We start from the raw sequence: 57671 nt of genomic DNA, 5'->3' as shown, positions 1-57671 counted from the left end.
CTGGCGCTGTACCTGATCCCTCAGTGGAGCGGTGCGATTCTGGAAACCCTGTCCTTTGATTCTGCAGCAACCACCGGCAACGGCCTGCTGTTGACCCTGTGGCTGGCAATTCCGGTAATGGTGTTCTCCTTCAACCACTCACCAATCATCTCCTCCTTCGCCGTGGCGAAGCGTGAAGAATACGGTGATGAAGCTGAGAAAAAATGCTCTAAGATCCTGGCATTCGCTCACATCATGATGGTGCTGACCGTAATGTTCTTCGTCTTCAGCTGTGTGTTTAGCCTGTCCCCAGCGGACCTGGCTGCAGCGAAAGAGCAGAACATCTCTATCCTGTCTTACCTGGCAAACCACTTTAACGCGCCGATCATCGCCTGGATGGCACCGATCATCGCGATTATCGCTATCACCAAATCCTTCCTCGGCCACTATCTGGGCGCGCGTGAAGGTTTCAACGGTATGGTGATTAAGTCTCTGCGCGGCAAAGGCAAAACCATCGAAATCAACAAACTGAACAAAATCACTGCGCTGTTCATGCTGGTAACCACCTGGATTGTGGCGACGCTGAACCCGAGCATCCTCGGTATGATTGAAACCCTGGGTGGCCCAATCATCGCGATGATTCTGTTCCTGATGCCGATGTATGCCATTCAGAAAGTACCGGCAATGCGTAAATACAGCGGCCATATCAGCAACGTCTTCGTTGTGATTATGGGCCTGATCGCTATCTCCGCTATTTTCTACTCTCTGTTCAGTTAATTCCCCTGCGCCGCTCTTCGGGGCGGCGCACCTCGATACACAATGGACGCCTCATGATTAGCGTATTCGATATTTTTAAAATCGGCATTGGCCCTTCCAGCTCCCATACTGTTGGCCCGATGAAAGCAGGCAAACAATTCACGGATGACCTGATTGCACGCGGAATTCTCACTGACGTAACCCGCGTAGTGGTTGATGTCTATGGCTCTTTGTCTCTCACGGGGAAAGGTCACCATACCGACATCGCGATTATTATGGGCCTGGCGGGTAATCTGCCGGATACCGTAGACATTGATGCCATCCCGGCCTTTATCCAGGATGTGAATACTCATGGACGTTTGCTGCTGGCGGACGGTCAACATGAGGTTGAGTTCCCGGTCGACAAGTGCATGAATTTCCATGCGGACAATCTGTCCCTGCACGAAAACGGGATGCGTATTACCGCACTGGCGGGCGAAAAAGCCATTTACAGCCAGACCTACTATTCCATTGGCGGTGGGTTCATCGTTGATGAAGAACATTTTGGTTTACCGAACAACTCTCCGGTAAACGTGCCGTATCCGTATAAATCTGCGGCTGATTTGCAGCGTCATTGCCAGGAAACCGGCCTGTCGCTTTCTGGTCTGATGATGCAAAACGAACTGGCGCTGCACAGCAAAGAAGAGCTGGAACAGCACTTTGCCAACGTCTGGGAAGTGATGCGTAGCGGGATTGAGCGCGGTATCATCACCGAAGGCGTATTGCCAGGCAAACTGCGCGTTCCGCGTCGTGCTGCGGCGCTGCGTCGTATGCTGGTCAGCAGCGACAAAACCACCACTGACCCGATGGCGGTTGTTGACTGGATCAACATGTTCGCGCTGGCCGTGAACGAAGAAAACGCTGCCGGTGGACGCGTGGTTACCGCGCCAACCAACGGCGCATGCGGGATTGTTCCTGCTGTACTGGCGTACTACGACAAGTTTATCCGCGAAGTGAACGCTAACTCGCTGGCGCGCTACATGCTGGTTGCGAGCGCCATTGGTTCACTGTACAAGATGAACGCCTCTATCTCTGGCGCCGAAGTGGGCTGTCAGGGTGAAGTCGGTGTTGCCTGCTCCATGGCTGCAGCCGGTCTGGCTGAACTGCTGGGCGGTAGCCCAATGCAGGTGTGCATTGCGGCGGAAATCGGTATGGAACATAACCTGGGTCTGACCTGCGATCCGGTTGCCGGCCAGGTACAGGTACCCTGCATTGAGCGTAACGCTATTGCTTCGGTTAAAGCAGTTAACGCCGCGCGTATGGCGCTGCGCCGTACCAGTGAACCGCGCGTGTGCCTCGATAAAGTTATCGAGACCATGTACGAAACCGGTAAAGACATGAATGCCAAATACCGCGAAACCTCTCGCGGTGGTCTGGCGATGAAGATTGTCACCTGCGATTAAGTCCCCTGAAGAGGCCTCTTTTGCGAGGCCTCTTCCTGTTTTTCTGCCAACTATTCGCCTCCCTTCGCCGTGAATGTTACCCTACAGACTGATTTGTTAGGGAGAACACCGTGGCCGTCCATCTGCTCATTGTTGATGCACTGAATCTCATCCGTCGTATTCACGCCGTACAGGGCTCACCCTGCGTGGAGACGTGCCAGCACGCACTCGATCAGCTGATTGTGCACAGTCAGCCCACGCACGCCGTGGCGGTATTTGATGACGAGGCGCGCAACAGCGGCTGGCGTCACCAACGCTTACCTGACTACAAAGCCGGTCGCCCGCCAATGCCTGACGATTTACACCAGGAAATGCCCGCCTTACGCGCTGCTTTTGAACAGCGCGGCGTCTGCTGCTGGGAATCCAGCGGGAATGAAGCCGATGATTTAGCCGCTACTCTGGCGGTTAAAGTTTGCCAGGCGGGACATCAGGCAACCATCGTTTCAACCGATAAAGGCTATTGTCAGCTACTCTCCCCAACGCTGCGTATTCGGGACTATTTCCAGAAACGCTGGCTGGATGCGCCCTTTATCGAGAAAGAGTTCGGCGTACTACCGCAACAGTTGCCTGATTACTGGGGACTGGCGGGGATCAGCAGTTCTAAAGTTCCAGGGGTTGCCGGTATTGGACCCAAAAGCGCCACACAATTGCTGACGCAGTTTCCAACGCTGGAAGCGTTGTATGAACATCTGAATGACGTACCGGAGAAATGGCGCAAGAAACTCGAAGAACATCGGGAGATGGCGTTTCTGTGCCGCGATATTGCGCGGCTGCAAACGGACTTACATATCGACGGAAACCTACAGCAATTACGCCTGGCGCGGTAGCCTTATTGTCGGATGCGGTGTCAACACCTTATCCGGCCTACTTATCGTACAACCCAGCAGGCCGGATAAACGTCAGGTGATTACCAGGCGGTATGGTATAGCTCGACGATATCTCCAAGGCTCGCTTCACGCGGATTTCCCCCGGTACAAACATCGTCAAATGCCGCCTGCGCCAGTGCAGGGATATCCTCTTTGCGTACGCCAACATCGCGTAAATGCAGTGGGATCCCTACATCACGGTTAAGGGCGAAGACAGCATCCACCGCAGCTTTACGTGCTTCTGCCAGCGTCAGGCCTTCAACCTTAACCCCCATCGCCCGGGCGATATCGCGGAATTTTTCCCCGGTAAATTCGGCGTTATAGTGCATCACGTGCGGCAGCAAAATGGCATTCGCGACGCCGTGCGGCGTGTTGTAAAACGCGCCTAACGGATGTGCCATGCCATGCACTAATCCCAGGCCAACGTTGGAAAAACCCATTCCGGCAACGTACTGGCCCAACGCCATCGCTTCACCCGCCTGGCTATCGCCCGCGACCGAACCGCGTAATGCCCCGGCAATAATTTCGATGGCTTTGATGTGCAGCGCATCGGTAAGCGCCCACGCCGCCCGCGTGATGTACCCTTCAATGGCATGAGTCAGTGCATCCACTCCTGTGGCGGCTTTTAATGCAGCGGGCATGCCGTCCATCATGTCAGCATCGATGAACGCCACCTGCGGGATGTCATGTGGATCGACACAAACAAACTTACGCCGGTTCTCTTCGTCAGTGATCACGTAGTTAATGGTCACTTCCGCTGCCGTCCCCGCGGTGGTTGGGACTGCCATAACCGGCACGCTCGGGCTGCGCGTTGGCGATAACCCTTCAAGGCTGCGGACATCTGCAAACTCAGGGTTATTATGGATAATGCCAATCGCTTTACAGGTATCCTGCGGGGAGCCTCCGCCGATGGCTATCAGATAGTCTGCGCCACTTTGCTGAAACACACCCAATCCTTCCTGCACCACCGCAATGGTTGGGTTAGGGATAACGCCTGAATAGATTTCCCATGCCAGACCTGCAGCATCCATTCGGGAAGTCACCTTTTCAACAACGCCGCACTGTACCAGATTTGTATCGGTCACAATCAACGCTTTGCGATAACCACGACGGATGACTTCATCGGTTAACGCGCCAACAGCTCCCCGGCCAAACCATGCCGTTTCGTTCAGAATCATTCTGTTCGCCATCGTATATCTCCTTTTCGCTATGCGAAATTACTCTTCAATGCGTAATCCGTAAGATTTGAATTTCTCCAGCACAATGGCGATCTCTTCGTCATCCAGCACCGGAACTGGGTCAACAATCGCCAGCGTGCTCAGATACAGGCGGGCCAGAACTTCTACTTCATGCGCCAACCACAGTGCTTTTTCCAAATTCGCTTCACAAGCAATCAACCCATGGTGCTGTAAAAGCGTTGCCTTACGGGTTTTCAGGGCGACGCTCACATGCTCTGACAGCTCTCGTGTACCAAACGTCGCATAAGGCGCACACGGAATAGAGTTTCCCCCCGCCGCTGCAATCATGTAATGAATTGCCGGGATAGGGCGATTGAGAATTGAAACGGCGGTGCAGTGTACGGCATGGTTATGGACAACCGCATTGGCATCCGGACGCGTCTGGTATGCCGCCAGGTGAAAACGCCATTCACTGGAGGGTAATTGTCCTTTATCATATTTCCCGTCGTTATCTACATACACGATCATGTTTTCAGTAAGTCTTTCGTAAGGAATACCGCTGGGCGTGATCAGCATCCCGTTTTCATAACGCGCACTCACATTTCCCGCCGTCCCCTGATTCAATCCAAGGCTGGTCATTTCCAGACAGGTTTCAATGATTTCTCGCGACAAACGCATTCTTTCCATAATGATTCTCCGGGTACAGTTTCCCCTCGTCTTTATTGCGAAAAATGCAGCCGCAGAATAAGACGGGTCAGGTTTCAGGTACAGGCAGCCACTGAATGTAGTTATTCAGATTCAGTTGGCCGATTTATTTTTAGCGACGTATTATGGTTGTCTTACGCGCTTAATTAGTTTCATTTCAACTTTTACAGTTTCTTTAATTGGCCGGTCATCAATAGCACTCATCATCATATCGAATGCTTTTTCCGCCCAGACATTTTCATCCTGTTGCATTGACCAGACATTATTGGCGAGGAATCCCAGCATTGGGTGTTCATCGAATGTCCCAATATTAATTTCTGGTGGAATGGTGCCTAAACGATTACGAATAGCGTTAATGGCCCCTTCCAGTACGGGTAATGATGAGGCGATAAATGCCTGCGGACAGTCCTGTTCACCGATCAACTCATCCATGAGTCGATAACCACCTTCAGGTGTGTTATCCGGACCTTCGCGCACCCAATCTCTGTGAAAAATACCATTATTGTTCAATGCATTAAGATAACCTTGCAAACGGTCACCAATGCTGGGTAATCCGGTATCCCCTACTAAAAACCAGATCGGCGACTTTCCAGCGTCAAACAAACTTTGCGTCAACTTTTCGCCGCCCAAAATGTTATGACTTTCAACCAGTGCGTTGTCGGTATACTTAAAATCACGGTCAAGCAACACCATTGGTTTCCTGACCTGACGTAAATGGTGTTGCTGATTCTCTAACGTTGAAGGAACAATAAACAGGCCATCGACATTGCGCGCGATTAACGCTTTGGTCAGTTTATTTTCGTAATCAACATCGTCATAGGTACAGCTAATCGTTAGCTGATAACCAGAACGGCGACAGCGTTGCTCAAGTTTTTCTGCAAGTGTGGCAAAAAACACGTTGGAAATATTAGGGACTATCAATCCTAACGTATCCGTTTTATTCAATTTCAGGCTGCGTGCTGAATGGTTAATGACGTAACCATAGCGCTCGACATATTCATTAATACGCGTTTGGGTTTTGACACTGATTCGATATTGCTCTGCTTTCCCGTTCAGCACCAGTCGTACGGTCGTAACCGATAAATTCAGATCGCTGGCTATCTGTTCTACTGTTTTAGCCATTTATATGCCCCAGTTCACATCCAAAAACGTCAATCCCCAATCATAAAAGTATTTTAAACTTTTGTCTTACTGCATAAGTTGGTTAATCGCCTGCTGCTGATCCCACAGCATCAGATAAGCCTGGTATTTACGATCATAGAAGTTCCGCCGTGCCGGGTTAGCCTTGATCACCCCGCCCGATCGAACCATCGCCTGGCATGCGGACGGAATCGTGGTCCACGCGCCGCATGCCACCGCGCCGGTAATGGCCGCACCTAACGTTACCGCATCCTCTTCCTGCATAAGATGAATATCGCATCCGGTGGCATCGGCATATTCTCGCAACCACAGTGGGTTATGCGTTGCGCCGCCGCACAGCGTCAGACGGGAAATGGTGTGACCGTTTTCGCGCATCACCTCCATAATATGTCGCGTACCGCAGGCGATCGCCTGTATTGTCGCCAGGTACAGACGAGCAACCTGCATCTCGCCTCGTTCCAGCGTTAAACCACACACACTCCCCCGGGCATCGGGTCGCGCGCGCGGCGAACGATTACCGTGGTGATCGGCCAGCACATGCAAATAACGACCAGGCTCTGACTCCTGCTCCTCAAGTGCTGCAACCCACTCATTAACTAAAACGATGGGATGGCACCCCCGCGCTTCAGCTTTGTTAAACAGCTCAGCGCTGGCACCTGACTCCTGAAGCGTCCAGTCGACTAACGCCCCGGCGGCGCTTTGTCCCCCTTCCGTCAGCCAGTAGCCTGGCAGCATGGCTGACCAGTATGGTCCCCATACGCCTGGCGTATGAATTTCGTGCCGGCTGCACAGCATATGGCAATTTGACGTTCCGCTGATCAGCGCCAACGTCCCCTCAGGCTCGGCACCAGCTAGCGCCACTCCGCCTGCATGGGCATCAATCATTCCACTGGCGACGACCACTGTAGTCGTCAGCCCCAGCGCCTGGGCCGCATCGCTGCTAAGCGTTCCAACGCCAGCGCCTGGCGGCAGAATACGCGACGGGATTTTGCCCAATAAATCCGTTAATTCAACGGCATCGAGCAGGGAGTGGCTGAAGCGTTGTTCATGTGCCAGATAGTTCCATTTACAGGTTAGCGTGCACAACCCCGCAACATCAGTGGCGGTAGCTTTAGAGACCAGAAAGTCCGCCAAATCGTAGAATCGATGCGCACTCTGCCAGGTGGCTGGAAAATGGTTTTTCAGCCATAGCACTTTGGGAAGCTCCATTTCGACGCTGACCTCACCGCCAACATAGCGCAGAGAGGGATCCTGCGTGGCGTTAATACGCTGCGTCTCCTGCGCCGCACGATGATCCATCCACATGATGATGTTATGGTCTGACGGTTCGCCGGGGGAAACCGCCAGTCCCCGCCCCTGTTCGTCCAGTGCTACCAATGAACAGGTGGCATCAAAACCCAATGAGCGAATATCCTCAATGCAAACCCCGGATGACGACACCGCCTCCTTCACTGCATGGCAAACCTGCTGCCAGATTTCTGCAGATGACTGCTCAACCCGCTCAGGACCGGGTCGAAACTGCGAGATGGTACGAGTCGCAAAAGCCAGCCGTTTGCCACTGGCATCAAAGACACCCGCCCTGACGCTGGCGGAACCGACATCCACACCGAGGAAATATCCACTGCCCATAGTAACTCCCTGACGCTGGCTAATGATGGGGCGAGCACCTCGCCCCAACGGTCTTATTTTTTACCGAATGGGTGTAACAGCTTGTCAATTTCTGGCGTATCAATATTCTTCGCGCTGACAAATTTCACCGGAATATCAATTTCTTTCGGTACAGACTGACCCGATACCGCTGCATTCAGCGTCTTAATACCCTGGTAGCCAATTTGATAAGCGTCCTGCACCACAAATCCCTGAATCACTCCGGACTTCAGGAAAGCAATGATTGCCTCGGTGCTATCAAAACCAATCACCTTCACTTTGCCTTTCAGATTTTGGCTATCAATAGCGTTTGCTACGCCAAGCGTTGAGCCTTCATTCGTACCATAAATTCCTGCGATATCCGGGTTGGCCTGGATCATATCGATGGTTTTATCCATCGCTTTTTGCGGATCGCCATCGCTGTACTGGACCGGTAGCACCTGAATATCCGGATATTTCTCCTTCATACGGGCAATAAACCCTTCCGAACGTTCAATCGCTGAAGAAGTCCCTGCTACGTGCGCAATAATGCCCACTTTCCCTTTGCTGCCCACTTCCGCTGCCAGCGCGTCTGCGGCTTCAGCACCGGCTTTTCGGTTATTCGTAGCGACAAAGCTCACCGGAATATCGGAATTCACGCCGGAGTCAAACGTCACAACTTTAATGCCGCGTGAATTTGCGGTCTCAACTAATGGCGCCAGCGCATTGGCATCTAACGCGGCCAGTAATAGCCCATTCGGTTTTTGCGCCATCGCGTTTTCAACTAACTGAATCTGCTCGGCAATCTGAGTTTCATCCGCCGGGCCAACATAGCTGGTTTTATCACCCAACTCTTTTGCTGCCGCTTCCGTCCCCATTTTTACGGTTTGCCAGAATTCATGCTGGAAACCTTTACTGACCACCGGAAGGTTCATATCTTTAGCCAATACGCTGGATGTCATACAGGCCAGCAGGGATAACGCATAGACAAAATTCCTGGTTCTCATTGTTTTACTCCGTTCTGAGTGAGTCACCCTAAACGTCAGGGTTATGATGCCCCGTGACTTCCGGGAGCGTAAATCAACGAATTTTTTTGCGTAATGTGTCGAGATAAACCGCGGCAATGACCACCACTCCCATGGCTACCATTTGCCAGAACTGGGAAACGCCCATCAGGTTCAGGCCATTCTTCAGCACGCTCATAATGAATGCGCCGATGATCGTGCCGCCGATGGTGCCAATTCCGCCCATCAGGCTCGTACCGCCAATAACAACCGCCGCGATGGCTTCCAGCTCATATCCCACGCCGACCGTTGGCTGACCAGAGTTCAAACGAGAGGCCAGAATCACCCCGGCAATCCCGGTCAGCAGACCACAAAAGGCGTAGACGAAAATTTTGACGCGCTGAACTTTAATACCGGAAAGATGTGCGGCCACCTCATTGCTACCCACGGCGTAAACATAGCGACCAATCACCGTTTTCTTCAGGATGTAGGCGGCGATTAACGCCACCACTACCAGGTAAAAAACGGGATAAGGCAGCACATCGAACAAACGTCCCTGGGCCAGCATTTTGAAGGTGGGGTAATCGGCGAAATAAATCGCACGACCATCCGTCATCACCATATTGATGCCTCTGACGGACATCATCAGGCCCAGCGTGGCAATAAAAGGCGGGATAGTCATTTTGGTGACCAGCAAGCCGTTGATATAGCCGCATAACCCCCCGGCCAGCACCCCCGCCAGAATACATACGGGCAGAGGCAGTCCCAGCGTGGCGCTGATACCGACCGCAACACCAGAAAAGGCCACGACCGAGCCAAGAGAAAGGTCGATTCCTGAAGTGATAATGACGAAGGTAACGCCAATCGCCATGATGCCAATCACCGACGTTTGCAGGGCAATTGTCATAATGTTTTCAGTGTTAAAGAAAAATGGCGAACCGAAGCTAAAAAATATTACTAAAATAATCAGACTCAAAAGCGGCGCAAGGCGCATTAAAAGTTCTTTATTAATTTTTATTTTCTTATTATTGCTGTCTGAAGAGGTTACAGAGATAGTCATAAATTAGTCCTCTAACGTCGCATATTGCATGATTTTTTCTTGTGTGGCGTCATCAGAAGCTAACTCCCCGGTAATACGTCCATTACGCATCACTAAAATGCGATCGCACATACCCAGCACTTCCGGTAATTCAGAGGAAATCATGATAATTGACTTCCCTTTTGCCACCAGTCGATTCATTAATTCATAAATTTCAAGTTTGGCACCCACATCAATACCGCGAGTTGGTTCGTCAAAGATGAGAATATCGGTATCTTTACATACCCATCTGGCAATAATAATTTTCTGCTGATTACCGCCACTTAAATTCAGTGCTGCCTGCTCTAAATGTGGTGTTTTAATACGTAGGGCCTTAACCTGTTCCTCGCTGGTTTTCTGACAACGTTTGCTGTCCACATTGCCATAACGGTCGGAATACTCAGGATAATTGCCCAACATGATATTGCGCTCAACGGACAGCCCTAATGCCAGCCCCTCTTTTTTTCTGTCCTCGGTTAAATAGCTGATGCCCTGTTTGATAGCATCAGGAATATCTTTAATTACCGTAACTTTGCCGTTTAGCTTGAGAGTTCCGCCATCAATGGGATCCGCACCAAAAATCGCCCGCGCCAGCTCAGTACGCCCTGCGCCCATCAAGCCGGCAAAGCCCAAAATTTCGCCCTGATACAGGGTGAAATCAATGTTGTTCAGTACGCCATTGCGCGTCAGACCGCTTACTTCCAACACCGGCTTACGTTGAGCCAAAGGTCCACGACGAGGATAGATATTGCCGAGGTCACGCCCAACCATCATGGCAATCAGATCGCTAATTTTAACCGCATCATAATCTACGGTGGCAATAAACTGACCATCCCTCATCACCGTCGCGCGGTCGGCTATCAGCGCCAGTTCCTCCAGCCTGTGCGAGATATAAACAATGCCTGTTCCCTGTTCCTTCAACAAACGGGTCACCTGAAATAAGCTGTCGATTTCCGTTTCCGTCAGTGCCGCCGTCGGTTCATCCATAATAAGGATCTTGGCATTCACCGATATCGCTTTAGCAATCTCAACCATTTGTTGTTGCGCGACGGTCAGATCGGCCACCAGCGTTTCTGGTGAAATATTCAGGTTTAATTTTTGCAAAATATCGATAGCGGCCTGTCGCTGCTGTTTTTCATCCAGACGCCAGCGATTATTTTTGCAAAACTCCCTGCCAATAAATATATTTTCTTCTACTGTGAGTTCAGGGAATAGATTGAATTCCTGGTGAATAATAGTGATACCTGCGCTTTGTGCGCTCAGTGGGTTCGCAAAAGTAACAGGTTGCCCTTCGAAAATAATATCTCCTTCATCAGGCTGATAAACACCGGATAAAATCTTCATCAACGTAGACTTTCCTGCGCCATTCTCACCCAGCAGCGCATGAACCTCACCTTTGCGTAAAGCAAAATCCACATTACTCAACGCTAATACGCCGGGAAAACGTTTCGTAATATGACTCATCTGTAAAAATGTTTCAGACATTGCTGCTTTCCTCAATATACAGAAACTGCAATCAGTGAATCAGGCGAAAAAACGTTGCCAGGAAGCCATCGTCACCGTTAATGCGAATACTACCTTCACGTTCATATGCGTTTTATCAATCATGCTAACTCGAGTTAGCGAATTGCCTTTTAAAGCTATTTTAGCTACTCAAATTAGCCAAATCATTTGGTTTAAAACTGTGACGCTGAACAGACAATTTATTGCAAATAATTAATTTAAAAGAACTTATCTAAAAATATCCGTCCTGGTTTATTTGACGCAGATCGAATTTTAACCACTTCTCGTGAAGCCTCTCACAGTTCCACAACAAAAAAGTTGTGCAAAAAACTCTCTGATACCTAAGCTAACTCGAGTTAGCAAAAATGGGTTATTCGGCCAACTGCGAAGGTGGTGTTCAAAATCCGCTTTTGCAGCACGGCATAAAGTGAGATGAGGAACCTCGAATGAAAAAAAATAGCTTGCCGAAAATTGGCATTCGTCCGGTGATTGATGGGCGCCGTATGGGTGTTCGCGAATCGCTCGAAGAGCAAACCATGAATATGGCTAAAGCCACCGCTGCGCTGATCGCTGAGAAACTTCGTCACGCCTGCGGCGCGCAAATTGAATGTGTGATCGCCGATACCTGCATTGCCGGGATGGCTGAATCTGCCGCCTGCGAAGAAAAATTCAGCAGCCTGAATGTGGGCGTGACAATCACTGTTACCCCATGCTGGTGCTACGGTAGCGAAACAATCGATATGGATCCGATGCGCCCGAAAGCTATCTGGGGCTTCAATGGTACCGAGCGTCCGGGGGCCGTTTATCTGGCCGCTGCACTGGCTGCGCATAATCAAAAAGGACTTCCCGCCTTCTCTATTTATGGCCATGACGTACAGGATGCCGGCGACACCACGATCCCTGCCGATGTGGAAGAAAAATTGCTGCGTTTTGCCCGCGCGGGCTTAGCAGTTGCCAGTATGAAGGGCAAAAGCTATCTGTCCGTAGGCGGCGTTTCAATGGGCATTGCCGGCTCAATTGTCGATCATAACTTCTTTGAATCCTGGCTGGGAATGAAGGTTCAACCCGTTGATATGACTGAACTGCGTCGTCGCATCGACCAAAAAATCTATGATGAAGCTGAGCTGGAAATGGCGCTGGCCTGGGCGGACAAAAACTTCCGCTACGGCGAGGATCAGAATGCGCAACAATATAAGCGTAACGCAGAGCAAAGCCGGGCTGTGCTGAAAGAAAGTCTGCTGATGGCCATGTGCATTCGCGACATGATGCAGGGTAACCAGAAGCTGGCCGACAAAGGTCGGGTTGAAGAGTCGCTGGGGTACAACGCGATTGCCGCAGGCTTCCAGGGCCAGCGTCACTGGACCGATCAATACCCGAATGGTGATACCGCCGAAGCCCTGCTCAACAGCTCCTTTGACTGGAATGGCATACGCGAACCGTTTGTTGTCGCCACCGAAAACGACAGCCTGAACGGCGTGGCGATGCTGTTTGGTCATCAACTCACCGGCACGGCGCAGGTCTTTGCCGATGTGCGCACCTACTGGTCGCCAGAGGCGGTTGAACGCGTCACGGGGAAACCACTGACCGGCCTTGCTGAGCACGGCATTATTCACCTGATTAACTCCGGCTCGGCAGCACTGGACGGCTCCTGCAAACAGCGCGACGGCGCAGGGAAACCGACTATGAAGCCGCACTGGGAGATCGCGCAGAAAGAGGTCGATGATTGCCTGGCGGCAACCGAATGGTGTCCGGCTATTCACGAATACTTCCGCGGCGGCGGCTACTCCTCTCGCTTCCTGACCGAGGGTGGCGTGCCGTTCACCATGACTCGCATCAACATCATCAAAGGCCTGGGGCCGGTGCTGCAAATCGCGGAAGGCTGGAGCGTGGAATTACCGAAAGATATGCATGACCAGCTCGATGCGCGTACCAACTCTACCTGGCCGACCACCTGGTTTGCCCCGCGCTTAACCGGTAAAGGCCCGTTCAGCGATGTCTATTCAGTGATGGCAAACTGGGGCGCAAACCACGGTGTGTTGACGATTGGTCACGTGGGCGCGGACTTTATTACGCTCGCCGCCATGCTGCGTATCCCGGTTTGCATGCACAACGTGGAAGACGAGAAAATTTACCGTCCTTCAGCCTGGGCAGCCCACGGAATGGATATGGAAGGCCAGGATTATCGCGCCTGCCTGAACTACGGCCCGCTGTATAAGCGTTAATGCGACTCCGCCCGGTGGCGCAAGCTTACCGGGCCTACAGGAGCACAACGTGTAGGCCGGATAAGGCGTTTACGCCGCCATCCGGCAACGTCTCGGGAGCAATTATGAAACAAGAGGTTATCCTGGTCCTTGACTGCGGCGCGACCAACGTGCGGGCAATCGCCGTTGACCGACAGGGAAAGATTGTCGCCCGCGCAGCGACCCCGAATGCCAGCGACACCGCAACAGAAAATAGTAGCTGGCATCAATGGTCGCTGGAGGCCATTCTGCAACGCTTCGCCGAATGCTGTCAGAGACTCAAAACGCAGCTGGCCGCCTGCCATATCCGCGGGATCGCCGTCACCACCTTCGGCGTAGACGGCGCGTTGGTTGATAAAACCGGCAAGCAACTGTATCCGGTAATAAGTTGGAAATGCCCACGCACCGCAGCGGTAATGGAAACTATCCACCGCTATATGTCACCGCAGCAGTTGCAGGAAATCTCCGGCGTCGGCGCGTTTAGCTTTAATACGCTGTATAAACTGGTGTGGCTCAAAGAAAACCATCCGCAATTACTGGAACAGGCGCATGCCTGGCTATTTATCTCATCGCTTATCAACCACCGATTAACCGGCGAGTTCACCACCGATATCACCATGGCGGGCACCAGCCAGATGCTGGATATCCGCCAGCGCGATTTTAGTCATGACATTTTGCAAGCAACAGGCATACCGCGTCGTCTGTTCCCACGCCTGGTAGAGGCTGGCGAACAGATTGGGATTCTGCAGCCAGAGGCCGCCAGCCAGCTCGGGCTTGCGTCGGGTATTCCGGTCATTTCTGCCGGACACGACACGCAGTTTGCGCTATTCGGCGCAGGGGCGCAGCCCGATGAACCAGTGCTCTCTTCCGGCACATGGGAGATTCTGATGGTGCGCAGTTCACAGGTAGATACCTCCCAGCTCAGCCATTATGCGGGTTCCACCTGTGAACTGGATAGCCAGGCAGGACTGAAAAACCCCGGCATGCAGTGGCTGGCTTCCGGTGTACTCGAGTGGGTACGTAAGCTGCTGTGGACTGCCGACACCCCCTGGCAGACGCTGATTGATGAAGCTTTGGCTATTCCCGCAGGTGCCGAAGGGGTGAAGATGCACTGCGACTTGTTGGCCTGTCAGGATGCGGGCTGGCGAGGGGTTACGCTCAATACCACCCGCGGGCACTTTTATCGCGCCGCGCTGGAAGCGCTCACAGAACAGTTGCAGCGAAATCTGCACACGCTGGAAACAATCGGTCATTTTCAGGCCACGGAACTGCTATTGGTTGGCGGAGGAAGCCGCAACGCATTGTGGAATCAGATCAAAGCGAATGTACTCGGGATCCCTGTCAAAGTGCTGGATGATGCCGAAACCACCGTGGCCGGGGCCGCGATGTTTGCCTGGTCAGGCATCGGGGAATTTACCTCTCCCGAACAGGCACGCGCGCAGGTGTGCTACCAGTACCGTTACTTCTATCCGCAAACCGAATCCGAACTGACAGGAGTCGTGTAACATGCTCAAAACGATATCTCCCTTAATTTCCCCAGATCTACTGAAGGTGCTGGCTGAAATGGGACACGGTGATGAGATTATCTTTTCCGATGCCCACTTCCCGGCCCACAGCATGGGACCGCAGGTCATTCGCGCAGATGGTCTACTGGTCAGCGATCTGCTGCAGGCGATTATTCCACTGTTTGAACTGGACAGCTACGCCCCACCACTGGTGATGATGGCCGCTGTTGAAGGCGACACCCTCGATCCTGATGTCGAGTCACGTTATCGTCAGGCGCTTTCACTACAAACCCCCTGCCCGGATATCACACGTATTGACCGCTATGCCTTCTATGACCGCGCGCAACAGGCGTTTGCGATCGTTATCACAGGAGAGCGGGCAAAGTACGGGAATATTCTATTAAAAAAAGGGGTAACGCCGTAATCTCTGGTCTGAATGCCCGTCAGCTACGGGCATTCATCAAAAGATAAGGATCAGAACATGAAAGCGGCGCGCCAGCAGGCAATTGTAGATCTACTTACTCACCACAAAAGTCTGACAACCGAAGCCCTTTCTTTGCAGCTTAACGTCAGCAGAGAGACCATCCGCCGCGATCTCAGTGAGTTACAAGCCCAGGGAAAAGTGTTGCGTAATCACGGGCGGGCCAAAGTGATTCACCGGGAAGATCAGGACAGCGGCGACCCGTTTCATATGCGGCTCAAAAGCCATTATGCCCACAAAGCACATATTGCCCGCGAAGCGCTGGCATGGATCGAAGAAGGTATGGTGATAGCCTTAGACGCCAGCTCAACCTGCTGGTATCTGGCGCGACAGTTACCGGACATCAACATTCACGTTTTTACCAACAGCCAGCCCATCTGCCAGGAATTGGCTAAACGTGAACACATTCAGCTTATCAGCTCCGGCGGTCGCCTCGAGCGTAAATACGGATGCTACGTTAACCCCTCGCTTATCTCGCAGCTCAAACCACTCGACATCGACCTGTTTATTTTTTCCTGCGAAGGGATCGACCGCGACGGCGCGCTCTGGGACTCAAATGCGACCAACGCCGACTTCAAGTCCATCTTGCTTAAGCGTGCAGCGCAATCATTATTGCTGATTGATAAAAGCAAATTTAATCGTTCGGGGGAGGCCCGGATTGGGCATCTGGATGATGTGACGCATATTGTTTCGGATACGCCGCTGATTGAAACAATTCAGGCCGAATAAGGCGGTTATGCCTTGATCCGGCCTTCAATTTTATCTTATCGCTCGTCGCGACGACCGCCGACGGCAGCCCACAGGCGACGTACATGCACGGTCACTTCTTCACGGTCATGATACAGCTGACGCGCCTGAATCTGGGCATTTACGCCATGCTCGTCAAGCTGCGCCTGAATGTAAGCCAGATTTTGCGACACTTCTTCGTAGCGTTTTTTCATCGGCAGCTTGAGGTTGAAGATAGTCTCACGACACCAGCCGTTGACCAGCCACTGCGCCATCAGGGCGGCAACCTTCGCGGGCTTCTCCACCATGTCGCAAACCATCCACGAAATGTTGTTACGATTCGGGCGATACTTAAATCCGTCTTCGCGCAGCCATGTAACCTGTCCGGTATCCATCAGGCTTTGCGCCATCGGACCATTATCCACGGAATAAACCCACATGTTGCGTTTAACCAGTTGATAGGTCCAACCGCCGGGGCATGCGCCTAAATCCACCGCATACATTCCGTTAGCCAGACGCTCATCCCATTCATCAGCTGGGATAAACACGTGCAGCGCTTCTTCCAGCTTCAGCGTTGAACGGCTTGGCGCATCGGCCGGGAACTTCAGACGTGGAATACCCATGTAGAACGGGGAGTTATTGTCAGGCCAGGAATAGCCTGTATAGCAACAGCCAGGAGCGATAAAGAAAACGTGAACCACTGGACGTTTTGGCGTTTCATACTTTGCCAGCACGCCAGCTTCACGCAGCGCCGCGCGCAGCGGTACGGTAAATTTACGGCAAAATTTGACCAGCTCTTTGCTTTCATTGGTGTCAGCAACTTCGACACGCAGATCGCCGCCTTTTTCCACCACGCCCTGCAACATGCCGACAATTGGCGTAATACGGTCTTCCGGCGGTAAATATTGCAGCAGCTCGCCTACCACAAACATCTGGCGGGCAAAAATCAGCGAGCTAAACGGCAACTCTTTCACTAGCTTTTCGGCATCGTCCTGCTGATAGCATTCGAAGATGACGTAACCCGCATTGTCTTTCACGCGGGCAAAACCGAAGATTTCCCGGCGTCCTGCTTTATCCGTAATTTCTGCGGCGCACTCTTTTTCAAAACCCGGGCGACACAACAATACTACCTTATTCATGGCTAACGCCCTTACGTTTCAATCTAATAGCGCCCACTAACATCAGCGCCCAGCCCACAAGGAAGCTGAAACCACCAACGGGGGTAACAAACGCCCACAGGCGTAAATGAGAGAGCGCGAGGCAATAGAGGCTGCCGCTAAACAGCACCGTTCCCAATGCCAGAAACACGCTACTCCAGTAAAACCAAATGCTAATACGTCGCTGCATGGCGACGGCCAGACCAAAGATAGCCAACGTATGAAACGCCTGATACTCAAGGCCAGTCTGGATCCACCCCATCTCAACGACACCGAGGGTTTTACTCAGAACATGTGCCCCAAAGGCTCCCAACGCCACAAAGATAAAGCCACTTATGGCGGCAAAAATCAGCATAAAACGGCTGGTCATGTGAATACCCTACGTAAATTATTGTTCATAACGAAAGCGGAATTTTTCTTGTTCCGTGGCCGCTTTCGCCAGAATCCACTGACGGAAGGCGGCTATTTTACCCAGTTCTGCCTGACTGTCATGACAAACCAGATAAAATGCGTTTTTGCTGACCAGAACATCGTTAAACGGACAAACCAGACGTCCGGCTTCAATTTCGGATTGCGCCATGACGTTATTCGCCAGCGCAACCCCCTGTCCATGGATAGCAGCCTGTAGCACCATGGCGCTATGGCTGAAGATAGGTCCCTGCTGTACGTTGATATGATTCAGGCCAAGCTGACGCGTATAGGCTTGCCAGTCACGACGCGACGCATCGTGCAATAATGTGTGCTTAGCCAGGTCATCAGGCGCCTTCAGCGGTTTATCACCGGTCAATAATAGCGGCGAGCAGACCGGCAATAAATATTCAGCGTACAATTTTTCAACGCGTAGACCCGGCCAGTTGCCGCGTCCGTAGAAAATCGCCACATCAACATCGTCAGCCAGTTTGTCTTCCTGACGGTCCACCGCCTGGATCCTGACATCGATTCCCGGATAAGCTGAGTTAAAGCTAGAGAGTCTGGGCACCAGCCACTGGATCGCAAAACTGGGCAATAAACTAACGGTGAGCGCACCTTTTGCGCTGCGAGCCTGAAGCTTACGCGTCGCGTCGGTTAATTGCGAAAAAATCTCTTTGATGTCGAGGAAGTAACTTTGGCCTTCTTCCGTTAACAGCAAAGATCGATTGCGTCGACGAAACAGCTTTAGCCCCAGGAAATCCTCAAGAGACTTGATTTGATGACTTACTGCGGCCTGCGTCACAAAAAGCTCTTCTGCTGCGCGAGTAAAGCTCAAATGACGCGCTGCAGCATCAAAAACACGCAACGCATTTAAGGGTGGTAATCGTTTTGACATGACTTTTAGGCTTTGATGTTAAATGAATTTAACAATTATCTAACAGGCTGTAACCTATTAGTTTTTTTTATCTGAGCCATTATAAATTGTCCGTTGAGGTTCTACCAGCAAATACCTATAGTGGCGGCACTTCCTGAAGCCGGAACGAAAAGTTTTATCGGAATGCGTGTTCTGGTGGGCTTTTGGCTTACGGTTGTGATGTTGTGTTGTTGTGTTTGCAATTGGTCTGCGATTCAGACCATGGTAGCAAGGCTACCCTTTTTCACTTCCTGTACATTTACCCTGTCTGTCCATAGTGATTAATGTAGCACCGCCAACTTGCGGTGCTTTTTTTTGTCCGACTCTTTGTCGATGGACGACCGGTTAGTTATCCAGTTCTACCATCTCTTTCACATCGGTACGGTTAATCTGCTGTTTGTTGCCGTTAGCGTCTTTATACGAAATCATCCCCGTTTCATTATCAGTCTGTGGCTTACCATCAGACACGATTGATCGACCATCGTTGGTGTGCATCACGTAATTCGAACCGGAACAGGCGCTCAGGGCAAAAGTCAGCATACAAGCAGAGATAATTGCGGCAGTCTTTTTCATCTTCTTCTCCTTAAAGCGATTTATGCTATTAAAAATACACTCCGTAACAGGCAAAATTGCTCGCCTAACGCTAATTAGCATAAGACACTGCGCGGACTTTGCCAGGATATCCAGAGTATTCCGATGGTTAGCACAACTCTTGTATCAGCGCCATTTTTGCGCCACGATCGGTTTACTGAACTGAGGAATACCATGAACGCTTTTAACCCCGCGCAGTTTCGCGCCCAATTTCCCGCACTCAACGATGCTGGCGTTTATCTCGACAGCGCTGCTACGGCGCTGAAGCCGCAGGCGGTGATTGAAGCTACCCACCAGTTTTATAGCCTGAGCGCCGGGAACGTCCATCGCAGCCAGTTTGCCGAAGCACAACGCCTGACCGCACGCTATGAAGCCGCGCGGGGAAAAGTCGCAAGTCTGATTAATGCGCCGGATGACAAAACAATCGTCTGGACCCGCGGCACGACCGAGGCGATTAATATAGTTGCCCAAAGCTATGCGCGACCGCGCTTACAACCGGGCGATGAGATTATCGTTAGCGTGGCAGAACATCACGCCAACCTCGTGCCCTGGCTGATGGTGGCGGAGCAAACGGGAGCTAAGGTAGTCCGACTGCCGCTCAATGCCCATTTATTGCCAGATGTTGAAAACCTCGCGCAACTCATTACTCCCCGCAGCCGCATTCTGGCGCTCGGGCAGATGTCGAACGTCACCGGCGGTTGCCCGGATCTGGCCCGCGCCATCACGCTCGCCCATGCGGCTGACATGGTGGTGATGGTTGATGGCGCCCAGGGTATTGTCCATTTCCCTGCTGACGTACAGCAGTTAGATATTGATTTCTATGCATTCTCGGGCCACAAACTGTATGGCCCGACCGGCATTGGCGTGCTGTACGGTAAACCTGAACTACTGGAAGCGATGTCTCCCTGGCTCGGCGGCGGCAAGATGATTAGTGAAGTCAGTTTTGATGGTTTCACCCCCCAGGCAGCGCCATGGAAGCTGGAGGCCGGTACGCCTAACGTTGCTGGCGTTATCGGGCTGAGCGCGGCGCTCGAATGGCTGGCGGACGTCGACGTTGCGCAGGCCGAAAACTGGAGCCGGGGTCTGGCGACGCTGGCAGAAGATGCGCTGGCAAAACGCCCCGGCTTTCGTTCCTTCCGCTGCCAGGATTCCAGTCTGCTAGCCTTTGATTTCGCTGGTGTTCATCACAGTGACATGGTCACTCTGCTGGCCGAATATGGCATTGCGCTACGCGCAGGGCAACATTGTGCGCAACCGCTGCTGGCAGAACTGGGCGTATCCGGGACGCTACGCGCCTCATTTGCACCTTATAATACCCAAAGTGATGTGGATGCGCTGGTCACAGCCGTGGACCGCGCGCTGGAAATATTGGTGGATTAATGACAAGCCCTCTGTTCGCCGGACACCCGTTTGGCACAACCGTAACCGAAGAGACGTTACGCAATACCTTTATCCCGCTCACTCAGTGGGAGGATAAATATCGCCAGCTGATTCTGCTGGGTAAGCAGTTGCCGGCGCTTCCGGATACGCTAAAAGCACAGGCCAAAGAAATTGCGGGCTGCGAAAACCGCGTCTGGTTGGGACATACCCTTCATGAGAATGGCACTCTGCATTTCTTCGGCGACAGCGAAGGTCGCATAGTACGCGGGCTGTTGGCGGTATTACTCACGGCGGTCGAAGGTAAAACCGCAGCCGAGTTACTGGCGCACTCGCCCATGGCATTATTTGACGAACTGGGTTTACGCGCGCAGCTTAGCGCCTCGCGTAGCCAGGGCCTGCATGCTCTTAACGAAGCTATTCTTGAGGCTGCTCAGAAAGCCGAATGACGGCGCTGATGTGTCTTATCCGGCCTACAACACCGCACGAACCGTAGGTCGGATAAGCACAGCGCTATCCGACACTATCAGAGTTGGCGCGCCGCTTTCGCCATCATCTTCTTCAGCGCATGTGAGACGGCAACAAAGCCAAAGGTGGCGGTCACCATAGTGGCTGCGCCAAATCCGGACGCGCAATCCATACGTTTTGGCCCTTCCGCCGTCGCTTTCATCGCACATACCGAGCCATCTGCCTGCGGGTAAACCAGCGCTTCGGTCGAGAACACACAGTCCACACCCAGTTTGCCTTTGCTGTTTTTCACTACGCCAAAATCGCTTTTCAGCCGCTCACGTAGCTTAGCCGCCAGCGGATCCTGAATGGTTTTTGCCAAATCAACGACCTGAATCTGCGTCGGGTCGATCTGCCCGCCAGCACCGCCGGTAGTCACCAGCGGAATTTTATTACGCCGACAATAAGCAATCAGTGCCGCTTTTGGGCGCACGCTATCAATCGCATCAATGACATACGAAAATCCCGCACTCATATACTCAGCAACGTTTTCTGGCGTAACAAAATCATCGACCACGCTAACACGGCACTCCGGGTTAATCTGGCGGATACGTTCTGCCATCACTTCAGCTTTTGCCAGGCCGACGTTATCGCGCAGAGCATGGATCTGGCGGTTAGTATTGGTGACGCACACATCATCCATATCGATAAGTGTAATGGCACCAATGCCGGTACGCGCCAGCGCTTCCGCCGCCCATGACCCCACTCCGCCAATTCCAACCACACAAACATGCGATTGGGCAAACAGCTGCAACGCATTTTCGCCATACAGACGCGCCGTACCGCCAAAACGCTGGCGCCAGGCATCACTGATTACCACAGACATAGAACCTCAAATATAGAAAACAAAAAGAGCGGACAAATACCGCCCTTGATGACTGCATCACTGCCTGATGGCGGCTACGCCTTATCAGGCCTACTCAATAATGTAGGCCGGATAAGCGAAGCGCCATCCGGCAATTAACCGCTAAAAACGTTACCCGCACCCGGCGCTGTTTTCAGTACCCATACGCGACCGTAGTGATTATACCACCCGGCACGGTGTCCGGCGTCAGCCCCAATGCCCTGGTAGATATCGAAGTGTTGCCCTTTAATCGCCCCACCCACATCTAACGCCACCATCAGACGCAGTTCGTACTGACCAGTAAACTTGCCGTTGTTGTCCAGTAACGGAACTTCCGCCAGTAACGTTGTGCCCGCAGGAATGATACTACGGTCAGAAGCCACGGATGCACGGCCAATCAACGGTACCGCGCTGGCCCCTTTTACCGGAGCAAAAGATTGCGGTTTAAAGAAGACAAACGATGGGTTCTGCTCCAGCAGCTCACGCACTTCGGCCTCGCTGTGCGTTTCTCCCCAGTGGCGAATGGCCTGCATCGACATATCTTCTTTTTTCACTTCGCCACGGTCGATAAGCACTTTGCCGATACTGCGATAGGCGTGGCCGTTTTTCCCGGAATAGCTAAAGAAGTTGAGTGGGCTGCCATCGCCAAAATCGATGTAACCACTGCCCTGAACATCCATAATGAAGTTATCCATCAGGGAGTTGCTGTACGCCAGAATGTAATTATCGCTTAGCGCGCCAGCGTAGATCTCGGCACGAGAGGGTAAGCGCCCACGTTTTGGCGGCATACGATAGATAGGATACTGAAACTCGCCCTGACGCGTATGGCGCGCCTGAATCACCGGCGTGTAGTAACCGGTAAACTGGACGTTACCGTAATTGTCCGCCCCTTCCATTTGCCAGGCATCAATACCAAACTGGCGCATACTGCGCGTATCACCGCCCGCGCGTAGCCATTGCTGGATAGCGTTGTAGACGTTGCTCTGGTTACCGTACAAACGCGGCGAAGCGCTGCGAATTTGATTAACCTGCTCGGCGAAATCACCGGCATTGATTGGTGCGCCAACCGCATCAGGCTGGTTCACCAGTGAGAAAGGCTGGGTAAATTTCCCGTCTTTATACTGCTGCCCACGATCGGTGGGTTTTGAGGAACACGCGGCGAGCATCGCGACTACTGCTCCCGCCAGAAGATATTTTGCCCAACGTCCTTTCATTGTTCTCGTCTTATGTTGCCTGAATGCGAGACGAAGATAACAAACCCCCGTACCTAATGAAATGCGTATACATACCCCGACGCAAATTTTGAGCAAAAAATAATCCAGAATGCGTTGTTTTTGTTCATTTTCACCCTAAAAACGTGATCAAGGTGAAAAAAGGGTTGCATGAAAATGCGAGCAGAGTATAGTGCGCATCCACGGACGCGGGGTGGAGCAGCCTGGTAGCTCGTCGGGCTCATAACCCGAAGGTCGTCAGTTCAAATCTGGCCCCCGCAACCAATTAAAATCAGAAGCAGTAACGTTACTCGATGGAAGAGTAATGACGGACGCGGGGTGGAGCAGCCTGGTAGCTCGTCGGGCTCATAACCCGAAGGTCGTCGGTTCAAATCCGGCCCCCGCAACCAATTAAAATCTGATGCAAGTTTACTCGATGAAGAGTAAAGACGGACGCGGGGTGGAGCAGCCTGGTAGCTCGTCGGGCTCATAACCCGAAGGTCGTCGGTTCAAATCCGGCCCCCGCAACCAACACATTAAACACCTTAACGGGTGTTTTTTTGTTTCTGTTGCCCATAAAAAAAGCGCTTTTCAGCGCTTTTTTGTTATCCCCTTCTCGCCAGCGTCGCCCCATCGGCAAAGTAGGCTTTAATCCCCGCCAGAATCGACTCTGCAACTTCCTGCTGGAAGGTCGCCGTTTTGAGTTTACGCTCTTCCTCAACGTTACTGATAAATGCCGTTTCTACCAGAATGGATGGGATATCCGGCGCTTTTAGCACCGCAAACCCGGCCTGTTCAACCTGATTTTTATGTAGGTTATTGATTTTTCCAAGCTTGTTCAATACCGCTTTACCAAACTTCAGGCTGTCGGCGATGGTCAGCGATTGCACCATGTCGAACATGGTGTGGTCGACATAACGGTCACCGCTTTTGCTGACGCCACCGATGAGATCCGAGGCGTTCTGGGTCTGCGCCAGATATTTCGCGGCGGTACTGGTGGCGCCTTTGGTTGAGAGCGCAAACACCGACGAACCGCTGGGCTGTCTGCTGGTAAATGCATCGGCGTGAATAGAGACAAACAGGTCTGCACGCTGCTTCTGCGCTTTCGCCACGCGGACTTTAAGCGGAATGAAGATATCTTCATTTCGCGTCATAAAGACCTTCATGTTGCCCTCTTTCTCTATGAGGGCTCGCAGGCGGCGGGCAATCTGCAGTACCACATCTTTTTCACGCGTCTTGTATTTCCCCACCGCACCGGAATCCTCTCCGCCGTGGCCAGGGTCCAGCATAATGACAATCGGACGATCGCGCCCCGCTTTACCAGGCTGCGGGCCACTTTGCGCAGGCGGCACCTGTTTATCCAGATCGCCCTTGTTGTAATCTTCCAGCAACGCCAGCAACGGATCCTGAACATCCTGGGCATTCGCAGGATAGAGATCCATCACCAGACGTTCTTTAAAGCCAGCCACCGGAGCCAGCGCAAAAAGTTGCGGCTTCACGTTCTGTTTCAGCTCGAACACCATCCGCACGGTCTGTGGGTCAAACTGCCCAACACGCGCCGACTTAATATACGGATCGTCAGGACGGATCTGCGTACCAATGCCCTTAAGCACCGAGTTCAAGTTAACGCCTTCAATATCCACAACCACACGCTCAGGATTACTCAGGGCAAACTGTTTGTATTTCAGCAGACGGTTAGATTCTACCGTGACACGGGTATAGCTGGACGCAGGCCAGACACGAACGGCAACGACCTGACTCACGGCAGCCAGACCGACCTGGCTGACGCTCAAAAGCCACATAGCACCCGCACCTTTCAGTAAACGGCGGCGACTGATTGCTGAATTGGATCCCGACATGCTTCTCCCGAGCAAAAGAAATCTTTATTGAGGTAATACGTAAAACGTCCGAATTGACCGGAAACTTTAGCGAATGACGCATAATCTGTCATCTATAAAAGGGTAAACATTCTTTTTATATTCACGGCATTACTGAGATAAATCTTCGGGATGGGTAAAAATTACGCTTGCGCACAGCGCCAAAACAGAATAAAAATACACAAATTACGAATAATCATGCAATGAGGGTGTGCCGTGGTGAAGGAGCGTAGAACCGAACTGGTACAGGGATTCCGCCATTCTGTTCCCTATATCAATACCCATCGGGGAAAAACGTTTGTCATTATGCTGGGCGGCGAAGCCATCGAGCATGAAAACTTTTCCAGTATCGTCAATGACATTGGTCTTCTTCATAGCCTCGGCATCCGCCTCGTCGTGGTCTATGGCGCACGACCGCAGATTGATGCCAACCTTGCGGCGCATCATCATGAACCGGTGTACCACAAAAATACGCGCGTTACCGACGCTAAAACGCTCGAGCTGGTCAAACAGGCTGCGGGATTACTTCAGCTTGATATTACCGCCCGCCTGTCGATGAGCCTGAATAATACGCCACTGCAAGGTGCACACATCAACGTGGTCAGCGGTAATTTTATTATCTCTCAGCCGCTGGGCGTTGATGACGGCGTAGATTACTGCCATAGCGGGCGTATTCGTCGTATTGATGAAGATGCCATTCACCGCCAGTTAGACAGCGGCGCGATTGTGCTGTTGGGGCCGGTCGCCGTTTCCGTCACCGGTGAGAGCTTTAACCTGACGTCAGAAGAGGTCGCCACACAGTTGGCTATCAAACTGAAGGCGGAGAAAATGATCGGGTTTTGCTCGTCTCAGGGCGTCACCAACGATGATGGCGATATTATTTCCGAGCTGTTTCCTAACGAAGCCCAGGCTCGCGTTGAGTTGCAGGAAGAGAAAGGCGATTACAGCTCCGGCACGGTGCGCTTCCTGCGCGGGGCGGTGAAAGCCTGCCGCAGTGGCGTACGCCGCTGCCATCTGATCAGCTATCAGGAAGATGGCGCCTTGCTGCAGGAACTGTTCTCCCGCGACGGGATCGGTACACAGATCGTAATGGAAAGCGCCGAGCAGATCCGTCGCGCCACCATTAACGATATCGGCGGGATTCTTGAGCTGATCCGCCCGCTGGAGCAGCAGGGTATTCTGGTCCGCCGCTCACGCGAGCAGTTGGAAATGGAGATCGACAAATTCACGATTATTCAGCGTGATAACCTGACCATCGCCTGCGCCGCTCTGTATCCTTTCCCGGAAGAGAGAATTGGCGAGATGGCGTGCGTGGCGGTGCATCCGGACTACCGTAGTTCGTCGCGCGGGGAAGTGTTGCTGGAACGGATCGCCGCGCAAGCCCGGCAAATGGGGCTAAGCAAGCTGTTTGTGCTGACCACGCGCAGCATCCACTGGTTCCAGGAGCGCGGTTTCACGCCGGTGGATATCGACCTGCTGCCGGAAAGCAAGAAAGAGATGTACAACTATCAGCGGCGGTCAAAAGTGCTGATGGCGGATTTGGGGTAAGAGTCGTTGCCGGATGCGGCATAACTGCCTTATCCGGCCTACATCTACATCATGCCGTCATTAAATAATGCTGACAATCCGCTGCGACGTTCGGTGCGGGTGGCAATGGCGCCACTCAGTATCCGCTCATCGGCATACAGCGACAGACGGCGACGCGCGCGGGTAACGGCGGTATAGACCAGCTCGCGGGTAACCACGGGTGAATGCTGGCTGGGTAAAATCAACGCCGCGTGGTCAAACTCGGATCCCTGCGATTTATGCACCGTCATCGCCCAGGTGGTTTCATGCTCAGGCAAGCGGCTGGGTTGCACCGATTTGATAGCACCGTCCGGCAGCGTAAACCACACCCTCAGGCCCTGTCCACGATCGAGGGCAATACCGATATCGCCGTTAAATAATCCCAGCGAACTGTCATTGCGCGCGATCATCACTGGCCTTCCCTCATACCAGCGGCTATGCGGTGAACGATGAATTTTACGTTTTTGCGCCATCACCTGCTCGATGCGTTCATTCAAACCGCCCACGCCAAACGGCCCTTCCCGCAGGGCACATAGCAGTTGATACTCATTGAAGACCTGAATGACAGCATCCGGCTCGGCACCCTCGCGCAGTAAATCCAGATAGTGCCCATAGCCCGCCAACGCCTCATCCAGCATTGCGGCATAATCCTCGCTGCTGTGTAACGTGCGTTTTTCGATGTCGCTAAATCCCTGCTGGAAAACCGTTTTTATCGCAGCTTTGTCGCCGCGATTAATCGCAGCAGCCAACTGACCAATTCCGGAATCGCTGCCAAAACGGTAGCTCTTTTGCAGCAGGCACAGACTGTCGCGCAGAGCTGCCGCCTGAGTTCCCGGCCCTACCGGAATAGCGCTTCCGGTCAGGCGACTGAGCTGGCGGGCGCGTTCCGGGGTAAACCCGTCACCGACGAAAGCACAGATATCCCCCAGCACCGCCCCCGCCTCGACAGAAGCGAGCTGGTCGCGATCGCCCAGAAAAATCACCCGCCCGTGCGGCGGCAGCGCATCGATAAGGCGCGACATCATCGGCAAATCGATCATCGAAGCTTCATCCACCACCAGCACATCCAGATGCAGCGGGTTTCCCGCATGATGACGCAGGCGCTGACTGCCAGGCTGAGCGCCTAATAATCGATGCAGCGTACTGGCGTCATCGGGAATGCGTTTCTTTTGCTCATCGGTTAGCGGTAGCTCTCGCAGTGCCGCACCCAGCGAGGCGGTCAGGCGCGCTGCCGCCTTTCCCGTTGGCGCTGCCAGTCGAATACGACAGCGTTCACCGTCCGCCATCTGAATCAATGCCGCCAGCAGCCTCGCAACCGTTGTCGTTTTTCCGGTTCCCGGCCCGCCGGAGATCACCGATATACGACGGGTCAGCGCTACAGCAGCGGCCACTTTTTGCCAGTTAACTCCCTCTGATGGCGGAAACAGCGCCTCCAGCGTATGGGTCAGGCGTTGTTCGTCCACCTCAATGGCGTGGTTTACCTCACTGAAAAAGCGCGCCACCGCGCGTTCGTTATGCCACATCCGGTTCAGGTACAGGCGATCGCCATACAGCACCAGCGGCGTGGGTTGATCGCCACGGCTTACCGCCCCGGAAGCCAGCAGGCAGTCCGCCCAGTTCTCAGGCTCTCCCGCTTCAGCGAGCCAGCCGCTTAACAGAGGATGCGCGTCCTCACTCAGGGATAACCGTGAAAGCGGTAAGCAGACGTGCCCTTCACCTGCTTCGCGGCTGAGCAACGCCGCCGCCAGCGCAACGGCAGGGTTATCATTTCCGGCAACCGCCAGCGCAAACTGAGCATCCAGAGGCCTGAGCTGCTTTTGCTCAACGGCTTCCAGTAATCGTTTCTGGATTGTCATGACATCTCCTCCAGCAGCGCACCAGCAAACAACTCATCCATCAAGGCGATCAACTCCCCGTCAGGTCGGGTCGCGTAAATTCCCTGCTGCGGATTCTCACTGTCAACGCCACGCAGGAAGAGATAAATAACGCCGCCAAAATGGCGTTCATAATCGTAATCAGCAATGCGATGGCGCAAGTAGCGATGCAGCGCCAGGGTATAAAGTTGATACTGCAGGTCGTAGCGATGCGCCTGCATGGCAGAGGCCATCGCCTGCTGCGTATAGGCTGAGCTGTCTTCGCCCAGCCAGTTCGATTTGTAATCGAGCAGGTAATAACGCCCCTGGTGGCGGAATACCAGGTCAATAAACCCTTTCAGCATGCCACGCACCTGCATAAACTCCAGCGCAGGGCACCCCGCCGAGAGCGGATCGTACTGACGAATCAACGCATCAAGTTGGTTGGCCATCAGCGGCTGCGAAATCGGCAGATAAAACTCCATCTCCACCTGTTTTTCACGCGCGGAAAGATGGCTCAAACTCACGCCCGTCTCGTTGAGAGGCGCTTGCAAAATGGCGTCCAGCCATTCGGTCAAAACCGGCGTCCAGTGCGCGTCATAACCCCCCAACGCTAGTTGCTCTTCGACCCAATGCGGATCCACCGGTTGCGTAAAATCGAGATCTTCAAACAGGCTATGCAAGAACGTACCCGGCGAAGCGCCGCGCGGGAACTGATGCGGTGTAAGTCCTGACTCTTCAATAATCTCACCGACGCCTGCGGCATCGATATCGAGTCGCGGGATCAGATCCTGCGCGATACCATGTCCCTGCTGTTGCAGACCGGAATAACTGGTCACTCGCCAGCTATCGCCTGGCGTACGCCGCAGTATTTTCGCACTCAGTTCGCTGCTAACAGCCTGCGTAACCTGCCAGGGTTCACCGTCAGGCTGCGCAGGCGTCTGGCAGGCAATATCGTTGCTGCAAAGCGCTTCAATCGCACCACGCAGACCCGCAGCATCCATCGGCTCGCCTTTTTGCAACAGGCGGCCAAGAGCACTCTGATGCACATCGGTATCCCCTTTTTTATCGCCCCGGCGTCGCACCAACGGCGCAACGCCAAGGCTGCAGTGCCATACCGAACGGGTTAACGCGACATAAAGCAAACGCAGGTCTTCCGCCAGGCGTTCCGCTTCGGCCAGCTCAACGCTCTCCTCGGCATCGCTGAGATCCAGCACAGCTTCAAAAGAGCTGCGATCGTGGTAGAAAGCCTGATCCTGGACACGGAAATTGGTGATAAACGGCAGCCAAACCAGCGGATACTCCAGCCCTTTCGATTTATGGATGGTGACGATTTTGACCAGATGCTTGTCGCTTTCCAGCCTGAGCTGCTGGCTGGACGCGTTGCTGTCGGGTTCAAGAATATGCTGGGATAACCAGCGCACCAGCGCATGCTCACTTTCCAGTTGCGACCCCGCTTCCTGCAACAGTTCGCTGATGTGTAGAATGTCTGTCAGGCGGCGTTCGCCCCCCGCCGTCGCCAGCAGGTTTTCCGCAATCTGGCGGGCTGCCATCAGCGCGCGCAGCATCGGCATCACGCCGCGTTTATGCCAGATCTGACGATAGCCATCGAACTCTTCGACCACCGCATCCCAGGCATTTTCGTCGTTATTTAACGCTTCAAGATCCTGCGCATTCAGCCCCATCATCGAGGTCGCCAGCGCGCTACGCAGCGTATTCTCACGCTCCGGCGTCATCACCGCCTGCAGCACCCACAGCAACTCCTGCGCCTCCAGCGTTTCAAATACGCTGTCACGGTTAGAGAGGTAGACGGAGGGAATGGCCAGTTGGGTCAGCGCATCACGGACCAGCGCCGCTTCCTGGCGGCTACGAACCAATACGCTGATGTCCGACGCGCGTACCGGACTGGATGTTTTACCACTGACCAGTTGCGCAGCACCAGAATGTCCGGCCTTAAGCCAGTCGCGAATTTGCGTGGCGCACACCTGGGCCATGTAGTTCTGATAGTCGCCCACGCCACAGCTTTCCCCTTCCATCAGCCACATACTCATAGCGGGCTGCGTTTCACCGTGTAAAACAAACTGAAGCGCCTGGTTTTTTTCTGCAGATTTTACCGGGCTGAAGGGGATTTCGCGGAACATAAAGGCGTCGTCCATCTGGCTGAAAAGCGTATTCACGCTATTGACCATGCCAGGGGCCGAACGCCAGTTGGTATCGAGCGTATAGTGTGCGCTGACTTCGCTGCGCGCCTTCATATAGGTGAAGATATCCGCGCCGCGAAACGCGTAAATCGCCTGTTTCGGATCACCAATCAGCAGCAGTGCAGTATCCGGCTGATGCTGCCAGATCCGGCGAAAAATACGGTACTGCTGCGGATCGGTATCCTGAAATTCATCGATCATCGCGACCGGAAAACGGGTACGAATCGCCGTCGCCAGCGCATCGCCGCTTTCACTGCGCAACGCCGCATCCAGACGGCTAAGCATATCGTCAAAACCCAGCTCACCGCGGCGTCGTTTCTCTTCGGCAACCGCCGTGCGGATCTCCGCCAGCGCCCGGGTGATCACCAGATCCCGCAGGGTTAACGGTTCGCTAAGCAGTTCATCAATAGCGACAAACAGCGGGTGCTGAGGAGTTATCCCGCCCGCTTTAGTGCGCTCTTCCAGAAAACGCTGTGAGAATTTCTCCAGCGCGTCAGGAAGCTGGTAACTTTGAGTTTCTTCCTGCGCCCACGCGCTGATCTTTTCGATCCACTTCCCCTGGTTACCGCGATTAAATTTACGCCGATCGATCCCGGAGGCTTCCAACAGGCCGTCCAGCTCATCAACGCAATCGCGCCACTGCTGCTTGATTTGATTAATGCGCGCGAGAATTTGTTCGTGCCGGGAGGCCAGCGTTTCGTCATCGGACGGCGGAGCCTTGATAACTGGTGCTTCCCCCTGCAGATAGCGATCGATATCCCTCAGCAGCGCCTGCGGTCCTTTCCACGTTTCAAAAATCACCTGCGCAATGTCGCGGGGCAGCGGGTAGCAGTGTCGACGCCAGAAGTCCGCACAGGCCTGATAGCGCAGCAGCGATTCATCTTCTATCAGTTGCTGTTCGAACAGCATGCCTGATTCAAAGGCGTTGAGACTGAGCATACGCTGACAAAAACCGTGGATGGTAAACACTGCCGCTTCATCCATCTGTCTTTCAGCCAGTAGCAGCCACTGAGCGGCCTGTTTTTTATCGGCGATTTCATCTAACAAACGGGCGTATAGCGGGTTGTCGGTGGTTTCACGCAGGCAGGCAATTCGCAGTTCATGAATGTTGCTACGAATTCGACCTCGCAGCTCTTCGGTGGCCGCCTCGGTGAAGGTGACCACCAGCAGTTCTTCGACGGTCAGAGGACGAGGAAAGGCGGCAGCGCCGCCCAGTCCAAGCAGTAAACGTAAATACAGAGCGGCGATGGTAAAGGTTTTACCGGTGCCCGCAGAGGCTTCAATCAGGCGCTCGCCCGTCAGGGGCAAGCGCAGTGGATCAAGGGACTCAGCGGCATCATTCATTCTTATCACTCATCAGGGGTAAGGTTTGCTGCAACGCGCTGACGGTCTGCCACACTTTCCAGCCTTCCGGGTGCACATATTCTGCTTTCCCGTTCTGACTGCCGGAAACCTGTGACAGTATCGCCATGCCTTGCGGCTCAACCACCGCCTGATGGAAGAAATCGGCAAGTTTTTGCGGCGTCAGCAGTTTAATCTGAGCCACTATTTTATCACGTGAATCGAAGCGCATATTACCGCGATCAAAATCTTTGCTTAACTGCGAGGCTTCAGCCCCCAGCGTTTGCGGCGCCTGCAGCATTTGCGCAATAATCGCCTGCTGAATTTGCGCAAACTCTTCAGGTTTCATCGCCCGCAGCTTCGCTTCCGCCGTCGGGAAGAACGCTTTATAACGCTCCCAGAGGTAAGACGGCTGCTTATCGCTGCTTTGCAGCAGGAACCCCATTCCCCACTGACGGCCAACGCTCATTGGGAATGCAAATACGGCGTAGCCTAACTGTTCTTCAGTACGCAGTTGATTGTAGAACCACGGCTGAACAATCTGCCCTAACATGGCGCTGTAGGCTGAACTGGCGTATTCATCGTATCCGGTTGGCACAAATACGGCCGCCAGCGCAGAATCCGTGCTGCTGCCTGCTTTTTCAAAGATAACGGACTGCTTCTTGTCCACCACCACATCTTTGTTGCGACACCACTGCGACCCGTTAGCGCCAAGCTGTTGCTGGATATCCCGCGCCATGGTTGTCGCCTGAGCTGCGCTCATATTACCAATTACCAGGAATTCAGGCCGCGCACCGGTTTTTAAGGCGTCGCGGTAGGTCATCACCTCTTTCAGGGTGATAGAAGGCAGCAGCTTACGGCGTTCATCACGTGAGAAATACGGTACCTGAGAAAGCATCTGCACCGGCATAATGGCCTGATCGTAGGCTTTCCCCTTCTCTGCGGAATCCATCATCTGCGCATACCACGATTTTGCCTGTTCCAGCTGTTCATCCGTTGAGGTGTAGCTGAAATAGCCGCTCAGCAGCGCCTGAAAAAGCTGCGGCAGACGTTGGGTGTAGCCGTTGGCGTTAAGCATCAACCCATTGTTAGCATTGGTTGAGAAACCAATTCCACCTACCGACGCCTGGTTGCTTAACTGATCGAGCGCAATCCCCGCCAGGTAATCGTTAAGTGCGAATAAAACCTGGTTGCGCGCGCTGTCCATGGCTTTCGGGTTACGCAGGATCGCGCTAACGTCAGCCTTCGGCTCACTGGCAAAATACTGGCTCGGCGCATACACCACACGTAAATCCGGCTCATCAACAATCAGTTCCGGGTGAGCGTATTTTTTATCCGTTTTAATCAGCGTGAAATCATCCGGAATGTAGGGGTTTAACTCCGGTAAAGACAGCGCAATGCCCTGCGCTTTTTGCTGCCAGTCGGCAAAGGTTTTGTCGCTGATCTTATCCACCTGGTAAGGCGCATCGACAAAATACGCGGTTTTATTATGCGGTTCTTTCGCGCTGATATACCAGATACGCGCATTCTGCGGCGTCATCATTGCCAGGCGTTGCTCAACGGCTTTCGCATCGTACTGGTCAGCAATATTCACCGCATCCAGCGTATGTTCGACGGGAACACGGATCATGGTATCAGCCAACCATTCCACGTAGTCCATATCACGGGTGATGGAGGGATAACGGAAATCCAGATCCAGCACGTGCGCCAGCTCGTCAAAATAACGTTTATCGACGCCTTTCTCGCGTAACAAATTGAGGTAGCTAAAGATTGCCGCAACAACTTCATCGCGGTTCGCCAGCCCCTTGTCGGTTAACGTCGCGGAAATGGCTAACACGCCGCTGTTCCCGTTGACCACCGGATCGGAGTCTGCGCGAATACCTTCAACCAGGCCCTGCTTTTGCAGCCAGTCAGACAACGTGCCCGGGCTACGATTGCCAATCAGGTAGGTCACCAGTTCATCGGTTTTACTGCGGAACTGCGCGCTGTTGTTATCGATACGAAACTCGACGCGCAGCACTTTACGCGGCATTGCCGGAACATAGTGGATGATGACGCCCTTTTGCGCGTCGGTGACTACCGGTACGGTAATTTCAGGTTTTGCGATATTTCTGTTCGGTACGCGTCCAAAGGTGTCAGCCGCTATCCGCGCCAGCTCTGGCAGCGGTTTATTACTATAAATCACTGCCTTCATCAGGTTCGCGGAGTAGTACTTTTCATGAAAATTTTGTAATGCCTGCACCACCGGGTTACCCGGTTTATCGCTTAATGTCTCGAGATTTCCGCCGGAGAAACGCGAGCCTGGGTGCGCCGGGTTGATGGTCTCAGCGCTCACCTGCGCCATACGCATCCCGTCTCGGGTACGCGCCAGCGTCAGCTCGGAGTTAACCGCGTTACGCTCACGGTCGGCATATTTTTTATCCAGTAACGGATCGGCAATAGCGTCCGCCAGACGATCCACTGCCCCCACCAGCGCGTCGTTTTCGACTTCAAGATAGAAGGCCGTACGATAAGGCGCTGTGCTGGCATTGTGGCTGCCGCCATGCATTTTCAGGAATTCAGCCAGGCTGTCCGGCTGCGGGTATTTTTTCGAGCCCATCAGGCACATGTGTTCAAGATAATGCGCCAGCCCCTGATGATCGTCCGGATCTTCCAGCGAGCCCACGGGGACGACCAGTGCAGAAAGGGATTTCACGGCCTGAGGATCGGATACCAGCAGCACGACCATGCCATTATCAAGGCGCACGGCCTGATACTGACGGGTGTCTTTATCGCTTTTACGGATGGTTTCAGCTAAAGGCTGCCAACCGGTATCTGCCTGACTTACGGGAACCCAAAGGGCGACGAACAACAGTAATGCGCTGAACCAGGTGCTGCGGGGCATTCACAAACCTCATCATTAACGTATTCACCTGTTCACTGCAAAGCACGTATGAATACGTGGTCTGAACAGGGCAAGACTCTGTGCTGAACGAGCCAGCATCTTCTCTTTATAAGAATCAGTCCGTGACAGAATGCGCATCATAGATGAAGCCATCGAGTTGCGCAATTTTTATACAATCATCATGACTGATTAAAGCGAAAAATCGGTAACAGGTAGTGCTGAGACTGTAAAACAATGGTCTCCAGCGTATCAGCATCCAGTTGTCGCCAAAGACGCTGATACCAGATGTCGTCGCCTTCACCTCGTACTATCATGTTGCCTTCATAGGCCTGCAGAAACTTACTGCGCGCTTTTTGCAACGTTGCATCGTCATCTAACATGGCATCATTTGCGGCGTCATAACAGGTTTTTATCCATGCACCGCCGCTTTCGGGCAACACCAGCAACGGTGACGACATGCCTTCCCGATACCCCTCAATGAGTTGCGACAGGTACAGTAACGCCTGTTCTGCATCCAGCGGCGGAAAACGCCATTCCCCGTCTTTACGCAGGAACAACCGGCTCTCTCCCATACCGCCACTGGCACAATAGACAAGATGTTCCAGCCAAAGTTGCACACCTTGCGCAATGCTTATCAAAGATGGGCGCCAGCGCAACAAACCGTCCTCTTGTACCTGCGGCAGCCAACCGGTGATTTGCACGCCGTTACAGTTAAGATCGATTTCCATGCTCTGACAGGGCTGGCGACAGGCGATAATGCGTTCAGCCAGCGACTGCATCTCCTGACGCTGCGTATCCCACAGAATTTCGCCAAATGGCCCATAGGGTAGCGCGCCCGCCGCACGAAAACGGCGGAACAGCCGTTCAGCATCGTTCTCTTCAACCAGCGTATTAAGCAATTGCTGATTAAGCTGATAGCGGGTTAATCCTTCAAGGGTGAAAGGTTCCGTATCGGGGATCTCACTCTCTTCAGAGCGGAAATTAACCCTCAAACGCATCTGGAAAAAGGCGCGTACCGGATGAGCCCAAAATCGCTGCAGCGTTTCCAGCGTCAGCGTTTCGGGCATCTCAAAGGGAAGAGGCTGTACAAAATCCGTGTGCGCTTTTCCTGACAGACTCGCCGCAGGCAGCCATTCCCGGGCATAGCTTTGCTGTTCACCCGGTAGATAGTTTTGTGCATCAAAGGGCATACGGGTATGCAAACGGGTAACGTGCGCTTTCACCCGGGCCTCGCTTTGATCGCAGGTTAACGATTCATCGCCCGGCAGATAGTGGCTTTGCCCAATGTAGTCCATCAATTCCTGTACCAGAACCGACGGGAAGCGCTCGCTGTTGTCCTGAATGGATCGGCCAATGTAGCTGATATAGAGCGTTTGCTGTGCCGAAATCAATGCTTCGAGGAACAGATAGCGGTCATCATCGCGACGACTACGATCGCCCCGCATCGGTTTTTGGCTCATTAAATCAAAGCCCAGCGGCGCAAGCTGGCGCGGATAAACGCCATCGTTCATGCCCAGCAGGCACACCACCTTGAAAGGAATAGAACGCATCGGCATCAGCGTACAAATGTTAACGGGCCCCGCCAGGAAGCGCTGGCTGATGCGCTCCTGGTCAAGACGCTGCGCCAGCTCATCACGTAACAGAGAGAGCGGTACGGCCTCGCCATACTCGGCCCCCAAACCTTCAGTGATAATGGCCTGCCACTGCTGTTCAATCAGCGTCATCGCCGCTTCGGTATCCGCGTCCGGCAGGAAGAAATCATTAAGCATGTCCCGGCAAACAGGTAGCCATTCTTCCAGCGGTCGTTCCTGAGCTAACCCTCTACGCCAAAGATTGAGCTGCATCAGCAACGAGGCCAGATGCCCTACCAGCTCGGCAATCAATCCGCTGGACTCATCGTAAGGCAATACCGATTGCCACTCGCCCTGCGCGCTTTCCATCGCGTAGCCGAGCAGCATACGCGTTAAACCAAATTGCCAGGTATGCTGACCTGTAGGCGGAAGCTCCAGCTCACGCACGTTATCGTCGTCAATTCCCCAGCGAATACCGGATTCATTGACCCATAAGCGAAGATAGCGCAGCCCCTCTTCATCGATATTGAAACGCGCCGCCAGCACGGGAACATCCAGTAACGCCAGGACATCCTCTGAGACAAAACGGCTATCCGGCAGCGACAGCAGGCTAATAAAGGCCTGTAAGACGGGATGAGACTGGCGCGCCCGACGGTCGGAAATCGCGTAAGGTAAGTAACGCTCGGCTGGCGCGCTGCCAAAGACCGACTGAATGAATGGACTGTAGCTGTCGATATCCGCCACCATCACGATAATATCGCGCGGCGTCAGCGTTGGATCCGCTTCCAGCATTGCCAGCAGGCGGTCATGAAGAATTTCTACCTCGCGCTGTGGGCTATGGCAGACATGGAAAGTCACGCTGGTATCGTTCAGCTCAAGCCGGCGTTTATTGTCGCTCCGGGAATATTCTTCCAGCGTAACGCCCGCCACAGCATGACTTTCAAGCTCCAGAATATCCGATTGAATATTGTGCAAAAGATTGTCAGGCGTAATATCGACGAACGCATCCAGCTCCTGACTATTCTCTAGCTCTGAAAGCAGGTAAATGTAATCGCGCCCCAGTTTGCCCCATGAGGCCAGCATCGGGTTGCCCACATCCTGTTCGCCATCGCTATTAAATAATCCTTCAGCTTTCTGACTGTCACGAAACAACGGCAGATGGCGTTCTTCAAAGCTGTGCCGACGCTGACGCGCCATCAGCTTCGCCAGCCAGGCGGGATCTTTTATATCCCCCCAGTAGTAGCGACAAGGGTTGGTAAACAGCAGATGAATATCAATGTGCTTACCCAGCGCCTGCAATGCCTGCAAATAAACCGGCGGCAGCGCCGAAATACCGCAAATAAAGACGCGAGAAGGCAGTCCCTGCGGGCACTCGGACGCACTTTCCAGGGTCTGAATAAAACGTTGGTATAAATTGGCACGATGCCAGCGCGGCTGGCCCAATTCCTCAGTGTATTCCACCAGCGCTTTCCACAACGGGGCCTGCCAGGCCTGAGACTCGCCAAGTCCGTCAACCAGTCGCCCGGCTTCCCACTGGGTCAACCAGTCAGGGCGGTAGACTAAATACTGGTCAAAAAGGTCAGCAGCGCGCGAGGAAAGCTGAAACAGCTTGCGCTTATCGGTGTCGTCCGTCAGATAGTGGCGCAGCAATGCGAAATCATCGCCATCCAGTAACTGCGGCAACAGCGTCATCAACTTCCAACTCATGCTCTGTTTGCTAAACGCGCTCTCTTTCGGGATATCCGGCAGCACGCGCACAAACATATCCCAGATAAAACTCGCAGGCAGCGGAAAATCGATGTTGGCGGCAATACTAAACTTCTGTGCAAGGGTCATTTGTAGCCACTGCGCCATGCCGGTACTTTGAACCAGGATCATCTCAGGTTCAAAGGGGTCGTCCAGCCGCTCGCGCTCAACGATAAATTCCATTAACGCTTCCAGCACATCCAGACGATTGGAGTGGTAGACCCTTAACATAGCGACTCCTGACTACTGACGATTCGGGCAATGCAGACGCGTCATCTGACCCTGCCTGCCCAGGGGTGAAGATATTTTAACGTTGATGCTGACACATCCCGCTCTCGTTGTCTGCATTCGGTTAATCTGCCAGTCCAACGGTGATGAAAACTGATACAGCTGGGTTTGCTGCCAGGCATGACGCCAGAGTTGTTGGTACTGGTTTCTGATGATAAAGCTGTTCATCAGCGCCCGCTGGTATCCCGACAACGCGGTCACAATCATTATCATCAGTACCATTGCCAGCATCACTTCCGGCAGGCTAAAGCCACGCTGTCTGTTCAGGGGATCTGACATAACGCCTGCTCCTTTAACGGGCAAAAATCGCTCCAGCCATTGGCCGAGAAGGCGATGTTGCCATCGATAACCGCTCCCTGACGCCATAGAGACACCCCTTCATAGTGAGCAATAAGCAGCACGAAATTATTAGTAAGCAGGCGCAGGCAAACCGCGGCATCCTGCATGGTATCGCGCCGACACTGTACGGCGGGTTGTATGCGCCAGGGCTGCATACGTCCCCATTCCATAGCGGATTGCACCGTCGCCTGACGCTGCAGCGCCTGGCTTTGCGTCACCACTCGTGAAGCAAAACTGGCCTCCTGTCTGCTAGCGCCTTGCAGCAGAAGACTACCGAGCACCAGCAGCAACAGGACCATCGCCAGAGATGAAGCGCCTCTCTCGCTGTTCACAGGTTGAATCCCGTAACGCTGTACACGGCTTCAATAACCTTTTGTGGTTCGACATTGTTCACTCCGCGCAAACGCAGCGTAAGGAGCGGGGAATATCCGCTGATCTTCAGGCGTTCAACCTGAAATGCCTCAATCTGTATCGTGGCTGGATCGGTCATTTTCTCCCACCCTTTTCCATTACAGTCAGTTGCTCCCCGCAGGGTCTCCAGCACCTTGTCCTGTAAACGAAACCCGATAGCATCAGCCTCTTTAGCGGAACTGCTGTCCCAAACGCCGTTGCTGTTAGCATCCCAGCGGGCAATAACACAGTCCCCCTTAGCCGATATCACCAGTCCCTCTCCGCCACAGTTTCCCCGGCAATACCCTGCCCGCTGAAGGTGCTTAGCCACGGTATAGACCCGCTGCCATATTTCATCTTCCAGCGCCAACTGGCTCGTATTGCGCAGAATCTCTCGCTGTAGCGCCGGTAAAAATTGCGCTGAGCTAAGCAGTAAAACGCTGCTAATCGCCATCGCAATGAGTACCTCCAGCAGTGAAAATCCCCGTTCCTTTACTGACATAACCGGGCCTCATCGCGTTCGCAAAGCCTGATTCGCCCCCAACCAGATACCACCACCCGCCATTCCCCTGCCGTATTTTTCAGGCGGATATGTCCGGCCCATGCCGTATTGCGCAGACCAAAAAAGGCCAGTGAAGGCGTTATCTCTGCCAACTCGACATCGTCCCAGAGCGGTGTAAACACCAAAGGTGAAGTGGGTTTGCACACATCTTGCGAAGCCGCAGAGCTGACAAAGCACCACGATGCGCCATCCCGAATCACGCTTATCACGTGATCGCGGTTACGCCAGTTAGCATCTTCACGCAGTTGCAGCAGGTAATCCCGGACCTGGCAGGCAGTTTGCCACAGGCGCTGTTGTTGCTGCCAGCGCTGCCAGCCATAAAGACCTGATGCGCCAAGCGCCGCGACGATCAGCATCGTAATCAGGGTTTCGAGAAGCGTGTAGCCATGTTGTTTTTTCATGCCGCCAGTATGGCGTGAGGAAAATGAATAACGAGCGGGAAATTCGGTTTCTACGGCGAGCTACGGAGAATATTTTTCGAGTTACAGTCCATTGCAATAATTCAGGAATCTGCGCCGAAGAACGCGATTTTAGATAAAAAAAACCGACGCACACAGGCGTCGGTTGTGACAGCATGAAGCCGGTTAGATAGCCACTGGCGCTTTAATACCAGGATGCGGATCGTAGCCTTCAATTTCGAAGTCTTCGAAGCGATAGTCAAAAATAGATTCAGGCTTACGTTTGATAACCAGCTTCGGCAGCGCGCGCGGTTCACGGCTAAGCTGCAGATGCGTTTGATCCATATGATTGCTGTACAGGTGCGTGTCGCCACCGGTCCAGACAAAATCACCTACTTCCAGATCGCACTGCTGCGCCATCATGTGCACCAACAGGGCGTAGCTGGCAATGTTAAACGGCAAGCCGAGGAACACATCGCACGAACGCTGATACAGCTGGCAGGAGAGCTTGCCATCCGCTACGTAAAACTGGAAGAACGCATGGCACGGCGCCAGCGCCATTTTATCCAGCTCGCCAACGTTCCATGCGGAAACGATGATACGGCGAGAGTCCGGGTCATTTTTGAGCTGGTTTAACACCGTGGTGATCTGGTCAATATGGCGTCCATCTGGCGTAGGCCACGCGCGCCATTGTTTGCCATAAACCGGGCCTAAATTACCGTTTTCATCCGCCCATTCGTCCCAGATTGAGACGTTGTTTTCATGCAGGTAGGCAACGTTGGTGTCGCCCTGCAAAAACCACAGCAGCTCATGAATGATCGAGCGTAAATGGCAGCGTTTAGTCGTAACCAGCGGGAACCCTTCCTGCAGATTAAAACGCATCTGATGACCAAAAATGGAAAGCGTTCCGGTTCCGGTACGGTCGTTTTTCTGTGTGCCTTCATCCAGCACTTTTTGCATCAGTTCTAAATACTGTTTCATGGTTCCTCAGGAAACGTGTTGCTGTGGGCTGCGGCGGTACGCCCAAACCATCATAATAATGCCTGCGACAATCATCGGGATAGAGAGGATCTGTCCCATGCTGATGTACTGTACCCAGGTGCCGGTAAACTGCGCATCCGGCTGGCGGAAGAATTCAACGATAATACGAAACGCGCCATAGCCAATCAGGAACAGACCGGATACCGAGCCCATCGGGCGCGGCTTGCGAATGTACAGGTTGAGAATGATAAACAGCACGACACCTTCGAGCGCCATCTCATAAAGCTGTGAGGCGTGGCGCGGCAGCGAGCCGTAGGTATCAAAAATAGACTGCCATTGCGGGTTAGTTTGCAGCAGTAAAATATCTTCGGTGCGAGAGCCCGGGAACAGCATGGAAAACTTGAAGTTCGGGTCAACGCGTCCCCACAGCTCACCGTTGATAAAGTTACCCAGACGCCCTGCGCCCAGACCAAACGGAATCAGCGGGGCGATGAAATCAGAAACCTGGAAGAACGAACGTTTGGTGCGTTTGGCGAAGATAATCATCACCAGGATCACACCAATAAGCCCACCGTGGAAGGACATCCCACCGTCCCAGACGCGGAACAGATACAGCGGGTTGTCGAGGAATAACGGGAAGTTATAGAACAGTACATAACCAATACGTCCACCAAGGAACACCCCAAGGAAGCCCGCATACAGTAAGTTTTCTACTTCATTTTTGGTCCAGCCACTGCCCGGACGATTCGCGCGGCGGGTCGCCAGCCACATCGCAAATATAAACCCCACCAAATACATTAAGCCGTACCAGTGAAGCGCGACGGGTCCGATTGAGAAAATGACCGGATCGAAATCCGGAAAATGCAGATAGCTACTGGTCATCTGTCACCACAAGTTCTTGTTATTTCGCTGAAGTCAGACAGCAATTGATAAGCGCGCCTGCATAATACAGGCGCTCCAAAGGTGCGAATGATAGCACAAGGGGATCGCAGCGGATGCCGGGAAGATGTAAAAGATCTGTATAGGTAATCTTTATCCCCCCGCAATGCCTGATGGTGCTACGCTTACCAGGCCTACAGGCTGATAACACGAAATTTGTCAGGCCTATAATCCCCCGCGAATCAATCCCCCCATGCCACGGCGCTCCATAAAGGCCGCTACCTGATGGCGTACTTCTGCCGCCATCTGCGCTTCCAGGCTGCGCTGCGCCAGCGTTTGCGCTTCATCAAAATCGATATGACGCAGCAGATATTTGACGCGAGCGACGGAACGACCGTTCATCGACAAATGACGAAAACCAAGGCCGATCAGAATAGCCACGCACATCGGGTCGCCCGCCATTTCACCGCACAGGCGCAAATCGATACCGCTTTTTTCGGCTTCCTGCGCAATCATCGCCAGCGCACGTAACATCCCCGGATGCAGGCTGTCATAAATGCTGGCTACCCGCGTATTGTTACGATCGACGGCCAGAATGTACTGGGTTAAATCGTTAGTTCCGACCGAGATAAAGTCTATCCGGTTTGTCAGATGCGGCAGCATGAATACCATCGACGGAACTTCCAGCATGATGCCAATGCGCGGTTTCGGGATCGCATAGCCGATCATCTCTTCCACTTCACGTCCGGCGCGTTCAATCAAACGTCGCGCTTCGTCCACTTCATCAATGCTGGTAACCATCGGCAGCAAAATGCTGAGGTTGCCTGTTGCCGCGTTGGCTCGCAGCATGGCGCGAACCTGGATCAAAAAGATCTCCGGCTGATCGAGCGTTATGCGGATCCCACGCCAGCCAAGGCACGGGTTCTCTTCACTTATCGGCATGTAGGGCAGTTGTTTATCGGCGCCGACATCCAGAGTACGCAGAGTTACCGGCTTGTCATTAAACATTTGCAGCATCCCCTGATACTGCGCAACCTGTTCTTCTTCCGAAGGAAAACCGCTTTGCAGCATGAACGGGATTTCAGTGCGGTACAGGCCAATGCCGTCGATTCGGCTACCCAGCTTTTCTTCATGTTCCGGGCTGAGACCCGCATTGAGCATCACCTTCACGCGCTCGCCGCTTTTCAACTGCGCGGGCTGGTTGACGTCGTCTTCCGCCAGGCGGCTCAGCTCAATTTCTTCACTGATAAGACGCTGGTATTCCTGGATCAACACCGGTTCCGGATCAACCAGCAGTTCACCGCGATAACCGTCCACCACCAACGTACGGCGATGCAGCACCGAAGGCTGGATATCGGCCCCCATGACGGTAGGGATACCCAGCGCACGAACCATAATTGCCGCATGGGAGTTGGCTGCGCCGTCCCGGACAACCACGCCGACTAGCCGGTCCTGAGGAAGTTCCGCCAGCGTGGTCGCGGAAAGCTCATCCGCCACCAGCACAAAACGTTCCGGCCAGGCATTCGGCCCCTGAACAGAGTCGTCAAGATGGAACAGCAGACGCTGGCCCAGCGCACGTAAATCTCCGGCCCGCTCTTTGAGGTAGTTATCGCTCAGGGCGGCAAACTGTTCGGCAAACTTTTCGATGATCGTTTTAACGGCCCACTCGGCCACCGAACCATTATCCACTTCCGCAAATAGCTCACGGCGCAGGCGGGTATCAGAAAGCAGGTGTGAGTAGAGATCAAAGATCGCCGCCGTTTCTTTCTGCGCCCCGGCGGTAAAGCGTTTGCTGTAGCGGCGAAATTCGTTCGCCGCCTCTTCCAGCGCACCGGTCAGTCGCTCGCGCTCAAGCACCGGATCCAGCGTTGAAGCCTGATAGACCTGTTCCATCAGAGGCAGCGTCGCGTCCTGCCAGCCTTCGGCTATTGCCACACCGGGAGCGGCAGGCAATGCACGGATACGCGTTTGCCGGTATTGGCCAAATAGCGCGTTTAGCTGCGACTGCGAAAGAATAGCCGCCATTTGCGTGGCGAGCGTGACGAGGAAAGACTCTTCACTTTCATCGTACTGGCGCAATTCGCGCTGCTGTACCACCAGCACACCTAAAAGCTGGCGGCGCTGAATGATCGGCACGCCTAAGAACGCACGAAAGCGCTCTTCTTTTACCGAAGGAATGTATTTAAAGCTGGGATGTTTTTGCGCATCGGCGAGGTTGATAGGTTCCGCCAGCCTGCCAACCAGGCCAACGATACCTTCATCAAACGCGAGTGCGACAGTGCGACCACGCGGTTTTTTCAGTCCCCGGGTCGCCATGAGGTAATAACAACGTCGATCGTGATCGGCCAGATAAACCGAACAGACCTCTGTATCCATCGCAAGACAGATGTCGGTAACCAGAATATTCAGCGCCTCATTCAGACGCGGAGCACTGGCCACCTTTTCGACTATTTCGCGCAGGCGGGTGAGCATAATTTGCGTAGCTTAACCTCTTTTACGTCTGTACGCAGGTGCGCTTTGCGGCTTAGGAGTACTCTCCTGAAGCGCCATGACAACACTTGCGAATTCTTTCATCACCCTGCGATAGACATCGCGTTTAAATGACACCACCTGTCGAACCGGATACCAGTAACTCACCCAGCGCCAGCCGTCGAACTCAGGTGTACTGCTGGTTTGCATATTGATTTCAGCATCGCTGCTGACCAATTGCAGAAGAAACCATTTTTGTTTCTGGCCGATACAAACCGGCTTCGTGTCCCAACGCACCAAACGTTTCGGTAACTTGTAACGCAACCAGTTACGAGTAGAAGCAAGGATCCGTACATCTTTACGACTAAGACCCACTTCTTCAAAGAGTTCCCGGTACATCGCCTGCTCTGCTGTCTCTCCTGCATTTATCCCACCTTGCGGGAATTGCCAGGAGTGCTGACCAAATCGCCGGGCCCACATGACCTGCCCCTGGCGGTTACAAATTACTATCCCTACATTCGGGCGGTAGCCATCGTCATCAATCACCGGACTACCTCAACATAAACCTTATATACAAACGATTGTTTCACACTCCTGAGGGGCGGTAAACCACTCTGTTAAGGGTGCGATATTCTAATAACAATTGAATAACTCACAGCTAAGGGCCGAGTTATAAACAGAATAAGGGCAAGCAAGGCGATTTTATTCACCTTTTCTGTGGATATAGTTGTGAAGAAGTACGGAATTACTATGGGAAAACCCAGAACAGTCCGAATAAGACATTCGTCACATATTAAAAATAGTCTTATGGATTCATAAAGTTAAAACCGATCAGTGCAAATAAACACTTAGAAATGTGACGTGTATCACGCACACGATCTTCAGGCTGATGAAAGATCGACCAGCGTTGGTTTTATCCACAGATTATGCCAATAAGTTAGGCACAATTTGTGTGAAAATTCGATTTTCGTCGCACGTCAAGGCTGTAAATTGAAACAGTAGTGGGGCTTTTTCACAGTTATCCCATCTTTCTGTGGATAACATGGTGTAAGATCCTGTTCATTGTCAGTGACCAGAATTGGAAAACCTACTTCGCTGTTGCGCAACTCTGCACACGTGAATCTAAAAACCAATATAAATCATAGAATTGAATAAAGCATGTGGAAAAAGATAAACTCTGTCCACACGGTATAAAATCATTGCTCATTTTTTCACCTAAGGGTTAACCCGATGCCTGAACTCCGTCCGTTGCTTTCTCCCCCTGAATCTGAAGCCCAGTTGCTGAGCCAGGCGCGGCTACTTTCGGGCTACGCGTTAGGAGAATTAGCGGCAATGGCGGGAATCGTGGCGCCTAAGGATCTCAAGCGCGATAAAGGCTGGATTGGCGTGCTACTGGAAATCTGGCTCGGTGCCAGCGCGGGCAGTAAACCAGAGCAGGATTTTGCGGCACTGGGCGTGGAGCTGAAAACGATCCCTGTGGACAGTCTTGGCAGACCGCTGGAAACCACCTTTGTGTGTGTGGCGCCGTTAACCGGTAATACTGGCGTCACCTGGGAAACCAGCCATGTGCGGCACAAACTTAAACGCGTTCTGTGGATCCCGGTGGAAGGCGAACGCAGCATCCCGCTGGCTGAGCGTCGCGTCGGCTCTCCCCTGCTGTGGAGCCCGAATGAAGAAGAAGACCAGCAGTTGCGTCTGGACTGGGAAGAGTTGATGGACATGATAGTGTTAGGCCATGTCGAACGCATCACCGCTCGCCATGGGGAAGTACTGCAGCTGCGTCCTAAAGCAGCCAACGCCCGAGCGCTAACCGAGGCCATTGGCGCTCATGGCGAACCCATCCTCACCCTACCACGCGGCTTTTACTTGAAAAAGAACTTCACCCGCGCATTGCTTGAGCGACATTTCTTGTTCCAGGCGCAATAGGCACCGTCCGGCCTTTCACCCGCCGCGTTACGGGCCTATAATTACCGCTTCTTTTTTTTGGCAGGACTTTGTTCGATGTTATTTGCATGGATAACCGATCCTAACGCCTGGCTTGCGCTCGGTACGCTGACGCTGCTGGAGATCGTTCTTGGGATCGACAATATTATTTTCCTCTCTCTGGTTGTAGCCAAACTCCCGACAGCGCAACGTAATCATGCCCGACGCATTGGGCTTGCAGCGGCGATGATCATGCGTCTGGCACTGCTGGCTTCTATCGCCTGGGTAACGCGGCTGACAAACCCGCTATTCGAACTGTTTGGCGAGGCGATATCAGCGCGCGACCTGATCCTTCTGCTGGGGGGATTGTTCCTTATCTGGAAAGCCAGTAAGGAGATCCACGAATCCATTGAAGGCGAGGAAGAGGGACTGAAAACCCGCGTATCTTCTTTCCTGGGCGCGATTGTGCAGATCATGTTGTTAGACATTATCTTCAGTCTGGATTCCGTGATTACTGCGGTTGGCTTGTCCGATCATCTGTTTATTATGATGGCGGCGGTGGTGATTGCCGTAGGCGTGATGATGTTTGCCGCGCGCCCAATTGGCGAGTTTGTCGATCGCCATCCTTCGGTAAAAATGCTGGCGCTCTCGTTCCTGATTTTGGTCGGTTTTACGCTAATTCTGGAAAGTTTCGACGTCCACGTTCCGAAAGGATATATCTATTTCGCCATGTTCTTCTCTATCGCAGTAGAGACCCTGAACCTGTGGCGTAATAAAAAAAATCCGCTCTGAGGAAACCCATCGCTCCCTGCAAGGGGAGCGAATGCCGGCCACACCTACCCCTTCTCACAGTTTAAGATTTTACTGCTTTCACCATGCACAACTTCGCGTTATTACTAAACTATTGTCAGACGCAGGCCATGTGAGGATAAGCAGATGAAAAAATGGGCAGTTTTGATTTCCGCCGTAGGACTGGCTTTTGCCGTTTCCGGATGCAGCAGCGATTATGTAATGGCAACAAAAGATGGTCGAATGATCCTGACCGATGGAAAACCAGAAATTGACGATGATACCGGTCTGGTGAGCTATCACGACCAGCAGGGCAATGCGATGCAGATTAACCGCGATGATGTGTCTCAAATCATTGAACGCTGATGGTTGAGGTCAGCAGCGCGCTGGCCTTAACAATTTTACTTCCCTTTTTCGCTTCCCTCAGCCATTTTTATAATCCTTATGTCGTGATTATAAAAAGGAAACGGCTATGCAATATCACCGTATACCCCACAGCTCGCTGGAAGTCAGTACACTGGGGCTGGGCACAATGACGTTTGGTGAACAAAACAGCGAAGCCGACGCACATGCACAGCTCGATTATGCCGTAGCACAGGGCATAAATTTAATCGACGTTGCCGAGATGTATCCGGTACCGCCGCGTCCTGAAACCCAGGGGCTCACCGAAACCTACGTAGGTAACTGGCTCGCCAAACACGGCAGCCGCGAAAAACTAATCGTTGCTTCTAAGGTCAGCGGCCCATCACGTAACAACGACAGCGGCATTCGCCCGAATCAGGCGCTGGATCGTAAAAATATCCGTGAAGCGCTGCACGACAGTCTGAAAAGACTGCAAACCGATTACCTGGATCTGTATCAGGTTCACTGGCCGCAGCGCCCGACCAACTGCTTTGGTAAGTTAGGCTACAGCTGGACGGACTCCGCGCCGGTCGTTTCCCTGCTGGATACGCTGGACGCGCTGGCAGAATTTCAGCGGGCGGGGAAAATTCGCTATATCGGCGTGTCCAATGAAACCGCCTTTGGCGTGATGCGCTATCTGCACCTGGCGGACAAACACGATTTACCGCGAATCGCCACCATCCAGAACCCCTACAGCCTGCTGAACCGCAGCTTTGAGGTTGGACTGGCGGAAGTGAGCCAGTATGAAGGGGTTGAACTGCTGGCCTACTCTTGCCTGGGCTTCGGTACGTTAACCGGTAAATACCTGAACGGCGCGAAACCTGCCGGTGCACGTAATACGTTGTTTAGCCGTTTCACGCGCTACAGCGGCGAGCAAACGCAAAAAGCCGTCGCGGCCTATGTGGATATCGCGAAACGCCATAATCTGGATCCTGCGCAAATGGCGCTGGCATTCGTGCGTCGTCAGCCGTTTGTCGCCAGCACGTTGCTGGGTGCCACGACGATGGAGCAGTTAAAAACCAACGTTGAAAGCCTGCATCTGGAGCTGAGCGAAGAAGTACTGGCGGAGATTGAAGCGGTGCATCAGGTGTATACCTATCCTGCACCGTAACGGTTAGCGCCTGATGGCACTACGCTTATCAGGCCTACAGACAGCGTTCCCTGTAGGCCGGATAAGGCAACGCAGCCATCCGGCAACAGCACGTAACAGACTAATGGCGGCGCTGCCAAATCCACAGCGCCGCAATCGCCAGCGCAAACAGCGCACCAAATCCAATACCAATCGCAACTGCCGGGATCCCCACCAGCACCGCCAGTGAGTAAATACCCAGCATCAGCAGCATCGCACTGTTTTCGCCGAGGTTTTGCACCGCTATCGCATTACCCGCACCGACGCTTTTCTTGCCCCGCTCCTGCAGCAACGCATTCAACGGCACCACAAAGAAGCCACCAGACACGCCGATAAGCATCAGCAACGCGTAGGCCGGAAGCAGCGAATGTTGAAGAGAGAAAATCAGCACCACAATGCCAATCAGGATCCCCGCCGGCATACAGCGCGACACGGTTTCCAGCGTCACCAGCTTCGCTGCCGCACCCGCGCCTACCACAATCCCAATCGCTACCATGGCATTGAGATAGGTCGGCGTGGCGTTATCGGTGATACCGAGCGCCACCGGGACCCACAGCACCAGCAGAAAACGCAGCGTGACGCCCGCGCCCCAAAAAAGGCTGGTTCCGACCAACGAGAAGCGTGTTTCACCGTTGCGCCATAGCGAAGAGGCGGCACAGAAGAAACTGCACGTCATTTTCCCCAAGTGCCATGACTGGCCAGGGCGAGCCGCGGCCAGCTTCGGGATATACAAGTTAGCCACCACGGCGCCAGCATAGGCCAGCGCACAGGCAGAAAGCGCGGCAATCACGTGCCAGTCGGCCAGAACGCCGCCGGCGACAGAACCGAGCAAAATCGCGGCAATGGTGGAGGCTTCCATCAGGCCGTTGGCCTTCACCAGTTTGTCACCGGTAGTCAGTTCACCGAGAATGCCATACTTGGCCGGTGAATACGCCGCCGCGCCGATCCCCACCAGCGTATACCCGAGAAAGGGATTAATGCCGAAGCAAATACTCGCCGCACCCAACAGTTTCAGGGCGTTCGCAAACATCATCACTCTGCCTTTAGCAAAGCTATCCGCCACCTGTCCAACAAACGGCGCAAACAGGATGTAAGCGCCCACAAACACCATTTGCAGGATTGGCTGACTCCAGTCCGGATAAAATTGTTCCTTCAGCAGCGCCAGCGTGGCGAACAGCAGCGCGTTATCGCCAAACGCCGACAGAAACTGCGCGGCGATAACGGACATCATCCCTTTGGACCAGATTGAAGTGTTAGTGTGCACTGACTCACTCATGTTGTTTTTCCGGCTCATCGACCCAGCTTTTCAGCGTAACAAAATCCGGCTTACCGCTGCCGAGTAATGGGAGTTGCTTCAGGTGGCGAATATCACGCGGTACGGCAAGTTCAGGTACGCCGTGCGCCCGCGCATATTGTTGTAGTTTTTCACGCGTGAGGTCGGTGTCGGTAGTAAACAGCACCAGCGCCTCACCTTTGCTGGCATCACTCTTGATCGCCGTGGCGTGCATTTTGTCTGCAGATACCGCCAACGCCAGTTGCTCAACCATTTCCAGAGACACCATCTCTCCGGCAATTTTAGCGAAACGCTTGGCGCGCCCCTGAATCTGTACAAAGCCGTTTTCATCAAAGCGCACGATGTCGCCGGTGTCATACCAGCCGCGCTCAATCTCACCTTGCGCATTCTCTGCCGTCGGCACTTCCAGCACACCGGGTTTTTCAACGCGTAAATAGCCGCTCATAATATTAGGGCCTTTCAGTTGTAAACGCCCACCGTCCTCAATACCCGGAACGGCTAACAGTCGGGCATCCATGCCAGGCAAGATGCGCCCTACCGTTCCCGGTTTTGCCGCCATTGGTACGTTGATCGACACCACCGGCGCACATTCCGTCACGCCATAGCCTTCAAGGACGCGCAGGCCAAATTTCTCCTGCCACAGCTGCTTTGTGCTGTCCTGCAGTTTTTCCGCGCCCGCCACCACATAGCGCAGGCGGTGGAAATCGTACGGATGCGCGAAACGCGCGTAGTTGCCAAGGAACGTAGACGTACCAAACAACACGGTGCAGTTCCGGTCATATACCAGCTCTGGCACAATGCGGTAATGCAGCGGGCTGGGATAAAGGAACACTTCTGCGCCAGTCAGCAGCGGCGTGAATAATCCCACCGTCAGGCCAAAGGAGTGGAACAGCGGCAGCGCCGACATAAAGCGGTCATCAGCGGTGAAATCGGCAATCGTTTTAATCTGCTCAACGTTCGCCAGAATGCTCTTGTGGCTATGGACCACGCCTTTCGGATGGCCTTCCGAACCGGAGGTAAAGAGGATCACCGCGGCTTCTTCCGGCTGCTGCTTAACTTGCGCCAGATGCGGTGCCAACAGATGTGAGAAAATCCACAGCTTATCGCTAAATGTCACATCAGCTTTTAAGTCCTCCAGATAAACCCAGCGCACCTGGGTGAGCTGTTCTGGTAAATGCCAGAGTTTGCCTTTTTCGAGAAACTGTCTGGATGTGAAGATCGTTTTGATTTCGGAGGCAGTAATGGCGCTGGTTAACCCTTTCACGCCCGCGGTGTAGTTCATCATGGCCGGAATGCGTCGACGCGCAATGGCGCCAAAAATGACCGCCGCGCTGATGCCCGCGTTTGGCAGCATCAGGCCAATTTTTTCACCTTCGACACTGTATTTTTCCAAAATACGGGCCACAAAGAGCGTCTTCGTGAGCAGCTTGCGGTAGCTGTCCGGGGTAAAGTTGATATCTTCAATGCAGTTTTTGCCTGCGCCAAAACGGTATTTTGCCGCCAGCAGCGACTCGTATAGCGTTTCACGCGGACGCACCGCCATGCGCGCTTCCATCATAATTTGATGCAGCATTTCACCAGCAATTTTGCGGCGATCGCGGGCACGCGGCGCTTCCGGCATCGGCATGTGGGTCGGCGGCAGAATATGCAGTTGGATACGCGGGAAGAATCGCTGTTTAACCCGACCTTTCAGGCGGCTAAAGCGGGAAAGCTCTGCGCCCTCAATGCGGACAGGAACGACCGTCGCCCCCGACTTAGCGGCGACAAACCCCGCGCCGTCATAAATTTTCATTAACGAACCGGTGGTAGAAATACGTCCTTCCGGGAAAATAACCACCGGACGCCCCTGCTCGACCAGACGAACCAGATGTTTAATCGACATTGGTTTGGTTGGGTCTAACGGCACGAAATCAATCAGCGGGGTTAGCCAGCGCATATACCATTGCTGGCTGATCGAGGTGTAAACGGCGAAGACGGGACGAATTGGTAAAAATAGCGCCAGCAGGATGCCGTCTATAAATGAGACATGGTTGGGAGTGATTAGAACGCGTTCTCCCTGTAGCGCGTTAACATCGCCCGTGACGCGAACGCGGAAAAGCACGCGAAACAGATTACGAAAAAAGCCAAATAGCATCTCAACTCCCTGTGCCATTAATTACATAAACATTAATGGTGGGAGAGTATACGAGTTGGGGAACAGGCGCGACAGGTAACTGGTAAATACAATCCGAAAAAAAACCTGCGCATCCGCGCAGGTCGGTGCAAGAGACAGGTACGAAGTGCGTACCGAATAATCTCACCAATCAATACCTCTGGGATCTTGATTGTGGTCGTCAGACACCAGATACGCCAGCGCGAAAACGCAAAGGAATGAACCCAAATGCAACGAGTTGTGTAAATTATCGGTTACTGTTACAGATAGGCTGAAGGTAAAAAAAAACCTGCGCATCTGCGCAGGCTGGTGTAATTCTAGTGATCAACCCGAAAGTTGATTTCACCTATCAATACCTCTGGGATCCCAACTCTAGCAATCCGCTCAGTTCTCCCACCAGCGAACAATCGCAACAGCACATCGCAAAGTGTAAGCAAAAATTAGCATTTTCTATTTTCTGTCTTACTTCGCTCGTGCGCGCTCACATTTGCGACGTCCTGACGGGCAATCTGCTTGAACAGCCAGCCATTTTCCGTAACACTGACGGAATGTAAGCGTTTACCCACAACAGGTACTATCATGGCGACCATAAAGGATGTAGCCCGACTAGCTGGTGTTTCAGTCGCCACCGTTTCTCGAGTGATCAATGATTCCCCCAAAGCCAGCGAAGCATCGCGTCTGGCCGTAACGAGTGCAATGGAATCACTCAGCTACCACCCCAATGCCAACGCGCGTGCGCTGGCGCAACAATCCACAGAAACCATCGGCCTGGTGGTCGGTGATGTGTCCGATCCATTCTTTGGGGCAATGGTTAAAGCTGTCGAGCAGGTGGCCTATAACACCGGGAATTTTTTGCTGATTGGCAACGGCTACCATAATGAACAGAAGGAACGTCAGGCGATTGAACAGCTCATTCGTCATCGCTGCGCGGCGCTTGTTGTCCATGCCAAAATAATCCCGGATGCCGAACTGGCTTCGTTAATGAAGCAAATCCCCGGCATGGTCTTGATTAACCGAATTCTGCCGGGATTCGAACAGCGCTGCGTTGCCCTCGATGACCGTTTCGGCGCGTGGCTCGCTACCCGACACCTCATTCAACAAGGCCATACGCGCATTGGCTATCTGTGCTCCAATCACACGATTTCGGATGCGGAAGATCGTCTGCAAGGTTATTACGACGCGCTGAATGAGAGCAACATACCGGTCAGCGATCGACTGGTGACCTTCGGCGAACCGGATGAAAGCGGCGGTGAACAGGCGATGACCGAGTTACTTGGCCGTGGTAAAAACTTCACTGCGGTAGCCTGCTATAACGACTCAATGGCGGCTGGCGCCATGGGCGTATTGAATGATAACGGCATTGATGTGCCGGGAGAAATCTCGCTGATTGGCTTTGATGATGTGCTGGTTTCCCGCTACGTGCGCCCACGTCTGACCACGGTACGCTATCCCATCGTGACGATGGCAACCCAGGCCGCCGAACTGGCACTCGCGCTGGCGGAGAAGCGCCCCGTGCCTGAAATCACCCACGTTTTTAACCCGACTCTGGTGCGTCGCCATTCCGTTTCGACGCTGACGGAGCCAGGGAATTCATCATCAAACGATTAACCAGGATAGCGTTATGACTACGATGTTGGACGTTTCACGGCACGCAGGTGTCTCAAAAGCGACCGTTTCGCGCGTACTGAATGGCACGGGTCAGGTAAAAGAGAGCACGCGCCAGAAAGTGTTTAAGGCCATGCAGGCACTTGATTATCGGCCCAATTTTTTAGCGCGCTCTTTGGCAAACCGCACCAGCAACAGCATTGGTCTGGTCGTTTCGACATTTGATGGATTCTACTTCGGCCGCCTGCTGCAACAGGCCTCGCGCCAGACGGAGTCTCACGGCAAACAGTTGATCGTCACCGACGGACACGACACGCCGGAGCGTGAACAGGAAGCCGTACAAATGCTGGCCGACAGGCAGTGCGACGCCATTATTCTCTATACCCGCTATATGAGTGAAAAGGCGATAATGTCGCTGATGAACAGCATTGCTATGCCCCTGTTGGTCATCAACCGTGATGTCAGTCAGGCCCGCGATCGCGCCATTTTCTTTGAACAAGAAGATGCAGCATATCAGGCGGTCAATTATCTGATCTCTCAGGGACACAGCGATATTGCTTGTATCACCGTGCCTGGCCATACGCCTACCGGTAAATCCCGCCTGATGGGATATCGTAAGGCGTTGGAAAAAAACGGTATTCCCTGGGATCCTGACAAGGTCAAATACGGCGACTCCACGATGACGCGAGGCTATGAAGCCTGTCGTGAACTGCTGGCGGAAGGGGTGAAATTCAGCGCTCTGTTCGCCTGTAACGATGACATGGCATTAGGCGCATCAAAAGCGTTACATCAGGCCGGACTAAGGATCCCAGCGGACGTCTCATTATTTGGTTTTGATGATGCGCCCAGCGCCAAATGGCTGGAGCCGGGGCTGTCTACCGTTTATCTGCCGATTGATACCATGATAACCACGGCAATCGACCAGGCTATCCGGCTGGCTAACGGCGAGAGCGTAGAGCCGATCCCACCGTTTACCGGTAAACTGGTGTTGCGGGAATCGGTGACAACGGGGCCGTATTACGAATAGTGCCGGATGGCGCAAGCGCCTTATCCGGCCAGTTAATTTCGTAGGCCGGATAAGCGTAGCGCCATCCGGCGTTTCACAACGCTATATTCAGATTAACTCCAGCGCCAGTAGCTCATCAATGGTCTGGCGACGGCGAATCAGTCGCGCCACGCCTTTATCAAACAAGACCTCCGGCAGCAGCGGGCGGCTATTGTAATTTGACGACATTGACGCGCCGTACGCCCCGGTATCATGCAAGACCAGATAATCTCCCGACACCACCGCAGGCAACAGACGGGTTTCTACATTCCCACCTTCCTGCTGGGTAAACACGTCGCCGGATTCACACAGCGGCCCCGCCACCACGGTTTCAATCTGCTGCGCGTTTTCCAGCGAGCGGCCATCACCCGCCAGCGCGGAGATATGGTGATAGCTGCCATACATCGCCGGGCGCATCAGATCGTTGAATCCCGCGTCGATCAGCACAAAGTGACGGCTGCCCATCTCTTTTACGCTGCGCACCTGCGCCACTAACACGCCAGCTTCTGCGACCAGAAAACGACCAGGCTCTATCTCAAGTGCGACCGGGTGGCCCAGGTGTTTAGCGATCTGCTCACGCGCGGCATTCCACAGGCCGAAGTAATGATCGGTGTCGATCGCCTCTTCCCCTTCACGATACGGGATTGATAAACCGCCGCCCGCGGAGATCGCCTCCAGATCCTGACCAAATTCAACCACCTGACGCACCATCGCGCCGCACACCTGCTCCAGATGGCCGTAGTCTACGCCGGAGCCAATGTGCATATGAATCCCCACCAGCTTTAACTTATAGCGCTGGATCACTTCCAGCGCCGCCGGTAGATCGCTGTACCAGATACCATGTTTGCTGTTTTCACCGCCGGTATTTGTTTTCTGACTGTGCCCATGCCCAAAGCCAGGGTTTACGCGTAGCCACACGCGATGGCCCGGCGAGACCTGACCCAGTTGTTCCAGCATGTCCACCGACCCGGCATTTACCGGAATGCTCAATTCATGCACCCGCGCGAGCGTCGCTTCATCAATCATATCGGCGGTAAAGACTATCTCATCTTTCCCAGGTACAAAGCCTGCCGCCAGCGCACGTTCAATTTCGCCAAGCGAGACGGAATCAACCTTCACGCCCTGCTCGCGCATCAGACGCAAAATATGAATATTCGAACATGCCTTCTGAGCAAAACGCACCACGTCAAACTGACTCAGCTTAGCAATCTGGGCGCGAATAATCTGCGCATCATAGACCCACACCGGGCAGCCGAATTCGGCAGGCAAGCGCAGCAGGTTGTCGGCGGTCAGGTCAGTGTCTGTATTGTTGAGTGGGCGTGGCATGGTGTACTCCGGTATTGGCTTTTTTATGATTACGCCACAACCCGAAAAGAATAAAAAATATCGTTTTATCGTGAGTCTATGCAAAAATGATATGGATTGGTTCATTCGAGGATTGCCCATGCCCGCCGTTAACCTGCGTCACATTGAAATCTTTCACGCTGTGATGACGGCGGGAAACCTGACGGAAGCCGCGAGGATGCTCAATACCTCACAGCCTACCGTCAGCCGCGAGTTAGCGCGCTTCGAGCAAGTTCTGGGGCTAAAGCTGTTTGAGCGCAGCCGTGGGCGCTTGCATCCAACGGTACAGGGATTACGTTTATTTGAAGAGGTGCAACGTTCGTGGTATGGCCTGGACAGAATAGTGAGCGCCGCCGAAAGCCTGCGCGAATTCCGTCAGGGCGAACTGTCGATCGTCTGCCTGCCAGTATTCTCACAGTCTTTTTTACCGCCGCTGCTGCAGCCATTTCTCGCGCGTTATCCGCAGGTCAATATTCAGATAGTGCCGCAGGAGTCACCGCTGCTGGAAGAGTGGCTGTCGGCACAGCGCCACGATCTGGGGTTAACGGAAACGCTGCATACACCTGCCGGAACGAAACGCACCGAATTGTTGGCGCTGGATGAGGTGTGCGTACTGCCGCAAGGGCATCCGCTGACCCGCAAAGCGGTATTAACACCGCAGGATTTTCAGGGAGAGAACTACATCAGCCTGTCACGAACCGACAGTTACCGTCAGCTACTGGACACCCTGTTTAATGAACATCAGGTGAAGCGCCGCATGGTGATTGAAACCCATAGCGCCGCTTCAATTTGTGCGATGGTGCGGGCGGGCGTTGGGATCTCGGTGGTAAACCCGCTGACCGCGCTGGATTACGCCAGCAGCGGAGTCGTTATCCGCCGCTTCAGTATTTCGGTGCCGTTCACGGTCAGTCTGATTCACCCGCTTCATCGCCCCGCCTCGGCGCTGGTTGATGCTTTTACTGCACATCTGCAAGCCCATCTGCCGAGACTTATCGAACCGCTGGAGGCTATTTTGCATCCACAGTCGAAAGCATAAATGCCACCGCATCTTGCGCATGGATTGCCGCAGTGTCGAAAACAGGTAGTGGGCTTAGCTCTGCCGGAACCAGCAGACCAATCTCGGTACAGCCAAAGATAACCCCTTGCGCACCCTGTTTAGCCAACTGGTCAATCACGCTCAGGTAATAGTCACGAGAGGCTTCGCTGAACTCACCGAGGCACAGCTCGTCGAAAATAATCTGGTTTATTTTCTGGCGGTCATCAGCTTCAGGAATAAGCGTGCTAATGCCAAATTCAGTCTGTAAACGCCCACGATAAAAATCCTGCTCCATGGTGTAGCGCGTACCCAGTAGCGCCACGTTGCT

At 53.3% G+C, this 57671-nt stretch carries 47 protein-coding genes and 3 tRNA genes (2 of these 50 cut by a window edge); 20 read left to right on the top strand and 30 right to left on the bottom strand.

Annotated features, from left to right (window positions below; all coding sequences use genetic code 11):
• From WHR59_RS04625 to xni, 3 genes are all read left to right on the top strand, one after another.
• Positions 1 to 756 carry the 3' portion of an HAAAP family serine/threonine permease gene (locus WHR59_RS04625; protein WP_043017409.1) on the top strand. Its footprint begins 534 nt before the window's first position, so only the last 756 of its 1290 coding nucleotides appear in the window; its start codon lies off the left edge, out of view; the stop codon is at positions 754 to 756.
• A gap of 53 nt (positions 757 to 809) precedes the next feature.
• On the top strand, positions 810 to 2177 hold the full coding sequence (locus WHR59_RS04620; protein ID WP_338843641.1) for an L-serine ammonia-lyase: 1368 nt from the start codon (positions 810 to 812) through the stop codon (positions 2175 to 2177).
• Between the two features lie 110 nt (positions 2178 to 2287).
• On the top strand, positions 2288 to 3043 hold the full coding sequence (gene xni, locus WHR59_RS04615) for a flap endonuclease Xni (RefSeq protein ID WP_193145285.1): 756 nt from the start codon (positions 2288 to 2290) through the stop codon (positions 3041 to 3043).
• An 80-nt stretch (positions 3044 to 3123) separates the two neighbouring features.
• Here the strand turns inward: xni and fucO are convergent, their stop codons facing one another.
• The 7 genes from fucO to WHR59_RS04580 all read right to left on the bottom strand — a co-directional run bounded on the left by fucO (position 3124) and on the right by WHR59_RS04580 (position 11298).
• Complete coding sequence (gene fucO / locus WHR59_RS04610; protein WP_047409031.1) at positions 3124 to 4272, bottom strand: lactaldehyde reductase; 1149 nt, start codon at positions 4270 to 4272, stop codon at positions 3124 to 3126.
• A gap of 27 nt (positions 4273 to 4299) precedes the next feature.
• A complete protein-coding gene (fucA, locus tag WHR59_RS04605; RefSeq protein ID WP_338843638.1) occupies positions 4300 to 4947 on the bottom strand; it encodes an L-fuculose-phosphate aldolase in 648 nt (215 codons plus the stop codon).
• Between the two features lie 141 nt (positions 4948 to 5088).
• Positions 5089 to 6087 carry a LacI family DNA-binding transcriptional regulator gene (locus tag WHR59_RS04600; protein WP_043017413.1) on the bottom strand — a complete coding sequence of 333 codons (999 nt, stop codon included), beginning with the start codon at positions 6085 to 6087 and terminating at the stop codon, positions 5089 to 5091.
• A gap of 66 nt (positions 6088 to 6153) precedes the next feature.
• Complete coding sequence (locus WHR59_RS04595) at positions 6154 to 7734, bottom strand: FGGY-family carbohydrate kinase (protein ID WP_338843637.1); 1581 nt, start codon at positions 7732 to 7734, stop codon at positions 6154 to 6156.
• Between the two features lie 53 nt (positions 7735 to 7787).
• On the bottom strand, positions 7788 to 8738 hold the full coding sequence (locus WHR59_RS04590) for an ABC transporter substrate-binding protein (RefSeq protein ID WP_003034057.1): 951 nt from the start codon (positions 8736 to 8738) through the stop codon (positions 7788 to 7790).
• A gap of 73 nt (positions 8739 to 8811) precedes the next feature.
• Positions 8812 to 9795 (bottom strand): ABC transporter permease, encoded by a 984-nt coding sequence (locus WHR59_RS04585; protein ID WP_003034055.1) that lies wholly within the window; start codon positions 9793 to 9795, stop codon positions 8812 to 8814.
• 3 nt (positions 9796 to 9798) lie between these two features.
• Positions 9799 to 11298, bottom strand: a complete 1500-nt coding sequence (locus WHR59_RS04580; protein ID WP_043017415.1) for a sugar ABC transporter ATP-binding protein — start codon at positions 11296 to 11298, stop codon at positions 9799 to 9801.
• 464 nt (positions 11299 to 11762) lie between these two features.
• On the opposite strand from WHR59_RS04580, the gene fucI reads away from it, so the two are divergent.
• The 4 genes from fucI (at position 11763) to fucR (ending at position 16271) form a co-directional block, all read left to right on the top strand.
• Positions 11763 to 13538: an L-fucose isomerase gene (fucI, locus tag WHR59_RS04575; protein WP_043017416.1), complete on the top strand. Its 1776-nt coding sequence runs from the start codon at positions 11763 to 11765 to the stop codon at positions 13536 to 13538.
• Positions 13539 to 13642: 104 nt separating this feature from the next.
• Entirely contained in the window at positions 13643 to 15061 is a 1419-nt protein-coding gene (fucK, locus tag WHR59_RS04570; protein ID WP_338843636.1) for an L-fuculokinase, read from the top strand.
• A 1-nt stretch (position 15062) separates the two neighbouring features.
• Positions 15063 to 15485: an L-fucose mutarotase gene (gene fucU / locus WHR59_RS04565; protein ID WP_043017418.1), complete on the top strand. Its 423-nt coding sequence runs from the start codon at positions 15063 to 15065 to the stop codon at positions 15483 to 15485.
• 57 nt (positions 15486 to 15542) lie between these two features.
• Positions 15543 to 16271 (top strand): L-fucose operon activator, encoded by a 729-nt coding sequence (fucR, locus tag WHR59_RS04560; protein WP_087051235.1) that lies wholly within the window; start codon positions 15543 to 15545, stop codon positions 16269 to 16271.
• Between the two features lie 35 nt (positions 16272 to 16306).
• Here the strand turns inward: fucR and rlmM are convergent, their stop codons facing one another.
• The 4 genes from rlmM to WHR59_RS04540 form a co-directional block, all read right to left on the bottom strand.
• Entirely contained in the window at positions 16307 to 17407 is a 1101-nt protein-coding gene (gene rlmM, locus WHR59_RS04555) for a 23S rRNA (cytidine(2498)-2'-O)-methyltransferase RlmM (RefSeq protein ID WP_003034040.1), read from the bottom strand.
• The gene (locus WHR59_RS04550) at positions 17400 to 17795 is read right to left on the bottom strand and encodes a DUF423 domain-containing protein (protein WP_005130969.1); all 396 of its coding nucleotides are present in this window, start codon (positions 17793 to 17795) and stop codon (positions 17400 to 17402) included. Before WHR59_RS04550 ends, rlmM begins: the two co-directional genes overlap by 8 nt.
• Positions 17796 to 17813: 18 nt before the next feature.
• Positions 17814 to 18731: a glycine cleavage system transcriptional regulator GcvA gene (gene gcvA, locus WHR59_RS04545; protein ID WP_043017421.1), complete on the bottom strand. Its 918-nt coding sequence runs from the start codon at positions 18729 to 18731 to the stop codon at positions 17814 to 17816.
• Positions 18732 to 19094: 363 nt separating this feature from the next.
• A complete protein-coding gene (locus tag WHR59_RS04540) occupies positions 19095 to 19322 on the bottom strand; it encodes a YgdI/YgdR family lipoprotein (RefSeq protein ID WP_016154261.1) in 228 nt (75 codons plus the stop codon).
• A gap of 192 nt (positions 19323 to 19514) precedes the next feature.
• Between WHR59_RS04540 and csdA the strand changes: the two genes are divergently transcribed.
• Complete coding sequence (gene csdA / locus WHR59_RS04535; protein ID WP_286518641.1) at positions 19515 to 20720, top strand: cysteine desulfurase CsdA; 1206 nt, start codon at positions 19515 to 19517, stop codon at positions 20718 to 20720.
• On the top strand, positions 20720 to 21166 hold the full coding sequence (gene csdE / locus WHR59_RS04530) for a cysteine desulfurase sulfur acceptor subunit CsdE (RefSeq protein WP_043017423.1): 447 nt from the start codon (positions 20720 to 20722) through the stop codon (positions 21164 to 21166). The genes csdA and csdE overlap by 1 nt, the downstream gene beginning before the upstream one ends.
• Positions 21167 to 21243: 77 nt before the next feature.
• Here the strand turns inward: csdE and tcdA are convergent, their stop codons facing one another.
• Together tcdA and mltA are read right to left on the bottom strand one after the other, a co-directional pair.
• On the bottom strand, positions 21244 to 22050 hold the full coding sequence (gene tcdA / locus WHR59_RS04525; protein ID WP_047409008.1) for a tRNA cyclic N6-threonylcarbamoyladenosine(37) synthase TcdA: 807 nt from the start codon (positions 22048 to 22050) through the stop codon (positions 21244 to 21246).
• A 134-nt stretch (positions 22051 to 22184) separates the two neighbouring features.
• Positions 22185 to 23282 carry a murein transglycosylase A gene (gene mltA, locus WHR59_RS04520; protein ID WP_003034021.1) on the bottom strand — a complete coding sequence of 366 codons (1098 nt, stop codon included), beginning with the start codon at positions 23280 to 23282 and terminating at the stop codon, positions 22185 to 22187.
• Positions 23283 to 23487: 205 nt separating this feature from the next.
• Here mltA and WHR59_RS04515 point away from each other — a divergent pair.
• The 3 genes from WHR59_RS04515 (at position 23488) to WHR59_RS04505 (ending at position 23810) form a co-directional block, all read left to right on the top strand.
• A tRNA-Met gene (locus WHR59_RS04515) sits at positions 23488 to 23564 on the top strand.
• A gap of 48 nt (positions 23565 to 23612) precedes the next feature.
• Positions 23613 to 23689: transfer RNA gene (locus WHR59_RS04510), tRNA-Met, on the top strand.
• Between the two features lie 44 nt (positions 23690 to 23733).
• Positions 23734 to 23810: transfer RNA gene (locus WHR59_RS04505), tRNA-Met, on the top strand.
• A gap of 74 nt (positions 23811 to 23884) precedes the next feature.
• Here the strand turns inward: WHR59_RS04505 and amiC are convergent.
• Positions 23885 to 25138, bottom strand: a complete 1254-nt coding sequence (amiC, locus tag WHR59_RS04500; RefSeq protein WP_043017425.1) for an N-acetylmuramoyl-L-alanine amidase AmiC — start codon at positions 25136 to 25138, stop codon at positions 23885 to 23887.
• A gap of 234 nt (positions 25139 to 25372) precedes the next feature.
• Here amiC and argA point away from each other — a divergent pair, with 234 nt between their 5' ends.
• Positions 25373 to 26704: an amino-acid N-acetyltransferase gene (gene argA / locus WHR59_RS04495; RefSeq protein WP_043017426.1), complete on the top strand. Its 1332-nt coding sequence runs from the start codon at positions 25373 to 25375 to the stop codon at positions 26702 to 26704.
• A gap of 44 nt (positions 26705 to 26748) precedes the next feature.
• Here argA and recD read toward each other — a convergent pair whose 3' ends face one another.
• The 12 genes from recD to rppH all read right to left on the bottom strand — a co-directional run bounded on the left by recD (position 26749) and on the right by rppH (position 45170).
• The gene (gene recD / locus WHR59_RS04490; protein WP_172862372.1) at positions 26749 to 28578 is read right to left on the bottom strand and encodes an exodeoxyribonuclease V subunit alpha; all 1830 of its coding nucleotides are present in this window, start codon (positions 28576 to 28578) and stop codon (positions 26749 to 26751) included.
• The gene (recB, locus tag WHR59_RS04485) at positions 28575 to 32120 is read right to left on the bottom strand and encodes an exodeoxyribonuclease V subunit beta (RefSeq protein ID WP_338843634.1); all 3546 of its coding nucleotides are present in this window, start codon (positions 32118 to 32120) and stop codon (positions 28575 to 28577) included. The genes recD and recB overlap by 4 nt, the downstream gene beginning before the upstream one ends.
• The gene (gene ptrA, locus WHR59_RS04480; RefSeq protein WP_047408993.1) at positions 32113 to 35001 is read right to left on the bottom strand and encodes a pitrilysin; all 2889 of its coding nucleotides are present in this window, start codon (positions 34999 to 35001) and stop codon (positions 32113 to 32115) included. The genes recB and ptrA overlap by 8 nt, the downstream gene beginning before the upstream one ends.
• A gap of 179 nt (positions 35002 to 35180) precedes the next feature.
• Positions 35181 to 38549 (bottom strand): exodeoxyribonuclease V subunit gamma, encoded by a 3369-nt coding sequence (recC, locus tag WHR59_RS04475; RefSeq protein ID WP_338843633.1) that lies wholly within the window; start codon positions 38547 to 38549, stop codon positions 35181 to 35183.
• 12 nt (positions 38550 to 38561) lie between these two features.
• Positions 38562 to 38885, bottom strand: a complete 324-nt coding sequence (locus WHR59_RS04470; RefSeq protein WP_043017431.1) for a prepilin-type N-terminal cleavage/methylation domain-containing protein — start codon at positions 38883 to 38885, stop codon at positions 38562 to 38564.
• A complete protein-coding gene (locus WHR59_RS04465) occupies positions 38870 to 39277 on the bottom strand; it encodes a DUF2509 family protein (RefSeq protein WP_080626149.1) in 408 nt (135 codons plus the stop codon). Before WHR59_RS04465 ends, WHR59_RS04470 begins: the two co-directional genes overlap by 16 nt.
• Complete coding sequence (locus tag WHR59_RS04460; protein ID WP_080626148.1) at positions 39274 to 39837, bottom strand: prepilin peptidase-dependent protein; 564 nt, start codon at positions 39835 to 39837, stop codon at positions 39274 to 39276. The genes WHR59_RS04465 and WHR59_RS04460 overlap by 4 nt, the downstream gene beginning before the upstream one ends.
• Entirely contained in the window at positions 39828 to 40298 is a 471-nt protein-coding gene (locus tag WHR59_RS04455; protein WP_043017434.1) for a prepilin peptidase-dependent protein, read from the bottom strand. The genes WHR59_RS04460 and WHR59_RS04455 overlap by 10 nt, the downstream gene beginning before the upstream one ends.
• Positions 40299 to 40481: 183 nt before the next feature.
• Entirely contained in the window at positions 40482 to 41276 is a 795-nt protein-coding gene (thyA, locus tag WHR59_RS04450; RefSeq protein ID WP_003033990.1) for a thymidylate synthase, read from the bottom strand.
• A 6-nt stretch (positions 41277 to 41282) separates the two neighbouring features.
• A complete protein-coding gene (gene lgt / locus WHR59_RS04445; RefSeq protein ID WP_043017436.1) occupies positions 41283 to 42158 on the bottom strand; it encodes a prolipoprotein diacylglyceryl transferase in 876 nt (291 codons plus the stop codon).
• Positions 42159 to 42380: 222 nt separating this feature from the next.
• Positions 42381 to 44627 carry a phosphoenolpyruvate--protein phosphotransferase gene (gene ptsP, locus WHR59_RS04440; RefSeq protein ID WP_043017437.1) on the bottom strand — a complete coding sequence of 749 codons (2247 nt, stop codon included), beginning with the start codon at positions 44625 to 44627 and terminating at the stop codon, positions 42381 to 42383.
• A gap of 12 nt (positions 44628 to 44639) precedes the next feature.
• On the bottom strand, positions 44640 to 45170 hold the full coding sequence (rppH, locus tag WHR59_RS04435; RefSeq protein ID WP_003825602.1) for an RNA pyrophosphohydrolase: 531 nt from the start codon (positions 45168 to 45170) through the stop codon (positions 44640 to 44642).
• A 684-nt stretch (positions 45171 to 45854) separates the two neighbouring features.
• Between rppH and mutH the strand changes: the two genes are divergently transcribed.
• From mutH to WHR59_RS04415, 4 genes are all read left to right on the top strand, one after another.
• A complete protein-coding gene (gene mutH / locus WHR59_RS04430; RefSeq protein WP_043017438.1) occupies positions 45855 to 46550 on the top strand; it encodes a DNA mismatch repair endonuclease MutH in 696 nt (231 codons plus the stop codon).
• Positions 46551 to 46625: 75 nt separating this feature from the next.
• On the top strand, positions 46626 to 47339 hold the full coding sequence (locus WHR59_RS04425) for a TerC family protein (RefSeq protein WP_003033961.1): 714 nt from the start codon (positions 46626 to 46628) through the stop codon (positions 47337 to 47339).
• Positions 47340 to 47483: 144 nt separating this feature from the next.
• Entirely contained in the window at positions 47484 to 47702 is a 219-nt protein-coding gene (gene ygdR / locus WHR59_RS04420; protein ID WP_000758660.1) for a lipoprotein YgdR, read from the top strand.
• Between the two features lie 106 nt (positions 47703 to 47808).
• On the top strand, positions 47809 to 48849 hold the full coding sequence (locus WHR59_RS04415) for an NADP(H)-dependent aldo-keto reductase (RefSeq protein ID WP_003033954.1): 1041 nt from the start codon (positions 47809 to 47811) through the stop codon (positions 48847 to 48849).
• A gap of 100 nt (positions 48850 to 48949) precedes the next feature.
• Here the strand turns inward: WHR59_RS04415 and lplT are convergent, their stop codons facing one another.
• Entirely contained in the window at positions 48950 to 50143 is a 1194-nt protein-coding gene (gene lplT, locus WHR59_RS04410) for a lysophospholipid transporter LplT (protein ID WP_080626146.1), read from the bottom strand.
• On the bottom strand, positions 50136 to 52295 hold the full coding sequence (gene aas / locus WHR59_RS04405; RefSeq protein ID WP_043017441.1) for a bifunctional acyl-ACP--phospholipid O-acyltransferase/long-chain-fatty-acid--ACP ligase: 2160 nt from the start codon (positions 52293 to 52295) through the stop codon (positions 50136 to 50138). Before aas ends, lplT begins: the two co-directional genes overlap by 8 nt.
• Positions 52296 to 52892: 597 nt before the next feature.
• Between aas and galR the strand changes: the two genes are divergently transcribed.
• Together galR and WHR59_RS04395 are read left to right on the top strand one after the other, a co-directional pair.
• Complete coding sequence (gene galR, locus WHR59_RS04400) at positions 52893 to 53921, top strand: HTH-type transcriptional regulator GalR (protein WP_043017443.1); 1029 nt, start codon at positions 52893 to 52895, stop codon at positions 53919 to 53921.
• A 13-nt stretch (positions 53922 to 53934) separates the two neighbouring features.
• Positions 53935 to 54945, top strand: coding sequence for a LacI family DNA-binding transcriptional regulator (locus WHR59_RS04395; protein WP_043017444.1), 1011 nt, complete (start codon positions 53935 to 53937; stop codon positions 54943 to 54945).
• An 87-nt stretch (positions 54946 to 55032) separates the two neighbouring features.
• Here the strand turns inward: WHR59_RS04395 and lysA are convergent, their stop codons facing one another.
• Positions 55033 to 56289 carry a diaminopimelate decarboxylase gene (lysA, locus tag WHR59_RS04390; RefSeq protein WP_043017445.1) on the bottom strand — a complete coding sequence of 419 codons (1257 nt, stop codon included), beginning with the start codon at positions 56287 to 56289 and terminating at the stop codon, positions 55033 to 55035.
• 118 nt (positions 56290 to 56407) lie between these two features.
• Between lysA and WHR59_RS04385 the strand changes: the two genes are divergently transcribed.
• Entirely contained in the window at positions 56408 to 57343 is a 936-nt protein-coding gene (locus tag WHR59_RS04385; RefSeq protein WP_043017982.1) for a LysR family transcriptional regulator, read from the top strand.
• On the opposite strand, the gene WHR59_RS04380 is transcribed toward WHR59_RS04385, so the two are convergent.
• On the bottom strand, positions 57315 to 57671 hold the 3' portion of the coding sequence (locus WHR59_RS04380) for an aspartate/glutamate racemase (protein WP_338844057.1). It continues 351 nt past the right edge of the window; only the last 357 of its 708 coding nucleotides appear in the window; the start codon falls outside the window, past its right edge — the gene reads right to left on this strand; the stop codon is at positions 57315 to 57317. The two genes, WHR59_RS04385 and WHR59_RS04380, sit on opposite strands and share 29 nt — an antisense overlap.

It is taken from the genome of Citrobacter europaeus, assembly GCF_037482245.1.
Lineage (GTDB): Bacteria > Pseudomonadota > Gammaproteobacteria > Enterobacterales > Enterobacteriaceae > Citrobacter > Citrobacter europaeus.
Note: the sequence above shows the minus strand (reverse complement) of the source record. Positions and strands in the feature narration are given on the sequence as shown.

Coding starts and splice junctions, on each gene's coding strand:
- fucR (WP_087051235.1), top strand. CDS start 15,543: ATGAAAGCGGCGCGCCAGCAGGCAATTGTAGATCTACTTACTCACCAC.
- WHR59_RS04460 (WP_080626148.1), bottom strand. CDS start 39,837: ATGTCAGTAAAGGAACGGGGATTTTCACTGCTGGAGGTACTCATTGCG.
- ygdR (WP_000758660.1), top strand. CDS start 47,484: ATGAAAAAATGGGCAGTTTTGATTTCCGCCGTAGGACTGGCTTTTGCC.
- rlmM (WP_003034040.1), bottom strand. CDS start 17,407: ATGAATAAGGTAGTATTGTTGTGTCGCCCGGGTTTTGAAAAAGAGTGC.
- fucK (WP_338843636.1), top strand. CDS start 13,643: ATGAAACAAGAGGTTATCCTGGTCCTTGACTGCGGCGCGACCAACGTG.
- csdA (WP_286518641.1), top strand. CDS start 19,515: ATGAACGCTTTTAACCCCGCGCAGTTTCGCGCCCAATTTCCCGCACTC.
- lysA (WP_043017445.1), bottom strand. CDS start 56,289: ATGCCACGCCCACTCAACAATACAGACACTGACCTGACCGCCGACAAC.
- WHR59_RS04590 (WP_003034057.1), bottom strand. CDS start 8,738: ATGAGAACCAGGAATTTTGTCTATGCGTTATCCCTGCTGGCCTGTATG.
- aas (WP_043017441.1), bottom strand. CDS start 52,295: ATGCTATTTGGCTTTTTTCGTAATCTGTTTCGCGTGCTTTTCCGCGTT.
- fucA (WP_338843638.1), bottom strand. CDS start 4,947: ATGGAAAGAATGCGTTTGTCGCGAGAAATCATTGAAACCTGTCTGGAA.
- csdE (WP_043017423.1), top strand. CDS start 20,720: ATGACAAGCCCTCTGTTCGCCGGACACCCGTTTGGCACAACCGTAACC.
- WHR59_RS04600 (WP_043017413.1), bottom strand. CDS start 6,087: ATGGCTAAAACAGTAGAACAGATAGCCAGCGATCTGAATTTATCGGTT.
- WHR59_RS04395 (WP_043017444.1), top strand. CDS start 53,935: ATGACTACGATGTTGGACGTTTCACGGCACGCAGGTGTCTCAAAAGCG.
- WHR59_RS04415 (WP_003033954.1), top strand. CDS start 47,809: ATGCAATATCACCGTATACCCCACAGCTCGCTGGAAGTCAGTACACTG.
- WHR59_RS04540 (WP_016154261.1), bottom strand. CDS start 19,322: ATGAAAAAGACTGCCGCAATTATCTCTGCTTGTATGCTGACTTTTGCC.
- galR (WP_043017443.1), top strand. CDS start 52,893: ATGGCGACCATAAAGGATGTAGCCCGACTAGCTGGTGTTTCAGTCGCC.
- fucO (WP_047409031.1), bottom strand. CDS start 4,272: ATGGCGAACAGAATGATTCTGAACGAAACGGCATGGTTTGGCCGGGGA.
- WHR59_RS04470 (WP_043017431.1), bottom strand. CDS start 38,885: ATGTCAGATCCCCTGAACAGACAGCGTGGCTTTAGCCTGCCGGAAGTG.
- WHR59_RS04580 (WP_043017415.1), bottom strand. CDS start 11,298: ATGTCTGAAACATTTTTACAGATGAGTCATATTACGAAACGTTTTCCC.
- gcvA (WP_043017421.1), bottom strand. CDS start 18,731: ATGTCAAAACGATTACCACCCTTAAATGCGTTGCGTGTTTTTGATGCT.
- WHR59_RS04620 (WP_338843641.1), top strand. CDS start 810: ATGATTAGCGTATTCGATATTTTTAAAATCGGCATTGGCCCTTCCAGC.
- fucU (WP_043017418.1), top strand. CDS start 15,063: ATGCTCAAAACGATATCTCCCTTAATTTCCCCAGATCTACTGAAGGTG.
- lgt (WP_043017436.1), bottom strand. CDS start 42,158: ATGACCAGTAGCTATCTGCATTTTCCGGATTTCGATCCGGTCATTTTC.
- WHR59_RS04455 (WP_043017434.1), bottom strand. CDS start 40,298: ATGAAAAAACAACATGGCTACACGCTTCTCGAAACCCTGATTACGATG.
- recC (WP_338843633.1), bottom strand. CDS start 38,549: ATGTTAAGGGTCTACCACTCCAATCGTCTGGATGTGCTGGAAGCGTTA.
- WHR59_RS04385 (WP_043017982.1), top strand. CDS start 56,408: ATGCCCGCCGTTAACCTGCGTCACATTGAAATCTTTCACGCTGTGATG.
- thyA (WP_003033990.1), bottom strand. CDS start 41,276: ATGAAACAGTATTTAGAACTGATGCAAAAAGTGCTGGATGAAGGCACA.
- ptrA (WP_047408993.1), bottom strand. CDS start 35,001: ATGCCCCGCAGCACCTGGTTCAGCGCATTACTGTTGTTCGTCGCCCTT.
- WHR59_RS04550 (WP_005130969.1), bottom strand. CDS start 17,795: ATGACCAGCCGTTTTATGCTGATTTTTGCCGCCATAAGTGGCTTTATC.
- lplT (WP_080626146.1), bottom strand. CDS start 50,143: ATGAGTGAGTCAGTGCACACTAACACTTCAATCTGGTCCAAAGGGATG.
- amiC (WP_043017425.1), bottom strand. CDS start 25,138: ATGTCGGGATCCAATTCAGCAATCAGTCGCCGCCGTTTACTGAAAGGT.
- recB (WP_338843634.1), bottom strand. CDS start 32,120: ATGAATGATGCCGCTGAGTCCCTTGATCCACTGCGCTTGCCCCTGACG.
- WHR59_RS04425 (WP_003033961.1), top strand. CDS start 46,626: ATGTTATTTGCATGGATAACCGATCCTAACGCCTGGCTTGCGCTCGGT.
- ptsP (WP_043017437.1), bottom strand. CDS start 44,627: ATGCTCACCCGCCTGCGCGAAATAGTCGAAAAGGTGGCCAGTGCTCCG.
- fucI (WP_043017416.1), top strand. CDS start 11,763: ATGAAAAAAAATAGCTTGCCGAAAATTGGCATTCGTCCGGTGATTGAT.
- tcdA (WP_047409008.1), bottom strand. CDS start 22,050: ATGTCTGTGGTAATCAGTGATGCCTGGCGCCAGCGTTTTGGCGGTACG.
- recD (WP_172862372.1), bottom strand. CDS start 28,578: ATGACAATCCAGAAACGATTACTGGAAGCCGTTGAGCAAAAGCAGCTC.
- mltA (WP_003034021.1), bottom strand. CDS start 23,282: ATGAAAGGACGTTGGGCAAAATATCTTCTGGCGGGAGCAGTAGTCGCG.
- WHR59_RS04595 (WP_338843637.1), bottom strand. CDS start 7,734: ATGGGCAGTGGATATTTCCTCGGTGTGGATGTCGGTTCCGCCAGCGTC.
- mutH (WP_043017438.1), top strand. CDS start 45,855: ATGCCTGAACTCCGTCCGTTGCTTTCTCCCCCTGAATCTGAAGCCCAG.
- WHR59_RS04585 (WP_003034055.1), bottom strand. CDS start 9,795: ATGACTATCTCTGTAACCTCTTCAGACAGCAATAATAAGAAAATAAAA.